This is a genomic window from Shewanella polaris (genome assembly GCF_006385555.1).
GTDB classification, from domain to species: Bacteria; Pseudomonadota; Gammaproteobacteria; order Enterobacterales; family Shewanellaceae; genus Shewanella; species Shewanella polaris.
This window is the reverse complement of the sequence record NZ_CP041036.1, coordinates 1,730,146-1,787,816: the sequence shown is the minus strand read 5'-3', so window position 1 is coordinate 1,787,816 and position 57,671 is coordinate 1,730,146. Positions and strand designations below refer to the sequence as shown.

The 57,671-nt window shown below is 39.6% G+C and carries 53 protein-coding genes and 1 pseudogene (1 of these 54 running past the window's edge); 18 read left to right on the top strand and 36 right to left on the bottom strand.

Annotation, left to right across the window (positions count from 1 at the left end):
• Positions 1-218: 218 nt before the first annotated feature.
• The 4 genes from adk to recR all read right to left on the bottom strand — a co-directional run bounded on the left by adk (position 219) and on the right by recR (position 4,723).
• Positions 219-863 carry an adenylate kinase gene (adk, locus tag FH971_RS07830; protein WP_137221252.1) on the bottom strand — a complete coding sequence of 215 codons (645 nt, stop codon included), beginning with the start codon at positions 861-863 and terminating at the stop codon, positions 219-221.
• A 136-nt stretch (positions 864-999) separates the two neighbouring features.
• Positions 1,000-1,863: a tetratricopeptide repeat protein gene (locus tag FH971_RS07825; protein ID WP_140233929.1), complete on the bottom strand. Its 864-nt coding sequence runs from the start codon at positions 1,861-1,863 to the stop codon at positions 1,000-1,002.
• Positions 1,864-1,929: 66 nt separating this feature from the next.
• Positions 1,930-3,843: a molecular chaperone HtpG gene (gene htpG / locus FH971_RS07820; RefSeq protein WP_140233928.1), complete on the bottom strand. Its 1,914-nt coding sequence runs from the start codon at positions 3,841-3,843 to the stop codon at positions 1,930-1,932.
• A gap of 280 nt (positions 3,844-4,123) precedes the next feature.
• Complete coding sequence (gene recR, locus FH971_RS07815) at positions 4,124-4,723, bottom strand: recombination mediator RecR (protein WP_140233927.1); 600 nt, start codon at positions 4,721-4,723, stop codon at positions 4,124-4,126.
• A gap of 525 nt (positions 4,724-5,248) precedes the next feature.
• On the opposite strand from recR, the gene FH971_RS07810 reads away from it, so the two are divergent.
• Entirely contained in the window at positions 5,249-6,100 is an 852-nt protein-coding gene (locus tag FH971_RS07810) for a GGDEF domain-containing protein (RefSeq protein WP_240778456.1), read from the top strand.
• 212 nt (positions 6,101-6,312) lie between these two features.
• On the opposite strand, the gene FH971_RS07805 is transcribed toward FH971_RS07810, so the two are convergent.
• Positions 6,313-6,546, bottom strand: a complete 234-nt coding sequence (locus FH971_RS07805) for a helix-turn-helix transcriptional regulator (protein WP_137221262.1) — start codon at positions 6,544-6,546, stop codon at positions 6,313-6,315.
• Complete coding sequence (locus FH971_RS07800; RefSeq protein WP_137221264.1) at positions 6,539-7,036, bottom strand: hypothetical protein; 498 nt, start codon at positions 7,034-7,036, stop codon at positions 6,539-6,541. Before FH971_RS07800 ends, FH971_RS07805 begins: the two co-directional genes overlap by 8 nt.
• A 286-nt stretch (positions 7,037-7,322) precedes the next feature.
• Here FH971_RS07800 and FH971_RS07795 point away from each other — a divergent pair.
• A protein-coding gene (locus tag FH971_RS07795) for an IS3 family transposase (protein WP_140233926.1) occupies positions 7,323-8,551 on the top strand; the annotation gives its coding sequence in 2 pieces (ribosomal slippage) (positions 7,323-7,674 and positions 7,674-8,551; 1,230 coding nt in all).
• Between the two features lie 48 nt (positions 8,552-8,599).
• Here FH971_RS07795 and FH971_RS07790 read toward each other — a convergent pair.
• The 7 genes from FH971_RS07790 to FH971_RS07755 form a co-directional block, all read right to left on the bottom strand.
• Positions 8,600-8,932, bottom strand: coding sequence for a YbaB/EbfC family nucleoid-associated protein (locus tag FH971_RS07790; protein WP_011637860.1), 333 nt, complete (start codon positions 8,930-8,932; stop codon positions 8,600-8,602).
• 143 nt (positions 8,933-9,075) lie between these two features.
• Positions 9,076-11,913, bottom strand: a complete 2,838-nt coding sequence (gene dnaX, locus FH971_RS07785) for a DNA polymerase III subunit gamma/tau (RefSeq protein WP_140233925.1) — start codon at positions 11,911-11,913, stop codon at positions 9,076-9,078.
• A gap of 150 nt (positions 11,914-12,063) precedes the next feature.
• Positions 12,064-12,615, bottom strand: coding sequence for an adenine phosphoribosyltransferase (gene apt / locus FH971_RS07780; RefSeq protein ID WP_137221268.1), 552 nt, complete (start codon positions 12,613-12,615; stop codon positions 12,064-12,066).
• A gap of 137 nt (positions 12,616-12,752) precedes the next feature.
• A complete protein-coding gene (locus tag FH971_RS07775; RefSeq protein WP_137221270.1) occupies positions 12,753-13,118 on the bottom strand; it encodes a YbaN family protein in 366 nt (121 codons plus the stop codon).
• 362 nt (positions 13,119-13,480) lie between these two features.
• Positions 13,481-14,242 (bottom strand): HvfC family RiPP maturation protein, encoded by a 762-nt coding sequence (locus FH971_RS07765; protein ID WP_140233924.1) that lies wholly within the window; start codon positions 14,240-14,242, stop codon positions 13,481-13,483.
• A complete protein-coding gene (locus FH971_RS07760) occupies positions 14,242-15,099 on the bottom strand; it encodes an HvfB family MNIO-type RiPP peptide maturase (protein WP_140233923.1) in 858 nt (285 codons plus the stop codon). The genes FH971_RS07765 and FH971_RS07760 overlap by 1 nt, the downstream gene beginning before the upstream one ends.
• Before the next feature lie 125 nt (positions 15,100-15,224).
• A complete protein-coding gene (locus FH971_RS07755; protein ID WP_140233922.1) occupies positions 15,225-15,653 on the bottom strand; it encodes an HvfA family oxazolone/thioamide-modified RiPP metallophore in 429 nt (142 codons plus the stop codon).
• Positions 15,654-15,980: 327 nt separating this feature from the next.
• Between FH971_RS07755 and dusC the strand changes: the two genes are divergently transcribed.
• Together dusC and FH971_RS07745 are read left to right on the top strand one after the other, a co-directional pair.
• Positions 15,981-16,931 (top strand): tRNA dihydrouridine(16) synthase DusC, encoded by a 951-nt coding sequence (gene dusC, locus FH971_RS07750; RefSeq protein ID WP_140233921.1) that lies wholly within the window; start codon positions 15,981-15,983, stop codon positions 16,929-16,931.
• Positions 16,932-17,308: 377 nt separating this feature from the next.
• Positions 17,309-17,680 (top strand): TraR/DksA C4-type zinc finger protein, encoded by a 372-nt coding sequence (locus tag FH971_RS07745; RefSeq protein ID WP_240778455.1) that lies wholly within the window; start codon positions 17,309-17,311, stop codon positions 17,678-17,680.
• A gap of 145 nt (positions 17,681-17,825) precedes the next feature.
• Here FH971_RS07745 and FH971_RS07740 read toward each other — a convergent pair.
• The 14 genes and pseudogenes from FH971_RS07740 to trmJ form a co-directional block, all read right to left on the bottom strand.
• Positions 17,826-17,990, bottom strand: a pseudogene (locus tag FH971_RS07740) (IS3 family transposase); the annotation flags it as partial.
• 102 nt (positions 17,991-18,092) lie between these two features.
• On the bottom strand, positions 18,093-20,732 hold the full coding sequence (locus tag FH971_RS07735; RefSeq protein WP_140233920.1) for a TonB-dependent receptor: 2,640 nt from the start codon (positions 20,730-20,732) through the stop codon (positions 18,093-18,095).
• 1,604 nt (positions 20,733-22,336) lie between these two features.
• A complete protein-coding gene (locus FH971_RS07730; RefSeq protein WP_140233919.1) occupies positions 22,337-24,856 on the bottom strand; it encodes a TonB-dependent receptor plug domain-containing protein in 2,520 nt (839 codons plus the stop codon).
• Between the two features lie 810 nt (positions 24,857-25,666).
• The gene (gene ndk, locus FH971_RS07725) at positions 25,667-26,098 is read right to left on the bottom strand and encodes a nucleoside-diphosphate kinase (RefSeq protein ID WP_137221284.1); all 432 of its coding nucleotides are present in this window, start codon (positions 26,096-26,098) and stop codon (positions 25,667-25,669) included.
• A 174-nt stretch (positions 26,099-26,272) separates the two neighbouring features.
• Complete coding sequence (rimK, locus tag FH971_RS07720) at positions 26,273-27,169, bottom strand: 30S ribosomal protein S6--L-glutamate ligase (protein ID WP_137221286.1); 897 nt, start codon at positions 27,167-27,169, stop codon at positions 26,273-26,275.
• 170 nt (positions 27,170-27,339) lie between these two features.
• Entirely contained in the window at positions 27,340-27,675 is a 336-nt protein-coding gene (gene fdx, locus FH971_RS07715) for an ISC system 2Fe-2S type ferredoxin (protein ID WP_137221288.1), read from the bottom strand.
• An 8-nt stretch (positions 27,676-27,683) separates the two neighbouring features.
• On the bottom strand, positions 27,684-29,543 hold the full coding sequence (gene hscA / locus FH971_RS07710; RefSeq protein WP_140233918.1) for a Fe-S protein assembly chaperone HscA: 1,860 nt from the start codon (positions 29,541-29,543) through the stop codon (positions 27,684-27,686).
• Positions 29,544-29,611: 68 nt separating this feature from the next.
• The gene (gene hscB, locus FH971_RS07705; protein WP_140233917.1) at positions 29,612-30,136 is read right to left on the bottom strand and encodes a co-chaperone HscB; all 525 of its coding nucleotides are present in this window, start codon (positions 30,134-30,136) and stop codon (positions 29,612-29,614) included.
• Between the two features lie 55 nt (positions 30,137-30,191).
• Positions 30,192-30,515 (bottom strand): iron-sulfur cluster assembly protein IscA, encoded by a 324-nt coding sequence (iscA, locus tag FH971_RS07700; protein ID WP_137221294.1) that lies wholly within the window; start codon positions 30,513-30,515, stop codon positions 30,192-30,194.
• Between the two features lie 14 nt (positions 30,516-30,529).
• Complete coding sequence (gene iscU / locus FH971_RS07695) at positions 30,530-30,913, bottom strand: Fe-S cluster assembly scaffold IscU (protein ID WP_137221296.1); 384 nt, start codon at positions 30,911-30,913, stop codon at positions 30,530-30,532.
• A gap of 72 nt (positions 30,914-30,985) precedes the next feature.
• Complete coding sequence (locus FH971_RS07690) at positions 30,986-32,200, bottom strand: IscS subfamily cysteine desulfurase (RefSeq protein WP_137221298.1); 1,215 nt, start codon at positions 32,198-32,200, stop codon at positions 30,986-30,988.
• 82 nt (positions 32,201-32,282) lie between these two features.
• Entirely contained in the window at positions 32,283-32,744 is a 462-nt protein-coding gene (gene iscR / locus FH971_RS07685; RefSeq protein ID WP_137221300.1) for a Fe-S cluster assembly transcriptional regulator IscR, read from the bottom strand.
• A 232-nt stretch (positions 32,745-32,976) separates the two neighbouring features.
• The gene (gene cysE, locus FH971_RS07680) at positions 32,977-33,798 is read right to left on the bottom strand and encodes a serine O-acetyltransferase (RefSeq protein WP_137221302.1); all 822 of its coding nucleotides are present in this window, start codon (positions 33,796-33,798) and stop codon (positions 32,977-32,979) included.
• Between the two features lie 21 nt (positions 33,799-33,819).
• Positions 33,820-34,536, bottom strand: a complete 717-nt coding sequence (gene trmJ / locus FH971_RS07675; RefSeq protein ID WP_140233916.1) for a tRNA (cytosine(32)/uridine(32)-2'-O)-methyltransferase TrmJ — start codon at positions 34,534-34,536, stop codon at positions 33,820-33,822.
• Between the two features lie 150 nt (positions 34,537-34,686).
• Here trmJ and suhB point away from each other — a divergent pair, with 150 nt between their 5' ends.
• From suhB to FH971_RS07630, 9 genes are all read left to right on the top strand, one after another.
• Positions 34,687-35,490 carry an inositol-1-monophosphatase gene (suhB, locus tag FH971_RS07670; RefSeq protein ID WP_140233915.1) on the top strand — a complete coding sequence of 268 codons (804 nt, stop codon included), beginning with the start codon at positions 34,687-34,689 and terminating at the stop codon, positions 35,488-35,490.
• Between the two features lie 300 nt (positions 35,491-35,790).
• On the top strand, positions 35,791-36,195 hold the full coding sequence (locus FH971_RS07665; protein WP_137221308.1) for a phosphate-starvation-inducible protein PsiE: 405 nt from the start codon (positions 35,791-35,793) through the stop codon (positions 36,193-36,195).
• A 240-nt stretch (positions 36,196-36,435) separates the two neighbouring features.
• A complete protein-coding gene (locus tag FH971_RS07660) occupies positions 36,436-36,738 on the top strand; it encodes a PilZ domain-containing protein (RefSeq protein ID WP_140233914.1) in 303 nt (100 codons plus the stop codon).
• A 99-nt stretch (positions 36,739-36,837) separates the two neighbouring features.
• The gene (locus FH971_RS07655; protein WP_140233913.1) at positions 36,838-37,506 is read left to right on the top strand and encodes an AAA family ATPase; all 669 of its coding nucleotides are present in this window, start codon (positions 36,838-36,840) and stop codon (positions 37,504-37,506) included.
• Complete coding sequence (locus FH971_RS07650) at positions 37,493-37,843, top strand: replication protein RepA (protein WP_140233912.1); 351 nt, start codon at positions 37,493-37,495, stop codon at positions 37,841-37,843. Before FH971_RS07655 ends, FH971_RS07650 begins: the two co-directional genes overlap by 14 nt.
• Before the next feature lie 393 nt (positions 37,844-38,236).
• Positions 38,237-39,913 (top strand): sensor histidine kinase, encoded by a 1,677-nt coding sequence (locus tag FH971_RS07645; RefSeq protein WP_140233911.1) that lies wholly within the window; start codon positions 38,237-38,239, stop codon positions 39,911-39,913.
• A complete protein-coding gene (gene btsR / locus FH971_RS07640) occupies positions 39,910-40,620 on the top strand; it encodes a two-component system response regulator BtsR (protein ID WP_140233910.1) in 711 nt (236 codons plus the stop codon). Before FH971_RS07645 ends, btsR begins: the two co-directional genes overlap by 4 nt.
• 173 nt (positions 40,621-40,793) lie before the next feature.
• Entirely contained in the window at positions 40,794-42,257 is a 1,464-nt protein-coding gene (locus FH971_RS07635) for a carbon starvation CstA family protein (RefSeq protein WP_140233909.1), read from the top strand.
• Between the two features lie 110 nt (positions 42,258-42,367).
• Positions 42,368-42,724: a VF530 family protein gene (locus tag FH971_RS07630; protein ID WP_140233908.1), complete on the top strand. Its 357-nt coding sequence runs from the start codon at positions 42,368-42,370 to the stop codon at positions 42,722-42,724.
• A 92-nt stretch (positions 42,725-42,816) separates the two neighbouring features.
• Here FH971_RS07630 and FH971_RS07625 read toward each other — a convergent pair whose 3' ends face one another.
• Genes FH971_RS07625 through FH971_RS07615 form a run of 3 tightly spaced genes read right to left on the bottom strand, consistent with a single transcriptional unit; the run spans position 42,817 to position 44,784 of the window.
• Positions 42,817-43,755 carry a hypothetical protein gene (locus FH971_RS07625; RefSeq protein ID WP_240778454.1) on the bottom strand — a complete coding sequence of 313 codons (939 nt, stop codon included), beginning with the start codon at positions 43,753-43,755 and terminating at the stop codon, positions 42,817-42,819.
• Positions 43,756-43,781: 26 nt separating this feature from the next.
• Positions 43,782-44,390 carry a GTP cyclohydrolase II gene (gene ribA / locus FH971_RS07620; protein WP_137221326.1) on the bottom strand — a complete coding sequence of 203 codons (609 nt, stop codon included), beginning with the start codon at positions 44,388-44,390 and terminating at the stop codon, positions 43,782-43,784.
• 37 nt (positions 44,391-44,427) lie between these two features.
• Positions 44,428-44,784, bottom strand: a complete 357-nt coding sequence (locus tag FH971_RS07615) for a YibL family ribosome-associated protein (RefSeq protein WP_140233906.1) — start codon at positions 44,782-44,784, stop codon at positions 44,428-44,430.
• A gap of 444 nt (positions 44,785-45,228) precedes the next feature.
• Between FH971_RS07615 and FH971_RS07610 the strand changes: the two genes are divergently transcribed.
• Positions 45,229-47,676 carry a TonB-dependent receptor gene (locus FH971_RS07610; RefSeq protein ID WP_140233905.1) on the top strand — a complete coding sequence of 816 codons (2,448 nt, stop codon included), beginning with the start codon at positions 45,229-45,231 and terminating at the stop codon, positions 47,674-47,676.
• Positions 47,677-47,767: 91 nt separating this feature from the next.
• On the opposite strand, the gene nrdG is transcribed toward FH971_RS07610, so the two are convergent.
• From nrdG to rssA, 3 genes are all read right to left on the bottom strand, one after another.
• Positions 47,768-48,247, bottom strand: a complete 480-nt coding sequence (gene nrdG / locus FH971_RS07605) for an anaerobic ribonucleoside-triphosphate reductase-activating protein (RefSeq protein ID WP_140233904.1) — start codon at positions 48,245-48,247, stop codon at positions 47,768-47,770.
• Positions 48,247-50,364, bottom strand: a complete 2,118-nt coding sequence (gene nrdD / locus FH971_RS07600) for an anaerobic ribonucleoside-triphosphate reductase (protein WP_140233903.1) — start codon at positions 50,362-50,364, stop codon at positions 48,247-48,249. The genes nrdG and nrdD overlap by 1 nt, the downstream gene beginning before the upstream one ends.
• A gap of 610 nt (positions 50,365-50,974) precedes the next feature.
• Positions 50,975-51,919: a patatin-like phospholipase RssA gene (gene rssA, locus FH971_RS07595; RefSeq protein WP_137221334.1), complete on the bottom strand. Its 945-nt coding sequence runs from the start codon at positions 51,917-51,919 to the stop codon at positions 50,975-50,977.
• Between the two features lie 186 nt (positions 51,920-52,105).
• On the opposite strand from rssA, the gene FH971_RS07590 reads away from it, so the two are divergent.
• The 3 genes from FH971_RS07590 to FH971_RS07580 all read left to right on the top strand — a co-directional run bounded on the left by FH971_RS07590 (position 52,106) and on the right by FH971_RS07580 (position 54,743).
• Complete coding sequence (locus tag FH971_RS07590; protein WP_140233902.1) at positions 52,106-53,461, top strand: DEAD/DEAH box helicase; 1,356 nt, start codon at positions 52,106-52,108, stop codon at positions 53,459-53,461.
• A 120-nt stretch (positions 53,462-53,581) separates the two neighbouring features.
• The gene (locus FH971_RS07585; protein WP_137227296.1) at positions 53,582-54,019 is read left to right on the top strand and encodes a DUF3010 family protein; all 438 of its coding nucleotides are present in this window, start codon (positions 53,582-53,584) and stop codon (positions 54,017-54,019) included.
• A 121-nt stretch (positions 54,020-54,140) separates the two neighbouring features.
• Positions 54,141-54,743, top strand: coding sequence for a YgjP-like metallopeptidase domain-containing protein (locus tag FH971_RS07580; protein WP_140235544.1), 603 nt, complete (start codon positions 54,141-54,143; stop codon positions 54,741-54,743).
• A 1-nt stretch (position 54,744) separates the two neighbouring features.
• Here the strand turns inward: FH971_RS07580 and FH971_RS07575 are convergent, their stop codons facing one another.
• The 3 genes from FH971_RS07575 to FH971_RS07565 form a co-directional block, all read right to left on the bottom strand.
• Positions 54,745-55,122, bottom strand: a complete 378-nt coding sequence (locus FH971_RS07575; protein ID WP_137221345.1) for a VOC family protein — start codon at positions 55,120-55,122, stop codon at positions 54,745-54,747.
• Positions 55,123-55,412: 290 nt separating this feature from the next.
• Positions 55,413-56,510, bottom strand: a complete 1,098-nt coding sequence (gene opgC, locus FH971_RS07570; protein WP_140233901.1) for an OpgC domain-containing protein — start codon at positions 56,508-56,510, stop codon at positions 55,413-55,415.
• Positions 56,511-56,709: 199 nt separating this feature from the next.
• Entirely contained in the window at positions 56,710-57,126 is a 417-nt protein-coding gene (locus FH971_RS07565) for a GNAT family N-acetyltransferase (RefSeq protein ID WP_140233900.1), read from the bottom strand.
• A 445-nt stretch (positions 57,127-57,571) separates the two neighbouring features.
• On the opposite strand from FH971_RS07565, the gene yedF reads away from it, so the two are divergent.
• On the top strand, positions 57,572-57,671 hold the 5' portion of the coding sequence (gene yedF / locus FH971_RS07560) for a sulfurtransferase-like selenium metabolism protein YedF (protein ID WP_140233899.1). Its footprint extends 260 nt past the window's final position; only the first 100 of its 360 coding nucleotides appear in the window; the start codon lies at positions 57,572-57,574; its stop codon lies off the right edge, out of view.

Genomic DNA, 57,671 nt, shown 5'->3' with positions numbered 1-57,671 from the left:
TATCTGCGAAAATGGCGGCAGATTTTATCATAGGTCAGTATTATTTCTATATTACTTTTATCAACTAGCCAGCTTAATTACGGACTTATCTTAATTCACATCACAGTTCTATGATTATCCGTGGTTTTGTTGATACCAGAGTAGTGACGTGAATGCTCACTGGCTAGATACGAAAAAAGCCTGCTAGGCAGGCTTTTAAATGTGTAACTCATCAACGACTATTTTAAAACGTTAGCCAATTGTTCACTGACTTTAGCAACAGATTGGGTACCGTCAAACTTGTTATATTGAGTTCGACCTTCTGCAGCCACTTTGCCATAGTAATCGACTAATGGCTTAGTTTGCTCATGGTAAATACCTAAGCGCTTACGCACTGTGCTTTCTTCGTCATCTGGACGAATAGCTAAATCTTCACCAGTAACGTCATCTTTACCTTCCACTCTAGGTGGATTAAATTCTAAATGGTAAACACGGCCAGAACCAGGATGAACACGACGTCCACTCATGCGCTTAACAATTTCTTCGTCTGGCACATCGATTTCGATAACATGATCAATCTCAATACCATTTTCAGCCATTGCATCAGCTTGAGGAATTGTGCGAGGAAAACCGTCAAGTAAGAAACCTTTAGCGCAATCGTCTTGAGCAATACGTTCTTTCACTAAACCAATAATAAGGTCATCAGACACTAATTGACCTGCATCCATTACTTTCTTAGCTTCTAAACCTAATGGAGTGCCTGCTTTAACTGCGGCACGCAACATATCACCGGTTGAGATTTGTGGGATACCATACTGTTCCATAATGAACTGTGCTTGGGTACCTTTACCGGCACCAGGTGCACCCAATAAAATAATGCGCATCTCAAAAGTCCTCTTTTAAGTTTATGTTCTTTTTAGGGCGGCGATTTTCGCACATCTGCCACTCTTTTAATAGCGCTTTTGTTATGACATTAGACCTAAATCTAATAAGGCTTGTAACAAAAAGGCTTCAATTTGTTTAATACAGCAAAGTATATAATTTACGACGATATTGATTCGCTAACGCGTTACCCTGGCCTATTGCAGTCAAAATCTCCATGAAGACTTGTTTAACTTTGCCATCTGCGGCGTTCAAGTCTTTTTGTAAAATAGTGAACAATAACTCAAGTGCTTCTTCGTTACGTTGAGCCGCATTGAGTGCTTTAGCTAATAACACCACTGCATCAAGATTGTCTGGTTGTTCGGCAACATTTTGCTGTAGTTGACGAATTTCTGGAGTATCAGCGGCATCTTCGGCAAGTGCCAATTTAGCCTTTAAATTCTGATAATAACTATCTTGATCCGCTAAACCAATACTGGCTAATAAACTTTTGGCATCCGCTAATAAACCTTGCTGTAATGCCACATCTGCCATCACCAATCCCACTTCAGCGGACTGCTGTGCATCGATAAAAATTGTTTTTAACTGATCAGAAATTTTAGTTAAGTCTTCTGGCGATAACTCGTCTTGGGCTAATTGTTGCTTAACATCATCAAATTCTTGTATCCACATCGGTGGCAAATGCTTATTCAATAAGTCGCTAACTTGCTCTTGGCTTTGAAGCCCGGCAAAACCGTCAATAGGACGACCTTGGTCCAAAATTAATGTGGTCGGTAAATCTTGGATTTGAAAATAATTAGCAATTTCTAATTCAGTTTCGCAATTAACTTTAGCGAGAATAAATCGCCCAGCTTGAGCCGACGCTAACTGTTCCAACGTTTGCAACATCTGTACGCTTTCTGGTTGCTGTTGAGTCCAAAATGCCAATACCACCATTTTTTTCATTGAGGTATCAACAACTTGTTGAATATTGTCTTTAGTAAGATTAATGAGGTAGTCCATAAAGCCTCCGCAGCATGACAAAAACAAAAGCGGACATACAGTCCGCTTTTATGGTTTAAATCGAGTTTATTTTACGCTCGCCAATAACATTTGATTGGTTAGCTTAATAAACGCTGATGGATCAGCCAAACTGCCTTTTTCTGATAATAACGCTTGTTGTAATAACAAGTTAGCCCAATCAGCAAACAATTTCTCGTCTGTTTCTTTATTAAGATGTTCAACCAAAGGATGGGTTGGATTAATCTCAAATATCGGTTTAGACTCTGGTACTGGCTGACCAGCTGCTTCCATCAATTTAATCATCTGAGTCGACATTTCACCTTCACCGGCTACCACACATGCAGGAGTGTCAGTTAAACGCGAAGTAACACAAACATCTGAGACTTTGTCTGCTAAAGCAGCTTTAACGCGTTCAACAAGATCTTTAGATTCTTCGGCTACTTTGTCGTGAGCTTCTTTATCAGCCGCATCTTCTAGCTCACCTAATTCTAAATCACCACGAGTAACTGAATGTAATTTTTTACCTTTAAATTCAGTTAAGTGATTCACTAACCATTCATCGATACGCTCAGACATTAATAGTACTTCAATGCCTTTTTTACGCAATAACTCAAGATGTGGGCTGTTAGCTGCGGCTTCATAACTGTCGGCAACTATATAGTAAATCTTGTCTTGGCCTTCTTTCATGCGCCCAATGTAATCTTCCAAAGATACGGTCGTTGCTGCTGAGTTGTTATGAGTAGAGGCAAAACGCAGCAGTCCAGCAATACGTTCTTTGTTAGCAAAGTCCTCTGCAGGACCTTCTTTTAATACTTGACCAAACTCAGCCCAGAAAGATTGATATTGTTCAGGCTCATCTTTAGCTAATTTTTCAAGCATGCCTAATACGCGTTTAGTAATACCCACACGCATTGCCGTTGTGACATGGTTATCTTGTAAAATTTCACGAGAAACGTTTAGTGGCAAATCATTCGAATCGATTAATCCTCGAACGAAGCGCAAGTATGTCGGTAAAAACTGTTCTGCATCATCCATAATAAAGACACGTTGAACAAATAGTTTCAAGCCATGTTTATGATCACGGTTCCACATATCCCAAGGTGCTTTGGCTGGAATATACAACAAGCTAGTGTATTCTTGCTTACCTTCAACCCGATTATGAGACCATTTCAGAGCATCATTAAAATCATGAGAAATGTGCTTATAAAATTCTTGATATTCTTCGTCTGTAATATCTGATTTATTACGAGTCCAAAGCGCAGTGGCTTTGTTCATCACTTTCCATTCACCTTCGGTCGCAGCAATTTTTTCGCCATCAGGACCTTCAGACTCAGGAGTACCTTCATTCCACATTTGTACCGGAACAGAGATATGATCGGAGTACTTGGTAATAATTGAGCGTAGACGGTGATCATCTGCAAACTCGAGTTCGTCATCGCGTAGTTGCAAAGTAATTTCAGTACCGCGTTCATTTTTAGTAATACTTTCTACGTTAAATGAACCTTCGCCTTCAGACTCCCACAATACACCTTCGCTAGCAGGATGCCCTGCAGCACGGGTTCGTACAGTAACTTTTTTGGCTACGATAAAAGCAGAATAAAAGCCAACACCAAACTGACCAATTAATTGAGAATCTTTTGATGCTTCGCCGGAAAGGTTGTTAAAAAATTCTTTAGTGCCAGATTTAGCGATAGTTCCTAAATGTTCAATAACGCTATCGCGCGTCATACCAATACCATTATCAGAAATGGTGACAGTGCCTTTTTCTTTATTGGCACTGACTCGAACGCGTAAATCGCCGTTACCTTCATATAAAGCATCATCAGTTAACGCTAAATATCGTAATTTATCTGCTGCATCGGCTGCATTTGAAACCAGCTCACGTAAGAAAATCTCTTTATTTGAATACAGAGAGTGGATCATCAATTGCAGAAGTTGTTTGACTTCGGTTTGAAAGCCATGAGTTTCTTGTTGTGACATGAGTATTTCCCTTGGTGTTACGTTAAAACGATCACGAGTCGAAAAATCTACTCGCCTTAAAAATCTGTGTTAACCAAGAGATGGGGGGACATTACAACCTTTTCAAGGGCCAAGGTTACCTTGTTGAATAATAAATCGTCAGTTAAGCCCACATCCGCTCTATATGGGCATTTTTACAACATATACTCCTCATAATTCACCTAAAATGAGATAAAAAATGCCAACAAACCTTATTAAGGGTCTGCTGGCACAATGTTGTTCTCAATGAATAATAGCTTTGTTACAAAGGAATACGGCCATTGAAAGATAATGCTAAGGTGGTGCTATCGACGTATTCAAGCTCCCCACCTACCGGAACACCATGAGCAATACGACTGATCACAACATTGTGTCTTCTAGCCATATCAGCAATGAAATGTGCAGTAGCATCACCCTCAACGGTCGGATTAGTCGCCAAAATAAGCTCACTCACCTCATCAGAGGTTAAGTGGCGCTCAAGTAACGCTAAACCCAACTCTTCAGGACCAACACCGTCTAACGGTGACAAATGCCCTAACAACACAAAATAACGACCATTAAAATGTCCACCGGCTTCAATAGCAAGCACATCGGCAGGTGTTTCCACCACACAAATAATCCCTGAATTAATTCGACGGTGACTACTGCATATCGGGCATAGGTCTTGTTCGGTAAATGTCCGGCAACTTTGGCAATGACCAACTTCAGACATGGCTTTTTGCAATGAATCGGCAAGCTTAAGACCTGCTTTACGCTCACGTTCAAGTAATTGAAAAGCCATGCGCTGTGCAGACTTAGGGCCGACACCTGGCAAAGCACGTAAAGATTGAATTAATTCATCAACCAAAGGACTAAATTTCATAAAATTGCGAATACCTTAAATAACTAAACTCATTGTGATGTCACGGATGAAGCCGTCTTGTGATCAGCTAAGCCAAAATGCGGAAACACCAAAGCAGTGCGATTATTGTCTGTGCAGGGCTCGAATGCAAAGATTAATGCTTTTGTAGTAAGAAATGAAGCCAACAATTTTTAAATTACGCAGTATTTTTTGTTTAATGCTTAGGTAAAAACCCCTCATCGAAGACGAGTGACATGTTATAGCGGGCTTAAAGGTGAACGTCCGATGCGGGTAAATAGGTTATCTTCACACAGCAAAGAATAACTAACCAACCGAATGACAACAATATGCACTCACTTTAATGGCAAGCAACATAACCAGCTAAATAAGAGAATGCTCAAGTTTTGAAAGCCATCACCTTTCTGTCTGGCTCATCTGATATTCTATTAAACAAGTATTTAACATTTTCGGTTGACCCGAGAAAGAGATTCACAACGATATTGAAAACATCTCAAAAAGAGACATTTCCAAATTAAAGTGTCACCAATGCAAGGACTCAAAATGCTCGATACTTTACCATTATTAGGCAGTGGATTCGTTATTTGCGGCGCGATATTACTGGCAATGGCAATCGCACCAGTTTGGAAGCTATTTAGCCAACTACCAACAGGCGGATTACGCTATAGCTGGGGATTTCTTATTCTGCTGATATTGTTCTTCATTGTAGGTTATATTGTATATGCACAATTTAACTTGATGACATTTTCTCAACCACTTGATCTAGTGGTGCCGGTTATATTTTTTTGCGGTGCTATTTTTGTATTGGTTGTTTGTACCCTGTCCCTCAAAACCACCAGTGACATCATGCAGATGAACGCACTCAAGCAGGAAAATATCACCGACCCACTAACAGATATATTTAACCGGAGATACTTAGAACGTCGCCTCAAAGAAGAAACACAAAAGGCACAAAGTTATTCTAACCCACTATCCATCTTCCTTATCGATATAGATCATTTCAAGATTATTAATGATAATTATGGTCATCAGATTGGTGACTTAGTTTTGAAAAATATAGCCCAAAATATTAAAATGTCGTTAAGAGAGTCAGATATAATTGCTCGTTATGGTGGTGAAGAGTTTATTGTCATCCTCCCTCTAACTCAAGTATTCACATCTTATACTCTTGCTGAACGACTCCGAACGGTTGTGGAAAACTCAAAATTGGCAATCCCTAGCGATACTGGCATAGATATTATTTCAATTGGAGTTACAGTAAGTATTGGTATAGCAGGACTTACGTCTGAATGTAAAGACTACCAATGCCTGATTAAAAATGCTGATACAGCACTCTATCAAGCAAAACAAAATGGCCGAAACCAAGTCCGTATGGCGTAAGCGCTATAAACGCTGCGTTAATAAACTGCCTTTATCTAGTAAACCGTCACAGTACTCTCATTGTAATAGTCAACGATAACCCAAGCGTTTCAGAATGACATTTCATTCAAATTCGGTTTCGATATACAGTCGACTAACGAATAACTTAACTCACTGACAACACCCGAATGACAGATTAAAGGGGGGTATGAGTTATATGATGCAAAGTTTCGCTACTTATCTGAACGATAGCTAAAGACGTTATCAAGCGGTAAATTAAACACCTCTGCAATTTTAAATGCGACTTCAAGTGTTGGTGAGTATTTATTTGACTCAATGGCCATCACAGTTTGGCGCGTCACACCGATTTGTTCGGCGAGCTGTTTTTGGGTCATTTCATTATGTAAAAAACGTAAAGTACGGATAGAATTTGAAATGCCTATTTTACTGTCATCAAGGTTACTCATAAATCTCACCGGTTCGGCCCTTGTACAACTGCACACCATAATAGGCTAGTTCTGCCAGTAAAAATGCCACCAATAATATATGCAGCGGCAAGTGGGGAACATATTGCGGCATAAGGGTAAAACCTTGCGCATCAATATTATATTGAACCATGGCAAAAACCACTCCAACTTGCAAAATGATAGCGGCATACTTATAGCCTACCAAATTAATTTGTTTCTCTCTGACATCCATCGGTTGTGACAGTTCATCATCACTGATCAGGGCAAGTAATATATAACTCACTACCATCAATACAATGGAGTAAATAATAATTTGCAATAACAAGGACGATAACCATTCAATAGAGGCTAATTGCTCCGGCGACGCACTCGCTAACTGACTAATATAATGGTAAAAAATATAACCTGTGATTAAAAAATCAACCGATAACATTAGCTCTCGAAAACTGGTTTCTTGTAACCATTGATGTACTTTATGCTTATCTACCATGTTAACTCCAATCAACTTTATGTAAAAAATATTTAACTTAACAATCATATCGACAGGAAAAGAGATGTCAAATATTTTTAACTCGGAGTTAATAATTAAGTACTTTATGTTGATGGAGAATTTACATTAATATAATGGAATAACTGTATCGAATACCTATTGTGTAAAAGATCAATACTAGTTAATTCTTCTACACTATAACGAAAAAGGCTCAAGCATAATGCTTGAGCCTTTTTAAGTTGTTGTGTCCCGTCCTGAGATAAGTTGACACATTGGAGACTTATCTATGAAACCTTCAGTATCAATCAATATAAAACGTACTCAACGAGATTACACATTAGGCTTTAAATTAGCGGTTGTTAGTCAAGTAGAAAAAGGCGAGCTAACGTATAAGCAAGCTCAAAACCACTATGGCATTCAAGGGAGAAGTACCGTCCTAACATGGTTACGAAAACATGGTAGATTAGATTGGTCCCAGCCGATTGAGCATTCACCTATGTCCAAATCTACAGAAACACCCGCCCAGAAAATCAAACGATTAGAGAAACAAGTCTCCAATCTCGAAATGAAAAATATGATTTATGGCGATATGGTCGAGTTACTTAAAAATGAGTACGGTATTGATTTAGAAAAAAAGTACTTAGCCGAACGCTCTGGCTTGCCAAAGAAAAAGGCACTGTAAAGCTAGCGACAGCGAGTCGGCAGTTTAACCTATCAAGACAAGCTGTTTATCAATGGAAGCAGCGCTTAGCAGCAAGAGCTGACATGTTAAAACCGGTGATGACTATGGTTATGTATTGGCGTCAGTTCATGCCCAGAGTGGGTACGCGTAAGCTTTATCAACTCATCAAGCCACAGTTACTTGAACAAGGCATAAAGCTAGGTAGGGACGGCCTATTTCAGTATTTAAAACAACACAATATGTTAGTAAAGCCTAGGAAGAATTACACCAAGACAACCCATAGCCACCATTGGTTGAGAAAACACCCAAACTTACTCAAAGACAGAGTGGTGAAGAGCGTTGAAGAGGTATTTGTCAGTGACATAACCTACGTAAAATCAGACGAAGGAACTCACTATTTATCATTAGTCACAGATGCATATTCAAGAAAAATAATGGGTTATGAATTAAGTGATGAAATGAAAGCCAGTGATGTTGTTAAAGCATTGGAGATGACGATAAAGAATCGTCAGACAACCAGTGATGTCATTCATCATTCAGATAGAGGGATACAGTACTGCTCAGCAGAATATCAACATAAATTGGCTGCGAATGCGATAAGGCCATCGATGACAGATGGGTATGATTGTTATCAGAATGCGTTAGCTGAGCGAGTGAATGGTATTTTGAAGCAAGAGTTTTTACTTTACCGCTGTCGTACGATGAAGGAGCTGGCAATACTCATCAAAGAATCTATTAGGATTTATAACGAGTTAAGACCGCACCTTAGTTTAGGAATGAAAACCCCAAACGAAGTGCATGAAAAAGCCAGTCGGGAGTTCCAACTGGCTTAATAAAAACCGTCAACCTATTTTAGGACTAGACATTGTATCAGACAACCATTAAAACGGCATTTTCATTCCAGGTGGTAATTGCATACCCCCCGTAACTTCGGCCATTTTAGTTTTTTGATTTTCTTCAATGCGACGAGCGGCGTCATTGCACGCTGCAGCGATGAGATCTTCTAACATCTCTTTATCGTCTTCCATCAAGCTTGGATCAATTTCAACTTTACGCACATTGTGATTACCTGTCATGGTTACTTTAACCAAGCCAGCACCCGCTTCACCCGTCATTTCGGTGCGCGCTATTTCTTCCTGCACTTTAGCCATTTTATCTTGCATCATCTGGGCTTGTTTCATTAAATTGCCCATACCGCCTTTTCCACCAAACATAGTCATATCTCTCTAATTTAGGTTGTTAGCAAGTCGCCTTAATGGCGCTAATATTACTGAAATAAAATCGATTGGCAATCTTGCAAATACATTTTTGGGATGAAGATATATTCATCTTAAGCTAAATTACCGAATTTGTTCATTTATGAAGCATTAATGAGGGCAATTTCTTGTGCTATTTGCCCCAATTGTTCTGCCGGATATTCAATACTGTCACTGTCTAATTGAGCGGATAAACGCTGAACCATCCACTTAACGTTATCATCTATCAAAATAGCCTGTTGTGCTTGTGCAATAAGCTCACGATGAAAACGTTTACGTAACTCTAGCGGCGTTTCGCGTTCAGGCACTACCCCTATCTGAATTTGTACTTCTGTCGGTTGCTCGAGATATTCCGATAACGCCTGTTGCAATTGTTCGATCGCCGTTTGAGCTGACAAATGTTTTTGATTGGGTTTCAATACCAACACCATGGGATTTGACAATGCTGAGCACACTGAGTTTACACCTAGTTGTCTAACCCTACCGCCAACAGACACATTCGTCATCACTTTATACCAATGCAAATCAACCTCATCACCTTGAATACTGTGTGGTTCAAATGCAGTAACCTCATGGGATTGAGTTGTTGCAGGTTCAGCACTCATGTTCAGCGGATTAGCCGCCAACGAACTTGTAGTGAGAGTGCTAGCAGGCTTTTGATGCTGATTATCGATTGGATGACTGTTTGTACTCGGTTGTTGAATAGTTGCTTCAACAGCAGGTTTGATATCCTCATTGATATCGGCAAACGTGTTAACTTGCTCATCCTCCTTAGGCTTAACCCAAGGCGGTCTATCATAATCGACTATTGCCTGCTCTTCCGTTACAGAGCTTGGCTTTGCCTCTACAGATCCAACAGATGATTCATTAGCCGCAGTAACGGGTGTCGATACCGGTTTTACTTTTCTAGGTGTAATGACTTTTGCGGGCTCTTTTTTGGCAAGTTCTTCTTTTAAATGCAATGCCCCTACATCCGCTATGAGTAAATCACGGCTAGCTAACACCTCATCAAGAAAGTCGTCTGCAGTATCCTCAGAACGAGTGAGTTCTTGATTAGTCCCATGGTCAATAATGTCAGAGTTTTGTTTATTCACAATATCACGACTATCATCGTTGATATTGTCAATGTCATCACTTATCCGTTGTGGCTTTTGTACAGCATCAGTAACGTTACCAATATTGTTAGCTTCAGTTGCCTCATTTAAAGCCGAAAAAGCCATATACTCGTCATGATCTAGTGGCTCATATTCCATTGATGCATCACCTGAGGTGTCATAATCCATAAAAGCATATGCACTTAGCGAATCATCAACATTGTCACTTTTTTCTGCGTCATTGGTGTTTGCAGTACTCACTGCAGATTGTTGTTCACTATTTTGATCAGAGGTTGGCTGGTTACCATGTTCAGTGCTGAGGTTCGCCGAAGCCGTTACATCAAGATTAGCTTCAGTCTTGGCATCTACATCTTTCGCATCGCTAGTCTCTTGATGCTCGGCTTGCTCAATGACATGATTAGCCTCTACTGCAGTAGCGGGTTCAGCCTGCACTACATCGCTTTGTGGCGATGAGCTGTTAAAGCCTAAGCTTTGTGCTTGACTCATGACCAAAGTTTGTTCGGCTACCAGTGAGGCGATAACAGATTCATCGTCGACAATATCACTATCTTGTTTCTCAAGATCTACCGTTGAAACAATTTTCACCGGCGCTGTGCTCGAAGAAGATGGAAGAGTGTCTACTTTAGATTGAAGAGCTGACTTTGGGCCTGTTTCATTGACCTCTTGCCCTGGAGGTGATGAATGATCAATAACGCTTAAATCAATATTAGCGGGTGTCGTTGTTACCCAACGCTTCACTTGTTTTTCTGGGGTAAAGGCTACAGCTCGAAGTAACGCCATTTCCAAGCCAGATTTAGGATCGGGAGCAAAGGGTAAATCTTTACGACCGTTAAGTAACATTTGGTAATAAAGCTGGACTTGTTCCGGCGCTAATTGCTGCGCGAACGCCAAAATTTGTTCACTAAACAACGATTGTTGTGCAGTAGCTGGCGCAAATTGCGTTAAGGTGATTTGATGTAATAGCTCTAATAAGCTGCGCAGTACTTCTTCTGCATCTGCACCAAATGCCAATACTTTGGCCACCGTCTGCATCAATGGCCCAACCTCGGCGTCACACAAGGCTTTTAATAACGCTAACACATGTTGTTCATCAATACTGCCCAACATGGTTTGCACTTGTGTAAGCATCACTTGACCACTGCCAAATGCTATCGCTTGATCCGTTAAACTGAGCGCATCACGCATACTGCCATTAGCCGCTTTAGCTAATAAACTCAGTGCTTGCTGCTCAAAGGGTAATTGTTCTTGGGTGATGACATATTCAAGTTGCTTGCTGATTTCATCTTGCGACAAACTTTTTAAATTGAACTGTAAGCAACGAGATAACACAGTAACAGGCAGTTTGTGCGGATCGGTAGTCGCTAATAAAAACTTAACATGCTCTGGAGGTTCTTCTAATGTCTTTAGCAGTGCGTTAAAACTGCTACGCGACAACATATGTACTTCATCAATTAAGTACACCTTAAAACGACCACGGGATGGACGGTACTGTACATTGTCGAGAAGTTCACGAGTATCGTCGACTTTGGTACGCGACGCCGCGTCAACTTCAATTAAATCGACAAAGCGACCTTGGGCAATTTCAATGCAACTAGAACATTTACCGCATGGATTAGCCGTTATACCCGTTTCACAATTGAGGCCTTTAGCAAATAAACGCGCCAAACTTGTTTTACCCACACCGCGGGTTCCAGTAAACAAATAAGCATGATGTAAACGTTGTTGACTCAATGCATTGGTTAATGCCATTAATACATGGGACTGACCAACCATTTGTTCAAATTTAGCTGGGCGCCATTTGCGGGCGAGTACTTGGTAAGACATGAAATTCCCCACAGAGAGCTATCGGGAGTCAATCCCTTTAAAGGGGTTAACAATAACATGCCAAAGGCTGGCATGCTATTGTTGAGCAAGCATTTGATAGCGTAAAATATAGTTAACTGCTTAATAAAATAGCAGTTTATTTTACATTAATTACTCGCCTTCAAACTCGCATAAACTTAACACTTCAATTCCCAAATTTTGTAAGCGCTTCTCGCCACCAATTTCTGGTAATGAGATAACAAATGCAGCATGACTCACTTCACCGCCTAATTGACGAATAAGTTTTACAGTCGCTTCAATCGTGCCACCTGTTGCTAATAAATCATCAATAACGAGCACTTTATCATTGGCATTTATCGCGTCGACATGAATTTCTAAAGTATCTTTACCGTATTCTAAATCATAGGTTTCGCTAATGGTTTTACGGGGTAATTTACCCGGTTTACGCACAGGGACAAAACCAACGCCTAACTCTAACGCGAGTGGTGCGCCAAATAAAAAACCACGCGCTTCAGTACCCACCACTTTGGTGAAACCTTTTGATTGATAATGAGCCACTAGAATCGCAATAGTCGCTTTATATGCTTCGGCATTTTCAAGTAAGCTGGTGACGTCACGGAACATGATGCCTGGGATTGGATAGTCAGGAATGGTTTTAATGCTCTGCTTAATAAGCGCTAAACTGTCTTGGTTCATCATAATGTAGTTAACTCTGTCTGAAAGTGATTACGCAATAAAAAAGTCCACGTTATGGGTGGACTCTGATAAAAAAATACTGGGGGGGGATCTTATGCCCGTTTAATCTCAGTTGCAACTAGCTTACTTTAACTGGCCGTTTATTATTCTAACTCTGGGATCCGCCACAAAAAAAACAATAATATAAGCATCATGCACAGCAACATAAACTTCACCCATATAATCGGCACTATCACAATACTGATAGCAAAACTTAAGCTACTCATTATCATGGCTTTGCGTTTTAAAGTTCGGCTTAGGGCACGTTTGGATTGCCACTGATGAATCCCTTCGGCAAACCATGGGTGATTGACTAACCATTGATGAAGACGATCATTTGAACGGGCAAAGCAAAACGCTGCCAATAAAATAAATGGCACTGTAGGTAATAAAGGCAGAGCAATGCCAATTAAGCCTAATACTAGGCTACATAACCCTATAATCAGAAAAAAACCACGTTTTACAGCCATGTGGGACCCTATATAAAACAAAAACCACTCTGTTTGAGTGGTTTCATCATACGTCATATTTGCACGTTAACCTGAAATAAATGTTAAATTAACCCTGCAAATTTCAACCATGCTAGCGTCGCGGGTAATGTTGGAATTAATAACACCAAAATAAAACCAAAAAGATAAAAAATGTTGAACGGGTCTTTAAACGGCTGACTCATGATTATTCCTAGTTAAGGTTATGCGACTACGGTATACCTGCGTTCCTCTGTATCAACTGTACACAGAAATGGGTCAAGCCCAATGTGAAGCAGATCACAAAAAGCGGCTTATTTTAGTCACATCTACACAAAATAAAAACCCTAAATTAAGTAAGCTTATTATTCAAAGACAGATGAGATCACAATTCCCTTTTGGGCAAATTGCTGCAATAAAGGTATACAACCAGCCAATAATGTCTCACGGGACATTTGCGGATAGTGTTCAGCTAACCATTCGATAATAGCATCTACCTTTACGCCTTGTGGTGAATCACTCATTTGTTCAATATAAGCCAACACTTGCGCACTTAACGGTGTGAGTTGTAAAAACGCCACTTCGTCATCAAGATCTCGATAGACACAAAAAAAGTTCGCTTGTGCTGTCGGCTCTATAGGTTGGTAGTCAACACTAATATGCTGAACATCAAAGGCATATTGCGCCACCTTAGCACAAGCGGCGAGGCATAGCTGATGGTTATTTAGATCATCAATATGAATTATCTGAGACGTTGGCGTATCTGGCGCGACTGCCACACACAACTCTAACCATTCATAATGTGCTAACTGCAACATAAAAACTGGATCATGTTCAGTTACTTGATATTCGTGTTGTAAAAAACCTAAAAACTCACCGGCAATTTCAACAAATATTGGTGTCTTACAATCATGCGTTACAAAAAATTGTTGTACTAAGGCCTGCCACTGTTCGTCTTGATACAAACTTTTCAGTACAGGAAATGCACTCGATACAAAACCTGCGATATTATTAAAAAACAATTCGCGATAGATTTTCATCCGTCTAGACTCAATACCCTCAGGTAATGGCAAACTAGGATCACGGATGTAGTCCATGAATTGTTGTTGTACTTCAATGAAACCCATTATGCTTTCCTCAATACAGACTGCGATGCTAGAGCATTTTGTTGATATTGATGAATTTGATTAATCTCATTAAGGAGTATTTCAGTTTTAGGAATATTAAAATCACGCTCAAGCAATGTCGGATGCACCCCATGTAATTGATAACACTGCTGCAATAAATCCCATACTGGATCGATAATATCCGCACCGTGAGTATCGACCATTAAGTCAACCTCTTCTTCATAGTGCCCTGCAATATGCAGATAAGCGATTCGTTTGGTAGGCATAGCGGTTAAGAAAGCTTTGGCATCGTATTGATGGTTAATTGAATTAACGTAAATGTTATTCACATCAAGCAATAATTTGCAGTTAGCCTCTTGCAGCACGGCATTGACAAATTCTTGTTCCGTCATTTGTGCGCCTGGCGCTGCATAAAATGACACATTCTCTAAAATAAATGGTCGTTCAAGTATATCTTCAACTAGTTTTATCCGCTTAGCAGTATGGATAACCGCATCGTCAGTAAATGGGATAGGCATCAAATCATACATATGGCCAGCGCCCGAACAATAACTTAAATGCTCTGAATAAACATCAATATTGTGCTCATCCAAAAAGCGTTTTACGTTTTGTACAAATTGAGTATCGAGCGTCTCTGGACTGCCAATGGATAACGAAAGCCCATGGCAGAAAAAAGTATGTTGTTCAGTTAATTGCTTAAATTGACGGCCAAACTTACCGCCTAATGTCATCCAATTTTCAGGTGCAACTTCGAAAAATTCAATGGCCGATGGCACCTGCTGACAAAATTCATCGAGCATTTCACGCCGAAGCCCTAATCCAACATTGGCTAAGCCATGAACATGATTTGTCGTCATAATGTGTATCCTTGAATTAATCAGTAATGCTAAAAATTAGCTAAAAGGCAGATAAAATTAAGGCCTGAATCTCAGGCCTTAATTGTGTCAGATAAGCCTAGGCATTATCAAATAGATGCAGCCAATTATTTATTGCCGCCACATTTACCTTCACCACACTTGCCTTCTTTAACTTTCTCTGCAGACTTTTTCATGTCGCCGCCGCACTTGCCTTCGCCACACTTACCTTCAACCGCTTTCTCTGCAGACTTTTTCATGTCGCCGCCGCACTTGCCTTCGCCACACTTACCTTCAACCGCTTTCTCTGCAGACTTTTTCATGTCGCCGCCGCATTTGCCTTCGCCACACTTACCTTCTGCCGCTTTTTCAGCAGACTTTTTCATGTCGCCGCCACATTTGCCTTCGCCACACTTACCTTCTCCGCCATCAATTTGATAACCAGAAGTTAATTGTTGAAAACCAAATGGGTTAGCTTCTACTTGAGCAGAAAAACCAGCAGTCATTACAACAGAACCTAATGCAACCGCTAAAGTAGTTTGTTTGATTGAATTCATAATAATTATCTTCCTATATCTTGATTGTGTATGGTGACCAACATCATTGCCGGCTTGGTTAAAGAGACCCGCAATAAGTAAATTTTATTGCAAATAAATTTAAAAAATGTGAAAAAAATCTATTTATTTAACATAAATACTTGCTAGATAAGCCCCAAAACTGACGCCACATATATTTAACACAATTACAACATAAGTGCTATCGATATGATTATTATTAATAATTTGTTTAGTTAATCGACAAAATAACTCGCATTGTCATTTAGTACTGATATCAGATAATAAACACGCTAAAATGGCCCACTTTTGACTTCAACAAGGTGTACTGTGCGCGTTATTTTAGCTCCAATGGAAGGTGTGGTTGATGACCATATGCGTGAAATATTATCTGCCATCAACCCATTTGACCTGGTTGTGACTGAATTTGTCAGGGTAGTCAATCAACTCATACCAGACAAAGTATTCTACAAATTATGTCCTGAGTTACATCATCAAGGCTTAACCGCATCTGGAACTCCAGTACGAGTACAGTTATTAGGCCAAGAACCTGAATGGATGGCACAAAATGCCGTAAGAGCTGTAGAGCTAGGTTCAAATGGCGTTGATGCAAACTTTGGCTGTCCAGCCAAAACCGTCAATAAAAGCAAAGGCGGCGCCGTATTGCTGCAGTATCCAGATAATATTTACAATATCGTCAAAGCCATGCGCGATGCCGTGCCATCTGAACACCCTGTTACCGCCAAAATCCGTTTAGGCTACGAAGATAAGTCATTATTTATGGAAAATGCCTTAGCAGTGTACGAAGCTGGCGCAACTGAACTTGCGATCCATGCGCGCAGTAAAACCGACGGTTACAAACCACCGGCTTATTGGGAGTACATTACTGAAGTGAGACAACGATTACCGATCCCTGTTATTGCTAATGGAGAGATCTGGAATGTGGCTGATGCACAGCGTTGTATCGATATTACCGGTTGTGACAGTGTGATGATTGGTCGCGGCGCCATATCGCTACCTAATTTAGGGGATACCATTAAAACAGGAGCAACCCCATTCAGTTGGCAACAAACCCTAAGCTTACTAATCGACTACACCGACAAAGAACTGAATGGACGTAAGTCTGACTATTACCCCTCACGGATTAAACAGTGGTTTAGTTACTTGAACCGCCAATATCCAGAAGCAGATACATTATTTAGAGAGTTAAGAGTATTTAAAACCACTGAAGAGATAGTTAAAGTAATACAGCACGCCCACCGAACAATAAACGAAGGCTAACATTCTGTTAACGTAACAGCCTTAGAATCCGATTAAGGCTGATATAAAATAAACCATCAACTTTTTGCTGCGCTGTGATTAATGCTAGCCATACACAGCAACAGTTTCATTGTGTTTTTTTAGCTTAGAAATACTCAATCTCCCCCTGTGTCAGGATGGTTAGAACACAATGCTAAACTAAACTTTTAGCTGAAATAAGGTCTAACTAAAATGAAATTAACATGGTTAACCTTGTCAGGGTTGAATAAACCATAAATTATTATTTATCTTTTTATCGCAGAAATCTTATTGAGAATTGATCTTCATCATAACGTCTGACTTTTTTGTGCCTAGAATAGAATTTATACATTGGTTTAGACAGTTGAAGGTTATCTCAGTTGCACAATACTCAAGACACATTGCATGAACTTGAACAACTCGAACGTATTTTGAGATGTGAATTAATGCAACTTATCAAGAAGCCATTACAAGCCACTGATGTTGCTCATATCTCTATGAAAACGCCTCTTGGGAACGTTATTGACTACTTGTCACAAATCAAACTATCCAATACCGATACTTTCTCTAAGCTAATGCGGCTCGAAGCGGCTTATTGTCAACTTGAACTCGGTCTCTATGGCATTTGTTCCGATTGTGAGATGGACATAGAACCGTCACGCTTAATCGCCGATCCCACCGAGCAACGTTGTGCTCAATGTGAACAAAAATTCCTTAGTGAACATAGACATGAGTTACGTTTAAATCACTAGCGAGATTTCATCATAATACTACTCACCCAACTGCTAATTTATTCAACTCATATTTTATTCAATTTTTATTACTCAGAAGTAAATTCATTTAATTGTCTAGTCCTGAGATAAGTCTCCAATGTGTCAACTTATCTCAGTACGGGACACGTAACCATGTTAGGACGGTACTTCTCCCTTGAATTCCATAGTGGTCTTGAGCTTGCTTATACGTTAGCTCGCCTTTTTCTACTTGACTAACAACCGCTAATTTAAAGCCTAATGTGTAATCTCGTTGAGTACGTTTTATATTGATTGATACTGAAGGTTTCATAGATAAGTCTCCAATGTGTCAACTTATCTCAGGACGGGACACATCGATAAAAAAAGCCGGCTAATTAATTAGCCGGCTTTTTTATTAACAACAAATGTTAGATTAGAACTTCACACTTGCACGAACGAAGAAGTAACGACCTAATACATCATAAGTATAAGGATCGGTATTTGAATCTAAGTTACCAGTGTAGTAAGGAGGTTCTTTATCAAAGATATTGTTAACACCACCAGATAGACGAACAGTTTCGGTTAAATCATAAGAACCTGAAAGGTCATGATACACGATACTATCTACTGAAGGAGCATAGCACTCTGAAGGATCATCCTTACAAGCTAATGAATCCATGCCATCAATATAACGAATTTCGTAGGTAGCACTCCAATCATCACCACTGGCTGTTAGGTCAAGGTTTGTTTTGATTTTAGCATAGGCACCAACATTACCCGTTACATAGCCACGATAATCAGTTACATTGCCGTCTTGATCAAACTCTTCATACTTATCTAAAATTGAAGTATCTAAGTTTGCTTTCCAGCTAAGTCCTGCAGCATCAAATACATACGCTATGTTGATATCATAACCAGCTGTATTAGTTTCACCAATATTTTGTAAACCGTTATCAAAACTGATACGTCCAGTAGCATCAATTTCAATATTTGAGGCTTGACACAATGCAGTATCAGTGTTGATTTTAGCACCGTTTGCATCTAAACATTGATTAGCCACATAATTAGAATCAACCGCGGTAATAGTGTTAGAAATATCAATTTTATAGTAATCAAGTGTTAACGATAAACCCTCTACAAAACTAGGAGAGTAAACCAATCCAAGTGTTGTAATATCAGCTTCTTCAGGTGTTAACAATTCATTACCACCAACAGTCACTTCAGCTTGAGTTTGATCGCTTGCAGGATGAACAATTTGATCGAACGATGGAGAAGCACCACCGAATAATTCATTAACTGTTGGCGCTCGGAATGCAGTAGAACGACCACCACGGAACATTAAGTCATCAGTCATGCGCCATGTTAAGCCCAATTTCCATGTTGTATCATCACCAAATGTATTGTAATCGAAATAACGCATTGCAGCGCTCAAATCAACTTGTTGTGCAAATGGTAAATCACTTAATAATGGAATAGCTAATTCTGCATATACTTCATCAACTTGAAAACTACCAGCCGTAGCTTCAACACGTGGGTCATTAGCAAGACCTTGTGCTGTCAATGAATCAGGAGTGTAATGAGCAGACTCTTCACGGTGCTCAACACCCGCAGCAAAACCTAATACACCAGCCGGTAAATCAGCAATATCACCAGAAAGTGTTGCAGCAAAGATGTCTAGTTCACTACCACCACTATTAACTTCAGTGTAGATGTAAGGAGCAATGCTATCACCTTCCCAAGAAGACTGTAGGAATGGATCAAAAGTGCCCTCTAATACTGCATCATCAATTGAACCTAAGTTGTGAAGATTTGCAAGGGTATCAACAGAATCGTTTTTACCTTTGTTATATGAAGCATCCCAAGTCCAACCGTTGTCGAACTCACCTTCTAAACCAATTACAATACGAACAGTATCAACTACTTGACTAAAGTTACGTGTACCAGACTCAACCATACGACGGCCATAACTCACTTCCTCACCAGCTGCAATCCAAGGAAGTAAATCATCAGTCATAAATCCACCAGCTGATTCTGGTTCATATGTCCAAGTTGAACTATTCCAAATAGGTTGCGGTGCCATTTGTTGTGATGACCAACGCTTTGAGTACATTGCTTCAGAGAAGAATGTCATGCTGTCTGACAACTCATATGAACCAGCAAGACTTAAGTTAATACGTTCCATTGGTGTAGATAAATAACTGTCTTTGGAATAGTTATATTTATCTTCATTAGTATACTCGTGATATTCACCACCGAGACCACTTAGTTCAGCGGTTTCACCCCAAATATGTCCACCTTCACTGTATGAACTACCACCACAATATAATTCTATGCTGCCAGCGTCACCTGTTTCAGATATAGGACAGTCAGAAAAATCACGGTCTGCTTGGCTTGCATCACCACGATTCGTGTACTGGGCATTAATAACAACGTTACCTTTGTCGAACGTGTTACCCATAGTGAAATCAAGACTTGTTTCGTCTGCGTCACCTTGTCCACTCATACCCGTTTGAACATTCATTTCTAAACCGTCAAAATCACGTTTTAGAATAATGTTAACCACACCAGCTATAGCATCTGTACCATAAACAGCAGAAGCACCGTCTTTTAATATTTCAACACGTTGGATCATTGATACAGGAATTGTATTCAAATCTACTGTTGATGCAGCACCTGTACCAGATGCAATCATACGGCGACCGTTGACTAATACTAGTGTACGGTTACTACCTAAACCACGAAGGTTGATAGATGTATCACCACCAGAACCATTGTTTACGGCTGCGTTAGTCATCGCGCCGCCAGTAGAGGTCATTTGCTGTAAAATATCATCGATAGACGTTGCGCCAGAAGAAAGAATTGCTGAAGCATCAATTACACTTACAGGGCTAGCGGTTTCCATATCTGCACGCTTAATACGTGAACCTGTTACTTCTATTCTTTCAACTTTCTGAACTTGTTCTTCTGCTGAAACAGCAGCTGAAGCGAATAAGCCGGTTGTCACGACACTTGTTGTTGCTACAGCTAATAGACTACGACGAATAGCCTTAGCGGTTAATGTTACTGAACTCATGGATAATCTCCCTATGACTTATATAAAACACATACAAGTAATTATAATTTTTATATGGATAATTGGTGAAACCAATTATCGAGCACCATTATTAATGAATAAAAAACATTTAGTCAATATAGGCAACATGTAAACAACATATAACACAAAGCTTAGTTGCAAAATTAATTTGACTTGCAAATAACCACCATAAATCAAAGGCTTACAATTAATGGCGAAGAAAGCAAGAATAAATAGACTCAACAAAATGTTAAAACAAACGAATAATACACCAAATAAAAACAAAAAACACACAAAAAAATCACATACAAGGATTTAAGTTAACGTAAGTAAAGCAATATAAAAACAACAACCTATAAATAAAAACATTAATAAAATTTTAATATTTTAAAAAAAAATCTGATTGTCGCAAAAACAACCACAATCACATTTCGAAATTACTGATTATTTATTCAATAATTATCTAAATAAGATTAATAAAGCAATATATATTCAGTAATGAAGTAGTAATTTCACTTTCTCAACACAATGTTTGTGCATAAACAACGACTAATACAGCTCTATTTCATTTAAATTTAGCCTTATTCAGACTGAGATCTGCGTCATATTTCATAAATTCTTAACAACACTCATTACAGCAGCAATGTTAATGAAATGTAGCTTATGATAGTGACCAATGAATCTCACCAATGCCCCCTCACCCCACAATAGATTTCACTAACCATTGTGAATATAAAGATAAATTATCAAACTATATCTTATGCATTCCCTTTTTTGTAGAACAGAATCAAGTAATAATCATTCCTGTTTCATGATAACTGGAGCCACAATGTGTGAAGTTCTGTATTGATGATAATCAGGGTATAAATTAATCAATGATAAACATAGGAATAAGCATTTATAAAGCAGAAGGAACAATGGCACCAAAGACAAAAGTATCGATAAAGTACACTATTACAGTAAATATCTTTTCATTGGGTATGTGCAGATCTTAGCAAACAGAGGGGCTGGACTATGTCTCTATTGATTTAGAGATCTAATGTAAATGAGTATTTTAATAAAATATAATCAACACTCAACATTTCTAGCCCAATTACCTCATAAAAATGATGTTGTTTTTCTACTACGCGGCAGTATGTTCGAATAAGCATCTTAGCTGTTAAACTTAACACTGTGATGTAAAACTTTTTAAAAGATCATTAACGCTTAAAGGATGTAGATTTAGCATCAGGTAAAATATAAGGTAAAGTAACTTCCAACAATTCAATAGCAAAAATAAGCTATAGTCCTTAGTTGCTCTGCAAAAAACGATCTTGCGTATGGAGGCTCTAAACCGGTTTGTAAACCCTTTGAACCTATTCCAAAGGGATGTGTTTACCATAAATAACAATATGTGGTAATAACGAGATCCAGCAGTAATGTACAACGGTCATAATCTTCTGACATAGAAATAGGCCACAACAATTGTTGTGGCCTATCATGAAACATCAAAAAATTGTACGAATAAGGACTATTTGTGTTAGCAGCCAGATAGAAATTTACTGCAATAGACTGCGCAAATTAATCACACTGCCTTATTTGTTAAGATACAACTGCACTTTAGTTTAGAACTTAACGGTTACGCCACCGTAATACTGGCGACCAATAGTGTCATACACTTCTGGTACAGTACCACCGTCACTACCATTAGATACACTTGATGGCTCTTCGTCAGTGATATTTTTAACACCAGCACTTAAGGTAATCATATCAGTAACATAATAAGTACCAGCTAAGTTATGATAAAGAATGGCGTCAACGTCATCACCAGTACTCAAGTCTTCCATTTGACCAATATAACGGTTTGAGTAGATAATATTCCAACTGTCTTGACCGGCTTGGATATTAAAGTTATTACGAACTTCAGCGTAAGCACCAAAGTTACCATCAATCATATTGGTATAATCGATACCTTCTTGCTCGAAGTTTAATAGGTAAGTGGTATCATTGTTAATTTTCCAGTCCAGTGATAAAGCAGCAAAGTGATAGGCTAAGTTAAAGTCTATACCGCTAGTATCTTGACTACCTACGTTCGTTAAAGTGCTTGTTAAGTCAGATAAATCACCATTTGAACCAATGTTAAAGGTTTCACAAGCAGAGTCAGAAGCATCGGCATAGCATGCATCAAGTCCGGCTTGAACGTCTAAATAAGTGATTGCATTTTTCACTTTAAAACGCCAGTAATCAAGTGTTAACGATAAACCATCAACATAACTTGGCGAATAAACTAAACCTGCAGTGTAAGAGTCTGACTCTTCAGCTTCTAAGTCTTCATCAGAGGTATAACGCACTAGAATTTGAGGATCTTGTTCATTACCCCAAGGATCTGTTAAATAATCGTAAGAACCTGAGTCCCCACCGAATAACTCACTAATGCTAGGCGCGCGGAAACCTGTTGCAGCAACTGCACGAAGCATTAAATCATCAGTTGCTTCATATGTTAAACCCACTTTCCAAGTAGACGCTTTACCAAATGTGGAGTAATCATCATAACGAAGAGCAAATTCTCCGGTTAATTTTTCAGTGAAAGGTACACTAACCTCTTCAAACACGGAAAATACATCGTAATTGCCGCTCGTTGCATCTTGTTGTGCTGCCGTACTGTCACCAGCAATAGTTATTTCATCTGGATTATAATAACCACTTTCATAACGGTATTCTGCACCAATTGCAAAAGCTACAGCACCTGCACTTACGTCAAATAATTCACCATTTAAGCCTGCAGAAACAACATTTAATTCATTACCTCCATTCGAATTATCGGTATAACTTATGTCATTAACAATGGCATCCGTTAATGAATCACCACTGAACCATGCATCTTGATTAGCATAAACTGATTCAGACAAAAGGGTTGCATTGATTGAATTATCAATACTCGAATCGGCTTTGTTCTTACCGTAGGTATAATTGATATCCCAATTCATGCCAGTGTTGATATCAAGCTCACCTGCGAGGCCTGCTGATATACGGTATGTGTCGGTGTCTTGAGAATAGATTCGAGGACCTGCATCCGTTATACGACGACGATATTCAACACGACCAGTATCATCAGCAGCAATGCCACCATCGGTCATTGCATCGGTAAGTGTTACACAAGAACTGTCAGTATCAGTGTCACATACATCTAACATTACGGATGCAGGCTGTGGCGCGAGTTGTTGGTTAGATTTACGTTTAGTGTAAAGTGCATCAGCAGTTAACACTAAGTTATTGTCCAACTCTTGAACCATGTTAGCAAACAAACTATAGCGTTCATTAGGTGTTTGGTAATAACTGCTAGTGGTGTAATCGTATCCAGTTGTACGATCAACCCACTCACCAGCATCGTTTTGAACCATACCATCTAAAGAACCTGTAGGTATAAAAGAACTATAACCAGGTTCAGTCCAGCTACGATCTGATTGAATAACACTTTCACGTTTAGAATATGCTGCACCAAATGTGTAATTACCGCCATCAGTGTTAAAACCGTATAAACCACTGATTTCGCCAGTTTCACCATCGTTTTCGCTGCTGGTACTACCGTTAAGATCTAATTGAAAACCATCGAAATCTTTCTTGGTAATAATATTAACAACACCAGCAATTGCATCAGAACCGTATACTGCTGATGCACCATCTTTTAAAATTTCAACACGAGAGATCATCGCAACAGGAATAGAGTTCAAATCAACAGAACTATCAGCACCTGAACCAGAGTTAACCATACGACGGCCATTTAACAACACTAACGTACGTTGTGAACCCATACCGCGTAAATCGACCTGTGCGACACCATCAGATCCATTATTGGAACTTGAACCTAGAGCGGCACCAGCCATTGACGTTTGAGCTTGAAGTAATTGGTCAACTGAAGTGAAACCTTCAGCGCGAATGGCTTCAGCAGAAATGATGGTTACTGGAGAAGCTGTTTCCATGTCTTGACGTTGAATACGAGAACCGGTGACTTCGATTCTTTCAACTTTCTCGTCATCTGCTGCAAATGCTAATGAAGAAAATAAACCTGTTGTCACTACACTTGTTGCTGCTACAACCAATAAACTGCGACGAACAGCCTTAGCGGTTAATGTTACTGATATCATGAATAACTCCCTATAACTTGGAATAAAATAAAACAAGTCGTTATATTTTTTAATTATAAATAATTGCTGAACGCTAATTATTGGGAAACATTATTAATGATAAAAAAACCTTTAGTCAATAAGGGCAACAAGTAAACAACACCACATCAATCCCAAACAAAGATAATTAATTTGACAATAATTATCTCTACACCAATCAATAACATAGCAAATTTAATGACAATTCTTTAATTAACTTTACTTTCAACGATAAAATATTAGACAGATATTAAACATATACAGTTAAATATTTTAATAATTAGACACATTAATAAATCATAAATAGAACATAAGATTAAATAGACTCACAATTTAAAACAATTACTCATAAAATTTACATTTAATAAAATTATAATATTAAAAAAATTTTAATTTTATTCATAAAAACATACGGAATAAGACCACAACTTACTTGATTATTTATTTATTAAATATAGATTTTTACCATCAAATGCTATTCCAAATCGCTAGTTGAGACTTTTTTATGGGAGCTGATACATCTAACAAAATTGAAAATATTGTTTACTTTCCGTACTACACAAGTGGCATTTCAAAGAATTATAAAAGTTAGCTTGATTAACGATAAAACATAACCTCAACAACAAGCGCTTGATAGATAATGTTAAATCTATGTCTTTCAAAGCAGAAATAATTTGAACAGATGAGAGTTACTTCTACATTGCTAGTAAGCTAATTTAGAAAGATGAACACCGAACAAAGAAGCACAAAAAAAGGAGCCGAGGCTCCTTTTTTATCAACTTACAGCAATAATTAACGAGTGCGTGGGCACACTTCGTCAGCGCTGAAGAAGTAAGCTATTTCACGTGCTGCTGATTCAACTGCATCAGAACCGTGAACTGCGTTTTCGTCGATGCTTGCAGCATAGTCAGCACGTAAAGTGCCACGAGCAGCTTCAGCAGGGTTAGTTGCGCCCATGATTTCACGATTAGCTAAAACAGCGTTTTCGCCTTCTAACACTTGAACCATTACTGGACCAGACGTCATGAAAGAAACTAAAGCACCAAAGAAAGGACGTGCGCTATGTTCAGCGTAGAAACCTTCAGCTTGCTCTTTAGACAGGTGTACCATTTTAGACGCGATGATCTTAAGACCAGCGGTTTCAAAACGGTTGTAGATAGCGCCAATGTGGTTTTTAGCAACTGCATCTGGCTTGATAATAGAAAATGTGCGTTCGATGGTCATAACTAGCTTCCTTAATGTGAGCAAGTTTTAAAAAATTCGCGCGGATTATACGTAATTTAAGTGTATATTCCTAGCCTTATCCGCACTCGTCAGTATATTTCATCATTTAATTGCGTCACATTTATTAATATGGCGTAATTTATGCTTTATGTGATTGAAGATAGAGCTTATTGCCTAAGGTCTCGACTTAACAGCCTTATCTATATTCTTTTCCATGAAGCATATAATGGCGTCGGCTACATCCTTCTGAGTGGCTTTTTCAATGCCTTCTAAACCAGGGGATGAGTTTACTTCCATCACAACTGGACCATGGTTAGATCGTAATAAATCAACCCCAGCGATATTTAATCCCATTGTTTTTGCAGCACGAAGCGCGACTGAACGCTCCTCTGGAGATAGTTTAACAAGCGTTGCGCTACCACCACGGTGTAAGTTAGAGCGAAATTCACCGGGTTTAGCTTGGCGCTTCATCGCAGCAATTACTTTATCCCCTAGCACAAAACAACGAATATCCGCACCTTGCGCTTCTGCAATATACTCTTGCACCATAATATTGGCTTTTAAGCCCATAAAGGCTTCAAGCACGCTCTCTGCCGCTTTTCGAGTTTCAGCTAATACTACGCCTATACCTTGAGTACCTTCTAACAATTTAACCACTAATGGCGCGCCGCCGACCATATCAATCAAATCAGGAATATCACTGGGTTTGTTGGCAAAACCAGTAATCGGTAAACCAATGCCTTGTCGTGACAAAAGTTGCATTGAACGTAACTTGTCTCGTGAACGCGCAATCCCAATTGAACCATTAACCGCATATACACCCATCATTTCAAATTGGCGTAGTACAGCTGAACCATAAAAAGTCACAGAGGCACCAATTCGCGGGATCACCGCATCAAAATGGCCTAAGTTTTTACCCGCCATATGAATACTCGGTTTGGTCATATTGATATTCATATAACACTTTAGTGGGTTGATAACCTTGACTTCATGTCCTCGGGCAACGGCTGCCTCAACTAAACGTCGAGTAGAATATAATTGCGGGCCTTGAGACAGTATTGCGATGCGCACAGAGTGCTCCAAAATTGTAATTTTCCGGCATCATACTCTGAGTTTTTTTTAAATCAATAACTGGAATGAACACAAATAAAAAAAGAGTCAATCTGATCAGATTGACTCTTTTTTTGTGATCAATTACTCGTTAGAAGTGAGTGATTGAGACATTAATAAATCAACAAAGACTAGCCTTCGCTGACCATATTGACTGTGTATTTAGGAATATCGATAACCAAATCACAATCAACCACTTTGGCTTGGCACGATAAACGACTTTCTGGCTCTAGGCCCCACGCTTTATCAAGCATGTCGTCTTCTAGCTCATCACTTTCTTCCAGCTTATTGAAGCCTTCACGTACAACAACGTGACACGTGGTACAAGCACATGACTTTTCACACGCGTGCTCAATATTGATTCCATTGCGCAGTGCAACGTCTAAAATAGTTTCGCCAACTTCGGCCTCAAGAACTGCGCCATCAGGACAAAGCTCTTTATGGGGTAAAAATACTAACTGTGGCATTATTTCACCTATATGTTATCGACCGACTGCCCTTTTAGCGCCGCTCTAATAGAATTATCCATGCGTCGTGACGCAAAATCTTGGGTTTTATCATCTAGACTTGCAATCGCTTTCTCAATGGCATCTACATCATCTTGTTGTGCAACGGCATCAAGATGTCCAATCGCCACCATTAATTGTTCACGCTCTTGCTCATCGAGTAAATCAGAATCTTTAGCTAAAGCCGCATTAAGCGATTCTATCACCCGTGCAGCTTCAACTTTTTGCTCAGCCAACATACGACGAGTAATGTCTTCTTTAGCATACTTCATCGAATCTTTTAGCATGGTGGCAATTTCAGTGTCAGACAAACCAAATGAAGGCTTAACTTGAATGGTCGTTTTCACCTTGGTGGATTTCTCCATGGCGGTGACACTTAACAAACCATCAGCATCAACTTGAAACGTCACCCGAATATGTGCAGCACCTGCAGCATGTGGAGGAATACCGTGTAAGGTGAAACGAGCCAATGAACGACAATCTTCAACAAGTTCGCGCTCACCTTGCACCACGTGAAATGCCATTGCCGTTTGGCCATCTTTAAACGTCGTGAATTCTTGTGCTCGAGCTACCGGAATAGTGGTATTACGAGTGACGACTTTTTCCACCAAACCGCCCATTGTCTCAACGCCAAGTGATAACGGAATTACGTCGAGCAGCAGTAAATCTGACTCAGGTTTATTACCCACCAAAATATCAGCTTGAATAGCGGCACCAATAGCAACAACTCGATCAGGATCAATTGAGGTCAGCGGTGTTTTCTTGAAGAAGGCTTCAACTTGTTCACGCACTAAAGGCACTCTAGTTGAACCACCCACCATCACGGTTTCAATGACTTCATCTATACTGACACCGGCGTCGCGTAATGTGCGGCGACAGCTGCCAATGGTTTTTTTAACTAATGCGCTAATTAACTGATTAAATAAGCTCTTATCAACAGTACACGTTAAGATTTTTTCGCCTATAACAACTGATGCTTCAATATTGTCATTATTGGTTAATGCTTCCTTAACTCGACGAGCTTCAATCAGTAATTGTCGTGCCAGTTGATTGTTAGGCTCGGTAATGCCCCACACTGTTTGTAAATGGCTAACAAGCAGATGATCGAAATCATCACCACCTAGTGCAGAATCGCCGCCAGTGGCTAACACTTCAAACACGCCACGATTTAAACGCAGAACGGAGATATCAAATGTGCCACCGCCTAAATCATAAATGGCAATCACACCTTCTTGCTTTGAATCTAATCCATAAGCAATTGCAGCGGCGGTAGGTTCGTTCAGTAAACGTAATACCTTAACGCCCAACAATTCAGCGGCATCTTTAGTGCCTTGACGTTGTGCATCATCAAAATAGGCTGGCACGGTAATCACCACACCTTCTAACTGACCACCTAAAGTCGTTTCTGCACGCGCTATCAAGGGTTTTAAAATTTCGGCAGACACTTGTATGGGATTAACCGGCCCCATAGGAGTAGAGAACACGGGTAAGCCATTTTCACTCGCATTCAATGCGTAGGGTAACCGATGTACACCAGACTGAATATCAGTCAGGCTACGCCCCATAAAACGCTTAACAGATACGATAGTATTTTGTGGATCTAAAGCAGATATTTCTTGAGCTTCATAGCCAACAAGCACTCCGCTATCGCCATAATGCACCACAGAAGGCAACGAATGACGACCTTGTCCATCAGGTAAAGTCAACGCTTGCGCACTTCTTACAGCGGCAACAAGTGAGTTGGTGGTACCAAGATCAATCCCTACCGCAAGACGATGCTGGTGCGGTGCGGCGCTTTGGCCAGGTTCTGCAATTTGCAACAGTGCCATAATGTTCCAACTTGTTGTGTTATCGATTAGCTGAACTAATCATAAATAAGGTTAAATTTTAGGTCTATTTAGTCAAGAAAGCGGTCTTCTATTCGCGCCAACTCATCTTGCAATTTTGCCATAAACTTCAACTTACGAATTTGATCTGCCGCTAATAATGCATCAGCAACATCTTCACTTGCCAATAGAGTCGCTAATTTAGCAAATAATACCGACTCAAATTCAGCAAATGATTCATACAATTCATCAATGGATGCTTGCGGATCGCTACTTTGTTGTATGTCTTCCAGCGCTTCACGCCACTCCATTTGTTGCATCAAAAATGCACCATCTTTTAATGTGGTGGTTTCGTGGCTTAATTCAATACCACGTAAGCTCAACATATGTTCAGCACGACGTAAGGGATTTTTTAACGTTTGATAGCCATCATTAACTTGTGCAGTACGCTGAACTGATAACAACTTTTGTTGTTCGGTATCATTAGCGAATTTATCGGGATGTACCGCCCGTTGCAGTTCGCGATAGCGCTCTGCAAGTAAGGCGGTGTCGATATCAAAGGCAGGTACAACATTAAACAGATTGAAATAATTCATGGGCAGACATCATGCTTACTGTTTGATATAAAACGGCTTAACAGTTAAATAATAGTTAAACGGTGAAACTCTCACCGCAACCACATTCACCCTTTGCGTTTGGATTATTGAACTGAAAACCTTCATTAAGGCCTTCTTTGACAAAATCAAGTTCAATACCTTGCAAATAAATTAAGCTTTTAGCATCAATGATGATATTCATACCATCGATATTATAAACTTCATCATCGTCATTGAGTTCGTCAACGAACTCAATGACATATGCCATACCTGAACAACCTGATGTTCTCAATCCTAGGCGCAAGCCAAGGCCTTTCCCGCGATTAGCAAGAAACGATCTTACTCGATCAGCCGCTGCAGGGGTCATTGAAATTGCCATCTTAACTCCAGGTATTACTTAGCTTGTTTACTTTTATACTCTTCAATTGCTGCTTTAATGGCATCTTCAGCCAAAATTGAACAATGAATTTTAACCGGTGGTAATGCTAATTCTTCAGCGATGTCAGCATTTTTAATGGTCGCGGCTTCATCAACACTTTTGCCTTTAACCCACTCAGTAACTAATGAGCTAGATGCAATTGCACTGCCACAACCATAAGTTTTGAATTTTGCATCTTCAATAATGCCATCAGCATTAATTTTAAGTTGCAACTTCATTACGTCACCACAAGCGGGTGCACCAACCATACCAGTTACTACTGATGGATCGTTTTTATCAAATGAACCTACGTTACGTGGGTTTTCATAATGATCGATTACTTTTTCGCTATAAGCCATGATACTGCTCCAAATTCTGTGTCGTTGTCCGTTTACGATTAATGGTATTACACTTAATTCAACTCAATCGAATTAGTGATGTGCCCATTGAACTTCGTTCAAGTCGATACCATCTTTGAACATCTCCCATAATGGAGACATTTCGCGCAACTTATCGATAGATTCAGTTATCGTTACGATAGCGTGGTCAATTTCTTCATCGGTAGTAAAACGACCTAAAGAGAAACGAATTGAGCTATGTGCCATTTCATCATTTAAACCCAATGCACGTAATACGTAGCTTGGCTCTAAACTTGCTGAAGTACAGGCTGAACCTGAAGAAACGGCTAAGTCTTTTAAGGCCATCATTAACGACTCGCCTTCAACAAAGTTGAAACTTACGTTAAAGATGCCGCTGTAGCGATGTTCCATATCACCGTTAATATAGGTTTCTTCGATATGTTTAATGCCATTCCACAATTTATCGCGTAAACGAGTAATACGTGCACCGTCTACAGCCATATCTTGTTTAGCAATAGCAGCAGCTTCGCCTAACCCAACAATTTGATGGGTTGCTAATGTGCCACTGCGCATACCGCGTTCGTGTCCGCCACCGTGCATTTGCGATTCAAGACGAATACGTGGCTTACGACGAACATATAACGCGCCGATGCCTTTTGGTCCATACATTTTATGGCCAGAAATCGAAATCAAATCTACTTTAGTGGTTTGTACATCAATCGGTATTTTACCTGCACTTTGTGCAGCATCCATATGGAAGAAGATACCTTTTGAGCGGCATAATTCACCAATCGCATCGATATCTTGAATCACACCTATTTCGTTGTTAACGTGCATAATACTGACCAAAATGGTGTCGTCGCGCATTGCTGCTTCTAAACGTTCCATTGGAATAAGGCCGTTAGCATCGGGTACCAGATAAGTCACTTCATAACCTTCGCGCTCTAACTGACGGCAAGTGTCTAACGTTGCCTTATGCTCAGTTTTGCTGGTGATGATGTGTTTGCCCTTTTTACTGTAAAAATGAGCAATACCTTTAATAGCAAGGTTACTTGATTCTGTAGCGCCTGAGGTAAAAACTATTTCACGGTGATCAGCATTAATTAAATCGGCAACTTGATTACGGGCGACATCAACCGCCTCTTCAGCTTGCCAACCATAACGATGTGAACGCGATGCTGGATTACCAAACACGCCGTCCATTGTCATGTGTTGCATCATTTTTTCTGCGACACGCGGATCTACAGGGGTTGTTGCGGCATAATCTAAATAGATAGGAAGCTTCATAACACACTCCGTACTTAGCAGTCTCAGGTGAGGCTACATACAACGTACAAATAATTATTATATATCAATCAACATAGTTGAGTTACAAACTCACTCTATGTTCCTTTTGTATTTCGTCTTGCTTTAGCGAGATAAATTGAACGTCTCGTTTTTGCATTAAACCTGCAAGCGAAATACTGTTTAAAAAATCAGAAATTTGTTTACTTAAGTCGCCCCATAAAGAATGGGTTAGGCAACGTGTACCGCTTTGGCAGTTACCTTGTCCTTGACAACGAGTGGCATCTACAGATTCATCAACAGCATGCACGACCATGCCAACTGAGATATCGACGGCATCTAAACCTAAACGATAACCACCACCAGGTCCGCGGACACTCGACACCAAACCATTTTTACGTAACTTTGCGAAGAGTTGTTCAAGATAAGACAAAGAGATACCTTGTCTTTCAGAAATATCGGCTAAGGGCACGGGACCAGTAGCTGAGTGAATCGCAACATCCAGCATAGCTGTCACTGCATAGCGACCTTTTGATGTAAGTTTCATAACTTGTACTGCTCCCAAAAAGTATGCAGTAATTTCAACATACCCTAGTAATTTAGTCAAGTATTAATCCTACTAAAACACTCGGGTATTATGGTCTTGCTTATAACAAAAAGGTCCATATTTTCGCAGAGAGTATTTAACCTTTTTATGTCATAAAATTCAATGCCAACAGGATAATTAATCGTATTATCGGTCGATTTATTGACTTGAATCTACAATGACTTATTTATTTCTAAATACTAGGGTCGAACTTGTTAATGTCTTGTTTACGAATAGTGGCAGCTTTTCTAGAAGCATCATCAAATGCATCAACGTTCAACTCTGGTAATTTTTTGGTACACACCTCGCCACCCATAGATTGAATGGCACTACACACTTCTTGTACTTTTGAGTCCATTAAATGCATATGGTCCAGCATTTGACCAATAGCATTTGCTACTGGATCAGGATTATCTGGCGATACGGCATATGCATCAAAGCCATATTTTTTAGCCATCTCAGTGCGACGCTCAGTTTTCTCTTTTGATTGATTCGTCGGCGAAGACACCACTCGTCCAGGGATACCTACCACGGTATTATCACTGGCAACATCTTTAACAACGACAGAATTTGACCCCACACGCGCACCATCATGCATAGTGATCGGCCCAAGTATCTTAGCCCCAGCACCAATGACCACATTATTACCTAAAGTTGGATGACGTTTGCCTGGCTGCCAGGTTGTACCGCCCAAAGTAACACTATGATAAAGCGTGCAATCATCACCTATTTCAGCGGTTTCACCGATAACAACACCCATGCCATGGTCAATGAAAAAACGGCGACCAATGGTGGCGCCTGGATGTATTTCAACACCAGTTAACCAACGAGAAAATGTCGATAAACAGCGCGCAGTAAAGCGCCAGTTGGCGAGCCAAAGTTTATGACTTATACGATGGATCCAAATAGCATGCATACCAGGATAATTAAACAATATCTCGATAGTACTGTTTGCAGCAGGATCACGATGATAAATTGATTCTATATCTTCTTTTAACCTAGCGATAACGGCCATGATGTGTTCCTTACTACTAATCTATTTATCCATTTTCTTATCAATGGAGGTCAAAATACCCCGAAGAATATTCATCTCTTGCGCTTCAATACGTGCTCGAGTATACAAACGACGAAGTTTAGTCATAACTTGCCCTGGATGATTTTTAATCACAAAACCAGTTTTAGACAAAGTAGACTCTAGGTGAATGAAGAAACGTTCTAGCTCATCAGTCAATGGATATGCCTCTGTTTCAGCCGGAGTTTCAGTTTGTGCTAAATGGGCAACTCGGGTTTCATAACAAATAATCTGTACAGCTTGAGCAAGATTTAACGAACTGTATTCAGGGTTAGCAGGAATCGCCACGTGATAAGTACACTTTTGTAACTCTTCATTGCTTAAACCATGATTTTCACGTCCAAATACGATGGCAACAGGGCCGTTTAAACTTTCCTGAGTCAATTTTTGACCCGCCTCACGGGGATCTAGCATAGGCCAATCTAATGTACGACTGCGTGCACTGGTTGCAATGACTAAACTACAGTCAGCAATGGCTTCTTCTAATGAGTCAACTCGAGTTAGATTCTTAAGAATATCTGACGCACCTGCTGCAAGCGCTATCGATTGTCCATCTGGCTCAGTTCTTGGCTCAGCGAGATATAAATTAGATAACCCCATAGTTTTCATTGCTCTTGCTGTAGAGCCAATATTACCAGGGTGCGAGGTACCAACTAAAACAACACGAATATTACTGAGCATGTAGCACTTTCTTTTAACTAAAAATATTATCCGCATGTTAACACAATCATTAAAAATTACGTTATATGAAAATCTGCATTTGATATAACCCTCAAATAAAGTATAATGCGGGCGCTATTTTACTCGTTCTTTAACATCCAGGGGATTGCAATGCATCCGATGCTGACTATTGCCACGCGCGCTGCACGCGCTGCGGGCCAAACTATTATGCGCGCCTATACTGAACTTGACCGTGTTGAGGTAAGCAGTAAAGGTATCAATGATTTCGTGACTAGTGTAGATAAGGAAGCAGAAGCAACTATTACTTACCAAATTCGTAAATCGTACCCAGACCACACTATCATTGGTGAGGAAAACGGTGAAAACCGTGGCGATAATAATGATTACATTTGGATAGTAGATCCTTTGGATGGCACCAACAACTTCGTTCGTGGCATACCTCATTTTGCAGTATCTATCGCACTTCAATATAAAGGCAAAATTGAAGTTGCTGTTATTTACGATCCTGTCCGTGAAGAGTTATTTTCAGCGGTTCGTGGTAAAGGCGCTAAGCTGAATGATTTCCGCATGCGCGTAACCAACGTAAATGATTTAACTAGCACTATGATTGGCACTGGTTTTCCATTCAAAGCACGTCAACACACCGAAACCTATATGGCTATTCTAGCGGAAGTATTTCCGTTGTGTGCTGATATCCGTCGTGGTGGTTCAGCTGCTCTAGATTTAGCTTATGTTGCTGCTGGTCGTTTAGATGGTTTCTTTGAAATTGGTCTTAAGCCATGGGACATTGCTGCGGGCGACTTAATTTGTCGTGAAGCTGGCGGCACTGTTACCGACTTTATGGGCGGACACAACTATATGGTTTCAGGAAACATTGTGGCTGGTAGTCCAAAAGTGACAACTCAATTGGTTAAGACCATGCGCCCTTTGCTTAATGAAGCCCTAAAACGTTAGTCGTTTTATCCACATTGAGGTAATTGTTAATGTTAACAATTACCATCACAATTGATAAAAATCGCTAAAGCAGACTTTAGCGATTTTTTTATACCTTTATATTGTAACAGCTCCCCATACTTCTCATATTTTCCAACATTATGCACCCAGGTTGTTACTGAAATATCAGTGATACCCAAGCGTTACTATTCATAATCTCTAAATAAGCTATGACACATCTTGCAAAATCGAATCAGAACACTGGGAAAACATCCAAAAGTCATCAATAATGGTTTTTTAATTTTTCAAATGAAGATGACTATGCAATTACTACGCGGTTTAGGCCTAAAATCCTTAAAAAGTATCGAACACTTAGTATTATTTATTATTGCACTGGCGACAATATTTGCCATTGGCGAAGAAATTTTTCATATGATTGACATTCGCACAGTAGAACTAGCAGATTTACTCCTGCTGTTCATATATCTTGAAGTGTTAGCCATGGTCGTCAATTATATTGAGTCGGGTAAATTACCTATCCGTATGCCACTTTATATTGCGATTGTTGCATTGGCTCGATACTTGATTTTAGACATGAAAGGTATGGAAGATTGGCGTATTTTAGCCATCTCACTTTCAACAATAGTGCTCGCCAGTACCGTTATAGTGATCCGCTGGGGCCAATTGAAAATGCCTTACCCTAAAAACCAAGACTATGATAATTAATCACGTTAACTGCCACTGAAAATACCAAGTATCGATTACTCAGTATTATAATCGTAATTTTATCTTGCTTAACAAAATAGTTATGCTAAAAATTATTATAGGGTAGAAAATTACTGGAGGTTAAAAATTTATACGTTAATATAAAAGGTTAGCACTCAACACTAAATTTTAAAGACAGCAATAATGAGCTAAACAACAATTCAAGTTGCCGATAGACGGATCATTTCAAGGAGAAATACGATGAGCCAAGAACCAGCTGGATTCGAAGAAAAACGCGGTTCGTTACGTGTTGATATGGAAGCCGAGCGGATCCGATTGGATTGGATTAATGCACATGGTGAATCATGTATCGACCATGGTATTTGTATTGATCTTGCTCGCAAAGGGGTATTATTTGATTTTAAATTGTCTTTTAAACTAGGTGATTTGATAGCCTTAACCTTCAATGAAAATACCGACAAACAAAATACCATAAAAGGTCAAGTTTGCCGTTGCACCGAATGCTCACCTCATAGTTACCATATTGCTTTACAGCTAATTTAATTGATAATTTTTGCAGTCCCCTATGACTGCTCTATACTCAAGCTAAAATAGTAATCAATATTTCAGTGCTATAAAGCTTCTAGAATCAAGGAATACAACATGATATTGCTGGTTGGTGGAGAAAAAGGTGGCAGTGGCAAAAGCTGTTTAGCACAAAATATTGCTGTGCATATTAGTCAAAAAAATGATGCAAATGTGCTCATGGTTGATTGTGATCCACAACGAACCACATCAGACTGGATCCAAGCTCGCAATAATGACCCCAATCTAAAAGCCATCAATTGTATTCAACTTTATGGCAAAATTCGCAACGATTTGCTAAGCCTAAATGATCGATTTGACTATGTTATTGTTGATTGTGGAGGTCAAGATAACCTAGCAATGCGCGCCGCCATGTCTGTCGCAACCTATGTTGTGCTGCCACTTCGTCCTAAGCGACGCGATCTTAAAACCTTACCTCATATGGAAGACATGCTCAGTACTTGTAAGATGGTCAATCCTAAAATGATTGCCGCCATCGTGATAACACAATGCCCTGCACTACCGTCTCAAGGTAAACGTATTTTAGAAGCTAAAGAAGTGGTTGAGTCTTTTGGTTTACGCGCACTCAATTCAGTAACATTTAGTCGCAATATCTATGATGATAGCGAAGAAAGTGGCTCTTCTGTGCTTGAAATCGATCCGAGCGGTAAAGCGGCTGATGAAATTAGAGCCATTACCGATGAGCTTTTTGCCATCCCACCAGAAAATAGTTATGAGTTTAACTGATCTTAAACGTAAGAAACGCAAAGATACCCAAGTCAAGGTATCTGTAGACGACTTTATTGAAGATGCTAATAATTATGCATTTGGTATAGGAACATCACATGATCAACCCGATATCACATCAACGGCTCAAGAATTTTTATCAGGACTCGATAAAAAAAGTACCAAAATTTATCGTCATGCCACTTTTACACTAACCGAGAAAAGCATTTCACAATTAGATGAAATAGCTAAAACCAGTAAAGTGGCTAAATCCAAAATTCTTAGAATACTCATTGATCAGTTTTATCAGCAAAGTGGCGCTAAACAATCTGATTTATTGCGTAAAGCGTCACGTTAACAACAACATTTTTCGATTAAAATCATCAGATATGTCGACATAAACTCTATGCAATAATGCATGATATTTACTTTTAAAGCCTGGCCTCTTGGGGTACTGATATAGTTTGTTATATTGACAATTTATCATGGTCGACTTATTACAATCGATAAAAAATGATAAGTTAGCTGAGTATCTAAACACATTAGTCTCAGCTCCCTCATAGCCTTGCGTTGATAATCGATTTCTACTGTTGATGGCTTTTTATATCATACTAAAATTGAGGTAATATGATTTTTCATTACACGGTTTCTCTGTGAACGAGATGCAACTAACGAGGCTTGACGGGCCAATGACTACTCTCTAACAATAGTCAAAAAATCATTTATCTACCATGTAATCCAAAGAGAATATATGTCGTTAATATTACTGCTAACGCAACAAATGTGCGTCTACTTAGTGATTGTTTACTTAGTCAGTAAAACGCCATTGTTTAAACTTTTCGCTGAAACATCAAAACGCCTCCCTCATAAAGTCTTTATCTATCTGGTTTTTTCCTGCTTTTGTATTTTGGCAACTTACTTTGGTGAGCAAACATCTGGAGCCATTGCCAATACTCGCGCTATGGGTGCTGTGTTAGGCGGGTTGCTTGGCGGCCCAATCACGGGATTATTGGTTGGTTTAACGGGTGGATTACATCGTTATTCGATGGGCGGATTTACAGATATAGCCTGTGCCATATCAACCGCCTTGGAAGGATTGTCGGCTGGAATAATCAGTTATTATTTTACTAAAGCCGGAAAATCAGAAATGACTTATCAGCCCATAGTCGTATTTGGGGTGACATTTATGGCTGAAATAATGCAGATGGCGATTATTTTACTCGTCGCTAAACCCTTTGACCAAGCTTGGGAACTGGTCAAATTAATCGCGCCGCCTATGCTTCTAATAAACTCACTGGGCGCAGCAATGTTTATGAGCATCCTTCGCGACCAAAAAGCCATGTTTGATAAATTATCATCCAGCTTCTCAACCAAAGCGCTAAAAATAGCAGAGCGCAGTGTAGGCTTACTTTCAAAAGGATTTGATGTCGAATCGAGTAAAAAGGTCGCTCAAATCGTTATCGAAGAAACTCAAGTCGGGTCTGTTGCTATTACTGATAGACATAAACTACTGGCATTTATCGGTATTGGGGCCGATCATCATCTCACTAATACCCCCATTTCATCGCAAATCACACTTGATGCTATTGCACAAAATAAGGTGATGTTTGCCGATGGCGTCTACACCCCTTATACCTGCTCTATATCAGCTCATTGCAGATTAGGTTCAAGCTTAGTTATCCCACTGCGCAGTAATGATGAAGTCATTGGTACCATTAAATTATACGAACCTAAAAATAAATTATTTTTGAATATTAATCGCACCTTAGGTGAAGGGATAGCAAGATTACTTTCAAACCAGATTTTGTTTGGCCGGTTTGAACAACAAAAGAGTTTATTGATGCAGGCGGAAATCAAATTATTACAAGCCCAAGTCAATCCTCACTTTCTGTTTAATGCGCTAAACACTATCAGCGCAATCATTAACCGTGATCCTCAGATGTCTAAAAAGTTATTACAACAATTGTCTCAATTCCTACGGATAAATCTTACTCGAACCACTGGACTAGTTACCTTAGCCGATGAGTTGGAACATATTGATGCATACCTTGCCATTGAACATGCACGTTTTATTGACAAACTAAAGGTCAGTATTAGTATTCCAAAGATATATCATCACCTAAAAATGCCAGCATTTACCCTGCAACCTCTTATTGAAAATGCGGTTAAACATGGCACCTCACGAATGCTTGAAGCCGGTATGATTAGAGTTGAGGCTTCAATAGAAGGTGATGATTTGTTACTGAGTGTCACAGACAATGCTGGGTTGTATCACCCCTCAAAAAATACTGAAGGATTAGGCATGAACTTAGTCCATAAACGGTTGCAAAACTTATTTGGTGAACAATATGGCATTGAAGTCCAAAGCCAAGCTGATGAGTTTACTTGCGTACAAGTACGCATACCGTTAGAGGAGCAAGTCTCATGATTTCATGCTTAATTATTGACGATGAACCTTTTGCCCGCCAAGAAGTGGCTGACCTTCTCGAAAAACATCCAGATATTAAAATATTAGGGCAATGCAGTAACGCCATTGAAGCCCTACAACAAATTAACGTGTTAAAGCCTGATCTAATTTTTATTGATATTCAAATGCCGCGGATTAATGGCATGGAACTCATTGCCATGCTTAATCCCGAACAAGTGCCAAGAGCGGTGTTTATTACGGCTTTTGATGAGTATGCAATAAAAGCATTCGACAACAATGCCTTCGATTACTTACTTAAACCTATAGACGAAAAACGCTTTAACCAAACGATAGAAAAAGTACGCGCAAATATGACGCCGCAACCAATGACACAAATACTGCCCGCACAACTAGCTCATTTGCCCTGTTACAGTGGCAATAAACTCAAAGTGATTGCCACTGCGGATGTCGAATTTGTTGTCAGTGATGTTGGCGGTATTCATGTACATTCAAATAAAGGCAACAGCCACACCCAATTAACCCTTAAGGTGTTAGAACAAAAAACCGCTTTATTTCGTTGCCATAAACAATATTTACTAGCCCCAAGTGCAATTTGTGAAATTGAAATAACCGACACGGGCGCGAAAGTCACCACCCATAGCGGTGCTAATGTGCCAGTTTCACGTCGTTACCTCAAAGAATTAAAGCAGTTGCTTGGCTTTCAATAGCCCTGTTCAAAATAAACTCAGCGTGATTTCTACCACACTTGTCGAGTATGTAGCACCGCTCAAGTCAGCTATTTACCGCTTACCTTGCCTTTTTAACCTGTTACTCAGTTAGCCTGCTTTTCATATTGCCGATGTTTTAAAATATCCCCAATATAAAAATGGGGATATAAAAAATGACTTGGTTTCTACTCTGTGTTGGATTACTCATTGGCGGCTATTTTATTTATGGGGCCTTCGTCGAGAAAGTATTTGGGATTAGCACCCAAAGACAAACACCCGCATACACTCATACAGACGGCGTCGACTTTGTGCCTATGTCTAAAGGTAAAGTGTATTTAATTCAATTACTCAATATTGCAGGTGTAGGTCCAATTTTTGGTCCTATTTTAGGTGCTCTATACGGTCCAGCAGCCATGCTATGGATTGTGTTTGGATGTGTGTTTGCTGGCGCCGTTCACGATTATTTCTCAGGTATGCTATCGGTACGAAACAATGGTCAATCAGTACCAAATTTGGCGGGTAAATACCTAGGTAAAAACGCCAAACACTTTATGAATTTTTTTGCGATTATTCTACTATTGTTAGTCGGAGTGGTATTTATCTCTGCTCCAGCAGGCTTACTCAGCAAATTAACCGGATTTGATGTTGCTATTTTTGTTGGCATTATTTTCTGTTATTACTTAATTGCGACCATAGTGCCAATCGATAAAATCATCGGTCGCTTCTATCCATTCTTTGGCGCGTTGTTAGTATTTATGTCACTTGGTTTAACCATCGCATTAATGCTTTCAAGCGAACATACCATGTTACCGGGCTTTGAAATAGGTGACTTCTTTACCAACCTTAACCCTAACGATATGCCATTATGGCCGGCATTGTTCATCACGATTGCCTGTGGTGCTGTATCTGGTTTTCATGCGACACAATCTCCACTCATGGCCCGTTGTGTTCAAAATGAATCAAATGGTCGCTTTGTGTTTTTTGGCGCGATGATTGGCGAAGGCGTTATCGCCTTAATCTGGTGTGCTATTGCATTGTCATACTTTGATGGTATAGAAGGTCTTAATGCCGGTATGGCTGGTAACCCTGCTAACGTAGTATATGAAGCATCTAACGGTCTGCTTGGTACCTTTGGTGGTTTCTTAGCTATCCTTGGCGTGATTGTATTACCTATCACATCTGGCGACACCGCATTTCGTTCAGCACGCTTAATCTTGGCAGAGTTCTTTAACATCAAACAAGTCGCGTTACCTAAGCGGTTACTGCTAGCGTTACCATTATTTGCTATCGGTGCAATGTTAACCCAAGTCGACTTTGGCATTATCTGGCGTTACTTTGGTGTTGCAAACCAAACCACTGCTGTATTGATGCTATGGACCGCGGCAGCTTACTTACTTCGCCATAATAAATTCCATTGGATTTGTACCGTCCCAGCGATGTTCATGACCTGTGTTGTTATTAGCTTCATGTTGAATTCATCAACATTAGGAGCAGGTTTACCAATGGTTGTGTCTACGGTAGCGGGAATGGTCACCACATTCATTATTGCAGCAATGATTATTATTAAAACCAAAGGTAAAGGTGACATTGATACTGATGATGACGAAGAGAAAATTGAATTAGCAAATGAGCTATAACCATTAATGTGGAACAAAAAACGGCAGCTTAAGCTGCCGTTTTTGTGTTGATATCACTTTGACAGCAATGTGGGTATAATATTACCAAACTCAATTAGCTCGCACGGTCCATGACACAAGCAAACAACCCGCTTCACGGCATTAAACTGGAAACCATTGTTACCGAACTCGTTGAAAAGTACGGTTGGGAGCAATTAGGCTCTAGAATCAACATTCAATGTTTCAAAGACAATCCGAGTGTAAAATCAAGCTTGAAGTTTTTACGCAAAACACCTTGGGCTCGTGACAAAGTTGAATACTTGTATCTTAAAGCCAACAAATTACCATTACCGCCGCCAAAAGATAATTCTCGCAAACCGGCTAGTCCAAAAGCCGTCACTGCCAGAAAAACACCCACAACCAAAGTCAGTGAACAAAGCGATAAGCCAAGCAAACCCGTTAATGCTGATATTTGGGGGAATGGTTAACATCATATAACCAATGCGATGAGTGTTGTTGTTGCAGCACTTATATGTAGCCTTTATAGTGATGTCAACGCGAAGCGCTACTAACGGAAATGTTAAAGTGGAAATTCGAAAATAATTCGCCACACCTTCAAGCCACCGCCAACCTGATAACTCAAGCCTAAGTGTTTTATTTCGACACTGTCCAAGCCAATAGCAGCAAAATTAATCGGTTTTGAAAATGCCAGAGTGGCGCCTATTTCATAGGTATATGAAGTGAGTACATCTTTGCCAACTGGGGTTACAAATTTAAGTTGGTTAAAATACCAATGTCCTGCAACAAACATCCGTGGTTCAACCCGCATATCATCCCATTGCCAATCATAATTAAAGCCAAAGTCGACACCACTTTTCAAAACAGAATACCCTTCGGTACTGTCGTTTTGATTACTTTTATAACCTGCATAATAAACTCGATTAACCCATACAGGGCTATAATCAGCTGAGCCAAAGCGATACAAGGTCGACAAGCCAGTCGAAAAAATACCCACATGGCTATAAGTGGAGAAATTATGCCCGTAACCTAAGTCGACATAGGATTCGACCGTTAATTTATCGTCCACCAGCCAATGGTATTCAATCCCTGGTGTTAAGGTAATCGTACCAACATTTTTCGGTAAACTGCCACCGGGCAAATCATTAAATGAATAATCAAAAAAACCAAACGATGCGGTAAATCGCAGTTTTAATAAATGGTCAGCAGATTTTTCTAGCTCAAAGCCTAACGGCACATTTATCACCGCGGCACTTTGGCCTGATGTACGGTAAATACCACTGCCTAAATAACTAGCAAAAGCATAATGGGAAGCATCGGGTTCACTGGTAAGCTCATCAGCAAATGCAGAGTGTGTTAGACAACTTAAGCATAAAATAGTCGCCACAGATAAACACAAGGAGGTTAACAAAGAAAATACAGCGGAAGGTTGGCAATGCAACAAACGTAAACAACGACACGATGATAAACCTAAAAGCCCAATTATTTGCCCTTGCTCCATCACCATACCGTTATTATTTCGTCAATTTATTCATCGTGAAAATGGTATTCCGACATCATATGACCTAGTTCAGTCGACTTAGTCTTTAAATATGATTCGTTATAACGGTTTTTACCCACTTGCAATGGAATACGTTCAACGACTTCAATACCAGCATCTTGCATAGCGGTGACTTTACGAGGATTGTTGGTCATCAACCTCACTTTAGTCACACCAATTTTCTCTAGCATTGGTAAAATCATATCGTACTTACGCATATCAGCTTCAAAACCTAACTGCAAATTGGCTTCGACCGTATTGGCACCAGCATCTTGTAACTCATAGGCTCGAATTTTATTGAGTAAGCCAATGCCTCGACCTTCTTGACGCAAGTACAACAAAAAGCCTTGACCTTTTTCTGCCACATTTTGCATTGCCGCTTGTAATTGAAAACCACAATCACAACGTAAACTAAATAACGCATCACCAGTCAAACATTCAGAATGAATACGACCTAGCATAGGTTGAGTAGGATCCAGCTGACCAAATGTCAACGCAACGTGTTCTTTACCTGTGGCGGTATCTTCAAAACCGTGCATAGCAAAAACACCCCAAGGAGTGGGTAACTTAGATGTTGCGATATATTTTATCGACATGAATTAACCTTACGACGACTAACTGTAAAAGATAATATTAAAACTTTGCAGGAGCAAAACCAGTGACTTCTTTAATGCCCATTTCTCGGCCTAATGCCGTCAAAGGGTGAACGACAATTAAGCCTTTAACTGATTTATTTAATTTTCCCATATCGGCTTGTTCAGCTTTGGTTAGTGGACGTTTAAACCCTAACGCTTTTAATGCTGAGCCTTCTTGGCTAAATTGGCGAGTTTGTTGGCCTTTAATACTTGCTATTCGCTTAGTAACAGCTGCCACTTCTTTTTTAAACTGCACGACAACAGCGGCGTCGCCACGTTGTTCAGCCGCAGCCAACTTGCGACGAAACTTGTCTAATTTATCATTCAATGTTTGCAGTTCTAGCTTTAAATTCATTTGATTACCTTAAATGCTTTGGTGTGTTTAGTGAATCGTTACACTTAAACGTTTATCACAACACCGTTTCGGAGGCAGATTATATACCCAAAACCACCTAAGATGCGAATAGCAAACGCTTCATATATGAATGTACTGGTAAAGTATTTCATCTCGAACATATATTCCAAGTATCGTTGCATTATATCAAACAATCAATGCCACCTTACAGCACATCTCATTCATTAATCGCAGCAATGTGTGTTTATTCACAGTACCGAACGTTACCTCAGAGTTTATAGCCTTGAACCTACCTACAGTCATGTTTAAATCTTACTCAATCCGCTTGATTTAACAGCATTCAAATCATTTCCGCTTGTTTTTTTTACATATAGCGCTAGAAATTATTGTAATGATTATAATAATCGTTATCATTCGCAATACAATTAACAAAGGCCACACATTATGAAGCCACTACACCTCTCTTTACTTGCTATTGCATGCCAAAGTGTCTTGTTTCCTTTTTATGCCCAAGCACAAGCACCAATTAATACTGCAGAATCTCAAGCATCATCAACCGATTATGAACGCATTACCGTATATGGCCGACAAAACCAAGTGGTGAGAAATTCTGGCCTTGCCACTAAATCAGACATGTCACTAATGGAAACACCCGCTGCGGTTGTGATTGTTGATGAAGCATTGATCGATGCCCAGGGTGTCAGCAATATGCAAGACCTAGTACGAAATATCAGTGGTGTGACTCAAGCCGGTAACAATTATGGTATTGGCGATAATTTAGTGATCCGAGGATTAGGCGCTAACTATACCTATGACGGCATGTACGGCGGCGCAGGCCTTGGCAACACTTTTAACCCAACACGCTCGTTAACTAATGTTAACTCAGTCGAAGTATTAAAAGGCCCTGCAACGGGCTTATACGGCATGGGGAGCGCCGGCGGCGTAATTAACTTAATTGAGAAAAAACCTGAGTTTGACAGCCAACACGTTTTTGAAGCCGAAGTGGGACAATGGGATACTTATTCATTAATGGCCGACAGCACGGGCGGGATCACTGATGATATAGCCTATCGTGTAGTAGCTAAAAGCGCGCGCAGTGATGGCTACCGCAATTTGGGTACCGACAGAGATGAAGTATATGCCTCAATGAAGTTTGTATTAGACGATAACCAAAATCTGATGCTGTCTGCTGCTTACATTAACGATGCGATCCCCGTTGACTCTATTGGCCACCCTATCCGTATTTACAATGCAGAGTCAGCAGATGGTAAAACAGCAGGAGAAGTTAATTGGCAAGATCTCGTCAATGATCCCACTAGCAATGGTGTACAACTCACCGATGCACAGCGCCAACAACTTGCAGACTCACTAGATGCCAGTGATGGGCAAACACCTTATGCATTTGGCCATAATGGTTTAATTTCACCAATGGCAAAAGACAATGAAGGTGAAGAGCTTCGCTTTAAGCTAACTCATAATATTTACCTTACCGACAACCTCTTCTTAAACCAGCAGTTACAATACCGTAATTATGAAACTAGCTTTGCTCGTCAAACAGGAGCTTATAACTACGTATATTCGGAACGTAACGGTGTGATTAACCAAAATCCACGAGCACCACTTGTTGAGAACGATGTGCTGTATCCTTATGCCGCTCGACGTCAGGAATACCGTAAAGTCTCAGCTGATGAAAAGTCATGGCAGTACTTTGCTGATTTACGCTACGACTTTGATATAGGTAACATTGAAAACGAATTATTGATCAATGCAAACTTTGAAGATCGCGATATTAGCTTTAAACAATATTCGATTTGGGATGCTGACTATACGCTGAAAGATAGCAATGGTGATGTGTCTTATCAAGGTACCCTGCCCTACATTTATGACATCCGTAATCCTAATTGGGCCGATGGTGAATTTGAAGATTACGACCCATTACTCACCAGCAACTATAACAAGTCTGTTACTGCATGGGGATTAGGAGTGCAGCATGTTGGTTACTTGGGAGCAGGTTTCACCAGCCGTATTGGCGTAGCCTTTAACGAAATAAAGCAAAGTTATGAACACTTAGGCGTTGATTCTCGTTACAGCAGCAGTTTAGCTGCACCACAACCAGAAGCAGATACCACTGATAACGGCATAACTTACAATTTAGGCCTAACCTATATGCCTACTGACGATATCTCTATTTTCGTTAACCACTCTAAAGGCCGTACGGCATACAGTGTGTTAGGTGATGTAACAGGTAATGAAGCTGACCGTGAAGATTCGCAATCAATTAGCAATGATTTAGGTATTCGTGTCAAAGCGTTTGATGATCAACTATTAACATCATTGGTGTTCTTTAAATCATCACGGACTAATATTGCTTATGCGAATCCAGATTATGACAGTAGCGCGGTCACGCCTGACATTGACCCGTACTTTTATGATGGTAGCGAAGACACCAAAGGGGTTGAGTTAGACCTTAATGCCTACCTAAGTGAACAGTGGAAAGTGAATCTTAACGCGGTATACCAAGATGCTAGAGACAACCAAAACCCAAATAGCAGCAGCTATGGTCAACACCAAAAAGGCGTTCCTTATGTTACTGCAAGTGCTTGGGTGACTTATGCGGCAGAATTGGGATTACCAGCGCCGGTATCGATTAGTCTTGGTGCCGAGCATGTCGGTGAACGCAGCACTAACTCTAGCTCATTCGGTATTCCCGACGGTTATGTGCCTGGTTATACCGTGGTCGACACAGCCATTAGTTATGATGTTGAACGTTATAAAATTCAGCTGAATATTAATAACTTATTTAACAAGTCATACTACGAAAAAGCAATGTTTTTGGGTGGTCTACCCGGCGAAGAGCGTAATGCAAAGTTAACCGTAACGTATCGTATTTAAGAACGTGACAATTAGGTAATAAAAAGCACTGTCTTTGACAGTGCTTTTTTATGCCAATCTAAGACTGACCCGAACGTTTAATAAAGCCCTATTAACTAGGATCGTCATGATTAAAGCGATGAATCACCTGATTGCTGCTTCCGCGCCACAATAGCGCGGGGTCAGCTTTATCTTGTTCAAACTTACCGTCAATCATCACATCAACTAAGTTGATTATATTTTGCTGTGCGACACTAAGATCGGCCAATTGATAACCGGTCCACAGCCAAATGTCCTTACCAGGGCATTCATTCTTTACTCGCGTAACCAGTTTTAATATAGCATCGAGATTAGCGGGATGCAGTGGATCGCCACCACTTAACGATAAGCCTCGGCGATAAATACGACTGTCGGTTAGATCCTTAATGATTTGATCTTCTAACGCTTGGCTAAATTCATGCCCAGCATCCACACGCCAAGTGCTTTGGTTATAACATCCCTTACAAGCATGCTCGCACCCACTGACAAATAACGTGCAGCGGGTGCCCTCACCGTTGATTACATCAATACTATGGTAAGCACTGTAATACATTATAAATGCTTCACTCTGCGTTTGACTTCTTCTTGCTTGCCAAAGTTGAATGGTCTTGCATCTGGGCTGCCCAGATAACCACACACTCGACGAATAACGGATACTCGGCTAGGCTCATGGTTACCACATTTAGGGCACACAAACCCCTTACTTGTACAATTGAACTCACCAATAAAACCACAATCATAACACTCATCAATAGGCGTGTTAGTGCCATAGTATGGCACTCGGCTGTAGCTATAATCCCAAACGTTTTCAAGCGCTTCTATATTATTTTGCATGTTAGGGTATTCGCCGTAGCAAATAAATCCACCATTGGCTATAGCTGGATATGGTTGTTCAAAATCAATTTTGTCATAAGGGTTTACACTTTTTTCAACATCAAGATGAAAACTATTGGTGTAATAACCTTTGTCTGTTACCCCTGCCACTACACCAAATTGCGCGGTATCAAGCTGACAAAAACGACTGCATAAATTTTCACTTGGCGTACTGTATAAACTAAAACCATAGCCCGTTTCTTGCTTCCAAGATTCAGTCGCTTGCTTTAAATGATTAATGATAGCGACAGCTTTCTCACGTAATTCTGTGTTATCAAACACATGCTTTTCATTGCCATACAAAGCATTTATGGTCTCATGCAGGCCGATAAAGCCTAATGAAATTGATGCTCGACCATTTTTGAAGATTTCACTAACATCATCATCAGCATTTAAACGCACGCCACAAGCACCTTCCATATACAAAATAGGTGCAACACGGGCTTTGACTCCCGCTAAACGTGCAATGCGAGTATCTAATGCTTTACGAGCGATTAACAAACGCTCATCGAGTAATTGATAAAAACGCTTTTCATCCTTACCCGCTTCTAAAGCAATACGCGGTAAATTGAGGCTTACAACACCTAAATTATTACGACCTTCGTGCACCAATTGACCATCCTCTTCATAAGTACCTAAAAAGGATCGACAACCCATTGGGGTTTTAAATGAACCAGTGACTTCTACTACTTGGTCATAATTTAAAATATCAGGGTACATGCGCATAGTTGAACAAGTTAACGCCAGTTTTTTAATATCATAATTAGCGTCTGTTGCTTTATGATTAACACCGTCTTTAATGGCAAAGACCAATTTAGGAAATACTGCGGTTTTACGGTTTTTACCTAGGCCAGCCATACGTACAGTTAGCATTGATTTTTGAATTAAGCGACACTCCCATGACACACCTAACCCAAAACCGAAAGTAACAAACGGTGTTTGGCCATTAGCGGTATGCAAGGTGTTGACTTCATATTCAAGTGACTGGAATGCGTCATGACATTCTTTTTCAGTTTGCGTCATCGCATAACCTTCTACGTCAGCCACTTGCCATTTTTTTGCCACTACAAGATGTTTTTGATAGCTGATTTGTACAAACTCAGCTAACACTTCATCAATACGGTTAATCGTTGTGCCACCATAAATATGGCTGGCCACCTGGGCAATAATTTGTGCCGTAACCGCCGTTGCGGTAGAAATAGATTTTGGCGGCTCAATTTCAGCATTACCCATTTTAAAGCCATGGGTTAACATGCCAGCCAAATCGATTAACATGCAGTTAAACATTGGGAAAAACGGTGCGTAATCTAAGTCGTGATAATGAATTTCACCCTTTTCATGTGCTTCGACAACATCTTTAGGTAACAAATGAGTTTTAGCATAATGCTTAGCAACAATACCAGCGAGAAGATCACGTTGAGTTGGAATAACTTTGGCGTCTTTATTGGCATTTTCATTTAAAATTGAGTTGTCTGATTGCTCAACTAAGCCTCGAATCGCACAATTTAATTTACTTTGTGCTTCACGGTGTTTGTCTCTGTCATGACGGTATTCTATGTAATGACGTGCTACCGATTTAAAAGGCCCCGACATCAGTAAATTTTCAACGGCTTCTTGTAGTTCGAGAATATCCACTTCAGTTTTCGCAGCCATTTGCTGTTCAACCGTTTGTGCTAACTGCAATGCATATTGGTCATCGGCTTGACCCGCAGAGTCCATAGCGGCCACCACAGCTTCTTTAATACGACATCCATCAAATGCAGTACGACATCCATCTCTTTTCACTACAACTAGCATACGGCCACCCTCGAAAGCACTACATATAGCGCTTAAATTCAACATAAACACAAGATAGAGGGTATTAGACACGCTAATCCTGAGCGTTACTTTGATCCAGATCATAATTGTCGGCAGTACTTATAGTGAAAAATACCTTGCTGTTAGCCATAAATAATGTAGGGATTTACAGAGAACAAATACCACAGAAAAATTTAAAATTGTTTAACGAAATAGGATGTCTTTAGCTATAAAGCCTGTCATGTCCAAACGTCCCTAGTGTGTTAGCCTAAGACCATATTAATCACTATTAATGGATAATGACCCATTGATATCGACTAACTAATTGATTACTAATAGCGGTTTTATCGATAGACGCAAAGGTTAAGAAGAAAAAAGAAGTTAACTAGGAAAGTCATAATCAATGCAATTCTCGGAACCGACATGCCTATAGAGAAAAGATAGATAAGTTGCCCGACAGTAAGACGCAAGATATTAATAATCTAGGACAATGATGTACATTAAATAATAGACTTTATGTATAAAAGGCCTAATACATTAATAAAGCAGCATTTACACCAAGAGGCAGTGCCACGCATAGACATGCAAGCACTACCAGAATTGGAGACCGCTATTTGTTATTTAATGTCGCTTTAAGTAAATGTTGAATATCCATTACAGCTTGTTCGCCAGCTATAATGGCTTCTTTGGCACGATGAAACTCCATAGTGCCAATATCACCGACATCAGGAACAATACAAATATCAGGTGGCTCGCCCATTAAACGTGAGCGTTTATGGCGTTGCTCTAAAATATCCATTGATTGCGACATAACAGCCAACATACCTGGATGGGATTTTGAACTGCCAAGAGCAAACTTATCAGATAAGCCATTCATGTAATCTTTGCCTTTACCCCATAAATCCATAAAGCCAGATTCAAGCTCGCGCTTTTCATCGATAGGCTCAGACTTAGTCGCTTTTCGGCTTTTTACTTGCTCTGGAATTAAATGCATTTGCCCACGACGATGACCGTTTAAATCCACCGCAATAACGATATCGACTCCCATAGAACGCGCTAATGACACTGGCACAGGGTTAACTACGGCACCATCAACTACCCAGCGGTTTCCTTGCTGAACAGGCGGCAAAAAACCCGGCATTGAACACGAGGCTCGAACCGCATGGCGTAAGTCACCTTCTTTAAACCAAATTTCTTGACCAGAATATAAATCTGTTGCCACTGCGGCAAAGGGACGCTTCAGTTGTTCAATGTTAAGATCACCAATGCGATTAGCCAACACATCAAATACTTTTTCGCCACTGATTAAACCGCCTTTACGCCACCCTAAATCCATTAACCCGAGCACATCCCAGCTTGAAAAGCCACTCACCCAGGTTTCAAGCTCAGCCAAATGATTATTGGAATAAGCTGCCCCCACTAACGCCCCAACTGAACAACCGGCAATTTTGTCAGGATAAATATCTAATTTTGCTAAACCATTTAACACCCCAATGTGGGCCCAACCTTTCGCCGCTCCACTGCCTAGCGCTAATCCCACGGTGAGCTTTGTCATCTTTATTCCTTTCATGCTCGATACATTAACTCTTTACAATAATATTTGGCTCAGTAAACAACTAGTGATGCCAAGTAAGCGCAAAAATGTAAAGCTAAAAAATAGCATAACTAAAGCGACTCTTGTTGGCTATAGCAAGGTGAAACCGTTATAATCCTTGGCTAGCATTTTTTAGGGGATTTACCTTTGCAATTTACCGATTTTTCGTTGGACAAGCGCCTGCTTGACAGTTTAAAGCACCTTGGCATTACTACGCCTACCGATGTTCAAGCGCAAGCACTGCCCATTGCCTTATCAGGTAAAGACTTAATGGCATCCTCTAAAACGGGCTCGGGTAAAACCTTAGCGTTTTTATTGCCTGCTATGCAACGGGTAATATCCACCAGAGCATTGTCTAAAAAAGATCCTCGGGTACTTATATTATTACCGACTCGTGAATTAGCCCAGCAAGTTTATGGCCAATTACGTTTATTAGTCGCCAATACCCAATATAAAGCCATCAGCGTACTCGGCGGTGAGAACTTTAACGACCAAGCTAAAGCCTTGTCTAGAGATCCACACTTTATTGTCGCCACCCCAGGACGTATTGCAGATCACTTACAACAACGTCATTTATATTTAAACGGCTTAGAGTTATTGGTTCTTGACGAAGCTGACCGCATGCTCGATTTAGGCTTTGCACCACAATTAAAAGCCATTAACGATGCGGCGGATCATAAACGTCGTCAAACATTGATGTTTTCGGCCACATTAGATCATGACAGCATTGGCGACATTGCAACAACCTTGCTCAAAACGCCCAATCATGTGTCTATAGGCGAATCTTACACCGAGCATAAAGACATTGAGCAACGGATTATTTTGGTTGATCATTTAGACCATAAACAAGCCTTGCTAAAACACATTTTAACGCAAGAACAACATAAGCAAGTCATTGTGTTTACTGCCACTCGCTCTGACACAGACCGAATTGCGACATTATTGGCCGCAGAAGGTTTTGTCACCTCAGCACTCAGTGGCGACTTAAAGCAATCGGCCCGTAACCAGATTATGGACCAATTTGCTCGAGGCCAATCACAGATACTTGTGACGACAGATGTGGCATCACGCGGCCTCGATTTAGTTAACGTATCGTTAGTGATTAACTTTGATATGCCAAAGTTTGCCGAAGAATATGTACACCGTATAGGCCGTACAGGTCGCGCAGGCGCTAAAGGCGACGCGGTATCATTTGTAGGCCCTAAAGATTGGGACAGCTTTAAAAAAGTACAATTATTTTTACGTAAAAACTTTGAGCCTACTGTTATTGAGGGCTTAAGAGCTAAATTTAGCGGTCTAAAAGATAAGCCTCAAGCAAGCAAAGCGGGTACAAGTGCAAAAGCTGCTGTCATCAGCAAAAGAGTTAGTGCGCCTAAAAAACCTAAAGCTGCACCAAAGAGTGATAAACGCTTTATTACTGGCGTTGATGTCGGCGACGCGCCAGTACGTCGTAAAGTCAAACCGATTCAAATTATTGAAGACGACAGCACAGTAGAAGATTAACTCGCACTCAAACAGCTATAGCCAAATAATGAATGTAGGGTAATCCATTACCTTACAACAAATGAACGATAACGAGCATGCCAATGGCACTCTCGAATGAATAAACCAGTAAGGATTAACATGAAAATTTGTGGTGTTGAATTAAAAGGCGGCGAAGCCATTATTTGTTTACTGACCTATGAAGGTGAAACATTTAATGTACCAGCATGTCGTAAAGTGTCATTCAGTATTTCACAATCGGCAACGACTGAATCAATTCGCGAATTCAACTTTGCGTTTCAAAAACTCATGACCGATTATAAGGTCGATGAAATTGCGATTATTGAACGTGAACAAAAAGGTAAATTTGCTGGCAGTGCTACCAGCTTTAAACTTGAAGCAGCAATTCAATTAAGTGATATTCCTGTATCACTTATTTCTCCTGTGATAATCAAAGAGCAATTAAAACGTAACCCGCCACAAGTTGACTTTGATTCATTGGATCTAAAACGCGTCCAACTTAATGCTTTTGACGTTGCTTATGTTCAGCATAATAGACTCATCTTCGGTAAAGTGTAACTTACTGCTGCCAATGTTCTTATTGGCATTACCGATATCCATACAGACATCGGTAATGCCAACATAAATCAGTTAATCTATGTCAGACACTAAAGCAAAAGCTCCTAAAGCACCTCCTAAAATGCCGATTAAGTCGGCAAGCCAAGCATTAAAACCCAAAACCGACATAAGTCAGTTAATCACCAGTGCCGACATCAAAAAAAGGCAGAGTGAACAAAGCGCGTTACGTTATTTGAGTGGTTATCAGCCAGATATTGTAGATAAAATTAGCCAATTAGTGGATACCAAAACATTAGGCGCCCACTTTTTAACCCGTTACCCAAAAATGCACGACATTCGTACCGACAAAGCCTTATACGATATGGCCATTGAATTAAAAAACACCTATATGCGTCAATCAGACCCATTAGCCAAAGTGATTTTTGATGACAAAATTAACTTAAGCCATCATGCCTTAGGTTTACATTCTTATGTTAATCGACGTCAAGGTAATAAAGTCAAAGCTAAAAATGAAATTAGGATTTCATCTCGCTTAAAGCACATCCCATTTGAACTCCTGCAAATGGTGGTAGTACACGAACTGGCTCACCTGCGCGAAAAAGATCACAACAAACCATTTTATCAACTGTGCACTTTTATGCTGGCAGATTACCACCAGTTAGAATTTGATATGCGAGTTTGGTTAGTTGCAGAAGAAGTCGGCCAATCGCCCTACGCGAAATAAATTATACAGTTTGAACCCGCCAAGGTGGATTTAAACGGTTATCACCCGCCCAATACAGTTTGAGCTTATTGCCGCTGGGATCGAATAACACCGCTTCACGCCATAAATAAGTTTCATCTGTCGGCATTTGGCTAAATACGATGTCTTTCTCTAGTAATTCATTCACCCACTCATCAAGTTTAGGATGTTCAAAGTAAATCACCGCGCCATGAGTCATAGGCTCAGACTCTAATGACAGCGAAAAAGAGCTCTCACCCATTGGGCATTCAAAACGAGCGTAATGCGGCGTATCCACGATTAAGGTAAAGCCTAAAATTTGATAAAAGCTAACGGCCTTATTCATATTCGACACAGGCAATGTCACTTGATTGAGATTCATATCATGCCCCTGATATCAGACCAACGTTTTTGATAAAAAATACTGTTTCATCATAAAATATCTTGCTGGGCTACCGGCAAACTTAATGATAATAAGCCGTGTCCTCTAAACGAACAATGGCTTTTCTAGGCATCGTCATCTTAAAATATCATTTCCAAAGAGTAAATAAATCGTAGTTTAGCTGTTAATATTTAGTCGATAAAAATAGATATCCGTATAATTGAGACATATACATTAATTAATGCATATGCATTATAATTTTAATGACAACATTAGTTCAATATGCAATATCACTTAATTAATAATTTAACATACCCAACACTTATATATTTTAGGATAAATTGAAAACGCTTTGATGGTACTTTTTTTAGTGAAAAATTAATACGACAAATAAAGTAAAAGAAAAATAAAATCAATAAATATAACAAAAATGTAAACTGATACTCATCATAAATCGAGTATAATATACAATTTCCAAAACTAAAAAGTATTAACGATGACGAACCAAACAAAAGTAATGGACTTAAATAAATCTGCTTCACATAGTGAGCAGTTAAAAGAGAAAATTCAATAAATAAAATAGAAGACAAACAACCAAATAAAAAATATGGGTAGGCATTGCTATTACGTAATGACATCCCCGACAAATCATCAATAGTCATATTACCAGTTGCATAAAGTGCAAACAAAGATGACAACAATACAACGCAAGCCATTAAAATATGACGGTTTTTATCATGTTTAATAATACTTGAACGTGAACCTTCATTTTGCAATACAACTGAAAGATAAAATCCTAATAAAATAAAAACAAAAGAATGTAAAACTGAGGGACCAGCAACGATTTCACCTCCACCATAAGTCATAGCAGATAAGTAGTGGCCAAAAGGTATAAAGGTAATGGGTTTTAATAGTGAAAAAAAGCTAAGTATATGAGGAATAAAACTTAAACCAATCGCGTATTTTAAACCATATCGAGAAATAAACAGTAATAAATACGGTGCAGAAATTAAAATTAAAGTGTAATATTTTAAAATATCAGTAAAAGGTGTACCGCCTAAAAAAATCATCATTCTTAATGTATAAGCAATACTATATTGCATAGACAGACCTAATAAAATGCAACTTAACGCATATAAAACATAACATTGAACCGCCCTTGTCCAAAGTTTTATTTTAATAAATGCAAATCCAGACTCATTCATTTTTCGTAAATATATTCGATGCAAAAAAAATCCAAAAACAACAATAAATAGTGGGGTAGAAGTTCTGAATACAAGATTCATAGACAATCCTGCATTATAATGTAATGCTGAAAATGTATGTGATGTCATCGCAAAAAAAATCGCAATACCTCTAGCGAGATCTAACCCGATAATACGATTCATAATATATTTCTCTTTATATTCACGAGCCTGTAATAATCGCCTTTAAAAATTATTCTCTTAACTGTAAACATAAGTAGAAAAATCACAAAGTATCGAAAATTTGTTTATTGTTCATGTAAATGGTGAGTATACAACGTTTGAAATTGTTACACCATTAACTAACTTTACTCCTGAACATATGTGGAATAATGATGTTTTATCATAAATACTGTTTCATCATAAAATATCTTGCTGGGCTACCGGCAAACTTAGGTACTGTACCTATGATGTTAAACCCTAGCTTTTGGTAAAAACGCGGCGCTTGAAAATCTAACGTATCAAGTTGCGCAATCAGGCAACCGCGCTTAATCGCTACGACTTCGGCAATTTTCATTAATTCTTGACCTAATCCCTTACCCCTATATAAATCATCTACCCAAACCACATTGATAAGAAAGTTATTATAAATGGTACGACCTGCTACACCTCCGATGATTTCACCCTCATCATTACGCGCAACGATGGTGAGAGGCTCAGTGGTTTCATCACCTAAATGTTCAACGTTAAATTGACGTAAACCAGCAGTGAGCAAAGCCACTGTCTCGTTATCTTCATGGTAAATAATGTCGATGTTCATTGAAAACTCTCAAGTTTATCGCTATGCATGTCTTTTTATTAAAAAAGACAAAACAATCAAGGTTATAATTTATCCGAAAAATGGAATTATGTTAAGTCTACTCTATTGATTATTGATTAAGTGTAATCTACACCATGGCTCTATTGGTGCTTATTACCAACTACAAATGAACTCGATGACATAGCAAATAATTCTAGAGTACGTGGTAATAAACTCAATTTTTGCGTCTAATAAAAAATGAGCAAAGCCAATCATTATATACGTTTTGAACAATATAAAATCCTTTCGCAAATAAAGCATAACCAATTGTAAATTAATACATTTAATTGAGTTAGCAGGGAAAAACCCAATTGTATTGTCTGTGTCGTACTTGTGACAATAGACATATATGATGATCAAATAAAAATATATAATGATCCAAACTCATTAGACAATTGGAGTCAAAATGAAACAGAATAAAGATAAATTAGTAAGAAGTGTTATTAACATCAGCTCAAGTAAAATGGGCGCTGGTGATGACGACTTAGGTGATATTCTAATGCAGT

What these genes read in the sequence shown, in the direction of transcription:
- adk (WP_137221252.1), bottom strand. Translation starts at nt 863, where the DNA reads ATGCGCATTATTTTATTGGGTGCACCTGGTGCCGGTAAAGGTACCCAA.
- FH971_RS07825 (WP_140233929.1), bottom strand. Translation starts at nt 1,863, where the DNA reads ATGGACTACCTCATTAATCTTACTAAAGACAATATTCAACAAGTTGTT.
- htpG (WP_140233928.1), bottom strand. Translation starts at nt 3,843, where the DNA reads ATGTCACAACAAGAAACTCATGGCTTTCAAACCGAAGTCAAACAACTT.
- recR (WP_140233927.1), bottom strand. Translation starts at nt 4,723, where the DNA reads ATGAAATTTAGTCCTTTGGTTGATGAATTAATTCAATCTTTACGTGCT.
- FH971_RS07810 (WP_240778456.1), top strand. Translation starts at nt 5,249, where the DNA reads ATGCAAGGACTCAAAATGCTCGATACTTTACCATTATTAGGCAGTGGA.
- FH971_RS07805 (WP_137221262.1), bottom strand. Translation starts at nt 6,546, where the DNA reads ATGAGTAACCTTGATGACAGTAAAATAGGCATTTCAAATTCTATCCGT.
- FH971_RS07800 (WP_137221264.1), bottom strand. Translation starts at nt 7,036, where the DNA reads ATGGTAGATAAGCATAAAGTACATCAATGGTTACAAGAAACCAGTTTT.
- FH971_RS07790 (WP_011637860.1), bottom strand. Translation starts at nt 8,932, where the DNA reads ATGTTTGGTGGAAAAGGCGGTATGGGCAATTTAATGAAACAAGCCCAG.
- dnaX (WP_140233925.1), bottom strand. Translation starts at nt 11,913, where the DNA reads ATGTCTTACCAAGTACTCGCCCGCAAATGGCGCCCAGCTAAATTTGAA.
- FH971_RS07775 (WP_137221270.1), bottom strand. Translation starts at nt 13,118, where the DNA reads ATGGCTGTAAAACGTGGTTTTTTTCTGATTATAGGGTTATGTAGCCTA.
- FH971_RS07765 (WP_140233924.1), bottom strand. Translation starts at nt 14,242, where the DNA reads ATGGGTTTCATTGAAGTACAACAACAATTCATGGACTACATCCGTGAT.
- FH971_RS07760 (WP_140233923.1), bottom strand. Translation starts at nt 15,099, where the DNA reads ATGACGACAAATCATGTTCATGGCTTAGCCAATGTTGGATTAGGGCTT.
- FH971_RS07755 (WP_140233922.1), bottom strand. Translation starts at nt 15,653, where the DNA reads ATGAATTCAATCAAACAAACTACTTTAGCGGTTGCATTAGGTTCTGTT.
- FH971_RS07735 (WP_140233920.1), bottom strand. Translation starts at nt 20,732, where the DNA reads ATGAGTTCAGTAACATTAACCGCTAAGGCTATTCGTCGTAGTCTATTA.
- FH971_RS07730 (WP_140233919.1), bottom strand. Translation starts at nt 24,856, where the DNA reads ATGATATCAGTAACATTAACCGCTAAGGCTGTTCGTCGCAGTTTATTG.
- ndk (WP_137221284.1), bottom strand. Translation starts at nt 26,098, where the DNA reads ATGACCATCGAACGCACATTTTCTATTATCAAGCCAGATGCAGTTGCT.
- fdx (WP_137221288.1), bottom strand. Translation starts at nt 27,675, where the DNA reads ATGCCACAGTTAGTATTTTTACCCCATAAAGAGCTTTGTCCTGATGGC.
- hscA (WP_140233918.1), bottom strand. Translation starts at nt 29,543, where the DNA reads ATGGCACTGTTGCAAATTGCAGAACCTGGCCAAAGCGCCGCACCGCAC.
- hscB (WP_140233917.1), bottom strand. Translation starts at nt 30,136, where the DNA reads ATGAATTATTTCAATCTGTTTAATGTTGTACCTGCCTTTGATATCGAC.
- iscA (WP_137221294.1), bottom strand. Translation starts at nt 30,515, where the DNA reads ATGGCAATTTCAATGACCCCTGCAGCGGCTGATCGAGTAAGATCGTTT.
- iscU (WP_137221296.1), bottom strand. Translation starts at nt 30,913, where the DNA reads ATGGCTTATAGCGAAAAAGTAATCGATCATTATGAAAACCCACGTAAC.
- FH971_RS07690 (WP_137221298.1), bottom strand. Translation starts at nt 32,200, where the DNA reads ATGAAGCTTCCTATCTATTTAGATTATGCCGCAACAACCCCTGTAGAT.
- iscR (WP_137221300.1), bottom strand. Translation starts at nt 32,744, where the DNA reads ATGAAACTTACATCAAAAGGTCGCTATGCAGTGACAGCTATGCTGGAT.
- cysE (WP_137221302.1), bottom strand. Translation starts at nt 33,798, where the DNA reads ATGGCCGTTATCGCTAGGTTAAAAGAAGATATAGAATCAATTTATCAT.
- trmJ (WP_140233916.1), bottom strand. Translation starts at nt 34,536, where the DNA reads ATGCTCAGTAATATTCGTGTTGTTTTAGTTGGTACCTCGCACCCTGGT.
- suhB (WP_140233915.1), top strand. Translation starts at nt 34,687, where the DNA reads ATGCATCCGATGCTGACTATTGCCACGCGCGCTGCACGCGCTGCGGGC.
- FH971_RS07665 (WP_137221308.1), top strand. Translation starts at nt 35,791, where the DNA reads ATGCAATTACTACGCGGTTTAGGCCTAAAATCCTTAAAAAGTATCGAA.
- FH971_RS07660 (WP_140233914.1), top strand. Translation starts at nt 36,436, where the DNA reads ATGAGCCAAGAACCAGCTGGATTCGAAGAAAAACGCGGTTCGTTACGT.
- FH971_RS07655 (WP_140233913.1), top strand. Translation starts at nt 36,838, where the DNA reads ATGATATTGCTGGTTGGTGGAGAAAAAGGTGGCAGTGGCAAAAGCTGT.
- FH971_RS07650 (WP_140233912.1), top strand. Translation starts at nt 37,493, where the DNA reads ATGAGTTTAACTGATCTTAAACGTAAGAAACGCAAAGATACCCAAGTC.
- FH971_RS07645 (WP_140233911.1), top strand. Translation starts at nt 38,237, where the DNA reads ATGTCGTTAATATTACTGCTAACGCAACAAATGTGCGTCTACTTAGTG.
- btsR (WP_140233910.1), top strand. Translation starts at nt 39,910, where the DNA reads ATGATTTCATGCTTAATTATTGACGATGAACCTTTTGCCCGCCAAGAA.
- FH971_RS07635 (WP_140233909.1), top strand. Translation starts at nt 40,794, where the DNA reads ATGACTTGGTTTCTACTCTGTGTTGGATTACTCATTGGCGGCTATTTT.
- FH971_RS07630 (WP_140233908.1), top strand. Translation starts at nt 42,368, where the DNA reads ATGACACAAGCAAACAACCCGCTTCACGGCATTAAACTGGAAACCATT.
- FH971_RS07625 (WP_240778454.1), bottom strand. Translation starts at nt 43,755, where the DNA reads ATGGAGCAAGGGCAAATAATTGGGCTTTTAGGTTTATCATCGTGTCGT.
- ribA (WP_137221326.1), bottom strand. Translation starts at nt 44,390, where the DNA reads ATGTCGATAAAATATATCGCAACATCTAAGTTACCCACTCCTTGGGGT.
- FH971_RS07615 (WP_140233906.1), bottom strand. Translation starts at nt 44,784, where the DNA reads ATGAATTTAAAGCTAGAACTGCAAACATTGAATGATAAATTAGACAAG.
- FH971_RS07610 (WP_140233905.1), top strand. Translation starts at nt 45,229, where the DNA reads ATGAAGCCACTACACCTCTCTTTACTTGCTATTGCATGCCAAAGTGTC.
- nrdG (WP_140233904.1), bottom strand. Translation starts at nt 48,247, where the DNA reads ATGTATTACAGTGCTTACCATAGTATTGATGTAATCAACGGTGAGGGC.
- nrdD (WP_140233903.1), bottom strand. Translation starts at nt 50,364, where the DNA reads ATGCTAGTTGTAGTGAAAAGAGATGGATGTCGTACTGCATTTGATGGA.
- rssA (WP_137221334.1), bottom strand. Translation starts at nt 51,919, where the DNA reads ATGACAAAGCTCACCGTGGGATTAGCGCTAGGCAGTGGAGCGGCGAAA.
- FH971_RS07585 (WP_137227296.1), top strand. Translation starts at nt 53,582, where the DNA reads ATGAAAATTTGTGGTGTTGAATTAAAAGGCGGCGAAGCCATTATTTGT.
- FH971_RS07580 (WP_140235544.1), top strand. Translation starts at nt 54,141, where the DNA reads ATGCCGATTAAGTCGGCAAGCCAAGCATTAAAACCCAAAACCGACATA.
- FH971_RS07575 (WP_137221345.1), bottom strand. Translation starts at nt 55,122, where the DNA reads ATGAATCTCAATCAAGTGACATTGCCTGTGTCGAATATGAATAAGGCC.
- opgC (WP_140233901.1), bottom strand. Translation starts at nt 56,510, where the DNA reads ATGAATCGTATTATCGGGTTAGATCTCGCTAGAGGTATTGCGATTTTT.
- FH971_RS07565 (WP_140233900.1), bottom strand. Translation starts at nt 57,126, where the DNA reads ATGAACATCGACATTATTTACCATGAAGATAACGAGACAGTGGCTTTG.